Below are 44,521 nucleotides of genomic sequence, written 5' to 3'. Positions count from 1 at the left end.
CCCACAGCGGATTCCGGTCGCGATATGGCAGCCGAAACGGTGATTTGGGGTGACATATCGCGACCGGAAGGAGGGTCTGGGCTAGAGGTTGCCCTCCGCGTAGATGCGCAGCGTGTCGCGGACGAATTCCGCACCGTGCGTGCCGCCAGATGAGGTCGCGTAGTTCGCGCCGAAACGCGGATCCGCGACGTACATCTCGCCGAGCCCGATCACGTACGCCTTGACGTCGCCTCCGGGGACGGCGGCGGGTGTGCCGGGGATGCCCGTGAGCCACTCGACGTGGCGCCGCGCGATCTCCTGAGCCTCGGAGGATGCCGGATCGATACCGCTCTCCGCGGCGGCGATCCAGTCGCGCCCGAGGTCGGACACGCGCTGCTGCCAGTCGGCGCGTTCGGCATCCGTCATCCCGCGCCACCAGCGGTCGCTGTCGGCGTAGGCCTTCTTGCCCCAGCGCTCCTCGACCTCGTCCTTGTACTGCGTGTGGTCGAAACCGTCGAACATGTTCTCTGCCATGAGTCGTTCACCTCCTCTCAATGCCGTGATGGTGGATTCGACCGACGCGATCTGTCGCGCCAGCCGGGTCTGCTCCTCGCGCAGCAGCGCGAGATGGGTCTCCAGTGCGGAGGCTTCGGTCTGCGAGGGCATCCGGTCGGTGGATGCGCCGAGGACCTCCGCGATCTGCGGCAGCCCGAGTCCGAGCTCCCGCAACAGGAGGATGCGCTGGAGTCGTACGAGTGCCTGGGCGTCGTAATGCCGGTAGCCGTTGTGCGCGATGCGCGTGGGCGGCAGCAGACCGATGTGGTCGTAGTGCCGCAGCGTGCGACTCGTCGTGCCGGCCAGCCGCGCGATCTCCTGGATCGACCAGTCGTCCGTGTCCATGCCTACGCATCCTTCCGTTCGATGACTCGACTCTAGGAGTTGACGTAACGTCAAGGTCAAGACCCCAAAACACACGAACGGCCCCACCCTCGATTCCAGGGTGAGGCCGTTCAGGGTGAAGAGGTCAGTCGGTGGCGGTTCCGAACGCGGTGAGCGAGGCCGTGAGCGCGTCGGCGACCGCCTGCGCATCGATGTCGAACAGCACGTCGACGTTCGGCACCCCCTGCCAGCGATCGATCATCTGCACGACGGTCTGTCCGCGGGTGTGCGTCCCGTTCAGCTCGACGTCCACACGAAGGTTGCGCACCGTGAACCAGTCGGGGTTGAGGGCATAGGCGACGCAGGGCACGTCGTTGAGGTGCATGCCCTCGGTCTTCCACTCGGGCATCTCGTCGGGGTCGTTCTGACGATCCGGGTATCCGATCATCTCGCAGAGCGCCAGGCCCATCGGCGAGCGCGACTCCCAGAGGGTGCGGACGTGGTCCGGCGTGAGGGCGAAGCTCCGGGACACGTCCAGGCCGACCTGCGTGAGGGGAGCCCCGGACTGGATGACGATCTCCGCGGCTTCGGGATCGTTGAAGATGTTCGCGCTCGCGACGGGCGTGACGTTGCCCCATGTGAGTGCCGCGCCGCCCATGTAGATGATGCGGCGCACGGAGCGCGCGAACTCCGGCTCCAGCTTGATGGCCAGAGCCACGTTCGTCAGGGGCGCGAGGGCCATGATCGTCACCTCGCCCGGAGCCGACATGACCGTGTCGATCATCCGGCGGACGGCGTCCGGCTCGACCTCGGCCTGGGGGTCCGGGTCCGGGTACTCCCAGAAGCCCACCCCGCCAGGACGGTGGATGTGCTCCGCGAAGTGGGGTTCGCCGACCAGTGGCCGGCTGGCACCCTTCCAGATCGGCAGGTCGGAACGACCGGCGACGGCGGCGATCTTGCGGGCGTTGGCCGTCGCCGTGTCGACATCGATGTTGCCGAACACCGTGGTCAGCGCCTCGATCTGGAAGGCGTCGGAGGAGAGTGCCCAGAACAGCGCCCCCGCGTCGTCGATCCCGGGGTCGGTGTCAATGATCAGTCGTTCCATATCCATGCTTTCTTTCATGTCCTAGCGGCTGGTCTGCCGATCGGACGCTTCACTGAGCCCGTCCACGGTCGCCGCCCTCAGCCGTGCGGCGCGGGCGGAACGCGTGTAGACGAAGAGGTACCAGCAGTTGATCGCGATCAGCGTGATGTTGAGGGCGACCATGGGCGCACTGCCGAGCATCAGGTTGTATCCCATCAGCAGCGAAGAGGCTCCGAGGTTCAACCAGCGCAGGCGCGAGATCGTCGGCTGCAAGAGCGAGACGATCAAGAGAGCGCTGCCGGCCCAGCCGACGATCTCGCGCCACAGATCCATCAGGAGGTCACTTGCCCACGAAGAGGCCGTTGCGGCGCTTCGCGAGGACGTAGAGCACCACGCTGATCGCGCAGAGGGCCGCGATGTAGATCGGGAAGATCCACATCATGCCCTGGCTCTGCAGCCAGAGGAGCAGGTACGAGGCGGTGCCACCGAAGATGGCCACTCCCAGGCCGTAGCCGAGACCGAGCCCGGTGCCGCGGATGTGCTGCGGCAGCAGGGAGTTGGACACGACGACGAAGATGGTCATGTTCAGGAGCAGCACGATCGCCCCACCGAACATCACGCCGGCGAGCGTGCCGACCCCGGGCTGCGAGTACAGCAGCGCCAGGAAGATCGTCGGGATGGCCGCGAGACGCGCCACCACGAACCACTTGGACATCGGGAACCGATCGAGGATGCGGCTCAGCGCGAAGGCTCCGACCGTCAGGAAGACGCCCATTCCCGTGGTGATGGCGAACACGGCGGTGGGGTCTTCCCCGAACGTGCCGTTGGCGAGGTTCGGGAGTCCGGCGATCCACGTGTAGTTGTACGCCTGGATCGCACCGACGATGAAGACCGTCGCGAGCACGCTCAGCCAGTACTTGCGGACGTCGCGCCACACCGAGTTGTCCTTGGTGGGGACCGCACCCACCGTGCGGATCGCCGCGGTGTCGAGGGTCTCGGGCAGCGTCCGACGCAGCCACAGCACGATCAGACCGAACAGACCACCCACGATGAACGGGATGCGCCAGCCGTACGCGGCGAGGGCTTCGGGGCCCAGCAGCAGGCTGATCAGGAAGATCGACGTGGGTGCGAGCAGGTTGCCCAGGTTGTTGAAGAACGCGAAGAAGCCGGCGACGTAACCGGGGCGGTTCGGAACCAGCTCGAGCGCGTACGCCGTGCCGAGCGGCGCCTCCACACCGGCGGAGAGTCCCTGCAGGAGGCGCGCGAGGACGACGACGATCGGCGCGAGGGCTCCGATGGTCTGGTAGTCGGGGAGCACGCCGATGATGAAGCTGCCCAGCGCGACCGCGCCGACGGCGAAGATCATGATCTTCCTGCGCCCGAAGCGGTCGGCCACGAAGCCGAAGACGACCCCGCCGAGCGGACGTGCGACGAACCCGACCGCGAAGACGGCGAGTGCGTTCAAGGTCGAGGCGAGTGGACTGTCGGAGGGGAAGAACGCCGCGCCGAGGTAGACCGACAGCAGTCCGAAGATCGCCCAGTCGTACCATTCGAGCGCGTGCCCCCAGCTCAAGGCACGGAGGTTCTTGCGCTCGGTGCGGCTCGCCTTGCCCCTCAGCTGCTGCGGTGCGGTGGCCACTACTTCTTCAGTGCTCATGGAGCTCCTTTGCTCTGCCCCCGAGAGGGAGTTGATCGACCCTTGAATGCGGATATCCCCTGGTCATGACACAGTTCTCACCCAACGGCGAGGAGTGTGCATCTTCGGGAAGCAGATCCGAGTACGACTATAGTATAGCAGTAGCCCCCTCCGTGACGGAAAGAGTTCATCGTGAATTCCTCACTCGACGACGACGACCGACGGCTCCTCGCCGCCGCATCAGACCTGATCATCCGTGCGCACGATGCGAACCTCCACCGCGTCGCCGCCGCCGCGCGCGGAGCCTCCGGAGCCATCTACCTCGGCCTCAGCCTGCGCACCCCACGAGAGAGCGTCTGCGCGGAGAGCACGGCCCTCGCCAACGCCCGGATCGGAGGTGAGCAGGAGATCGAAGCCATCGTCTCGGTCGGCCTGCGCGACGACGGCACGACCGTGATCCTCAACCCCTGCGGCGTCTGCCGGGAAGTCGTGCCCGCGATCGCACCGGGCATCCGCACGCTCGCAGACGGCGGCGGCCACCCGGTGTGGGTGACCGCCGCCGATCTGCTGCCGATGCCGTGGGTCCGCGCGCGCACCTACGACTGAGCCGTTCGCGGAGGTCAGCGCCAGGGCAGCGGTCGCCGCAGCACCTCGCCGATCCGATCCAGCACGCCGTCGAAATCCATGTCGAAGACGACGCGGTGGATCGGTCGCGTCTCGTCCTTCACCGGATGCACGCCGGCGAGGTAGCGGTCTCCGGTCTCGGGGTCCCGGAATGTCTCGAGCGGCCGCATGACCGCCCCGGTCACGAGTTCCGGATACAGCAGGCTCGCCACCGCCATGCTGTCGTTGATGCCCATGACCCGGCGCCCCTCCGGCTGCGGGTAGGAACGCGAGTAGAAGCCGGCATAGTCACGACTGATCGCGGTGATCAGCTGCGCGGGCGCGAAGCCGGTCGACGAGGCGATGTCGAGGAAGAAGTCCTCAGGGACAAGGGCCTGACGGGTGACGTACGGCCCGCACCAGGTGACGTCGCCCTCGTGGGCTGCGACGATACGCGCGGCGTCGATGTCGAACGACACGTTGGGGTCACGCGAGACCCGGAACCGACGATCCTCCCACGGCGCGGTGTCGTGGTACAGCGCCGGGCCGAGCGTCCCGACGATGGTGGTCGAGCGAAGTCGCTGCAGCAGGTCGGGCCGGGCCTCGACAGCAGCGGCGAGGTTCGTCTGCGGACCGAGCGCGAGGTAGTCGATCTCGCCGTCATATCGGTCGACGAGGTCGAGCACGACGGAGACACCGACCGGCTCGGGGTCGACCGACTCGGCGGGCCGGAGTCCCGTGTTGCCGAAGCCGTCCTCGCCGTGGATGCCCGGGTTCATCCGCAGCTCCTGCACCAGCGGCTCGTCCGCTCCGCGGTAGACCGGAACGTCGGTGCGTCCGCAGGTGTCCAGCACGTACCGTGCGTTGTCGGCGGCCCGCTCTCCGGTGGTGTTGCCGAAGACGCTGACCACCGCCAGGATCTCGACCTCCGGATCGGCGGCCAGAAGCATCAGGGCCAGGGCGTCATCCACCCCGGTGTCGGTGTCGACGATGACTCTTCTCATGGGTGCTCTCCTCGTTCGGGTTTCAGGGACGCGACAGCCCGAACGCGGCGAATGCGTCCTGTGCCGGCTTCTCGGTCAAGAGGGTGACGAATCGGGACGCGTCGTCGCCGGCGCCGGGACGGGCACCGACGGCGAACCGCCCGTAGGACTGCAGTTCGTGGGGAATCGGCTCGACGACGTGCGCACCGGGGACCGAGCGCAACTCGCTCACCTGCTGGATCGCGACGTCGGCACGTCCGTCGAGCAGCGCCTCAGCCGTGAGTCCGCTCTCGCATCGCACCGCGCGCTCATCGATGCGTTCGAGGAGGCCACGCTCGCGAAGCATCTTCATGAAGTGCACACCGCTCGCCCCGCTGAGCGTGTAGGCGACGGCACGGGCGGCGAGCAGATAGTCGAGGAACGTCGCCGCCGAGTCGTCGGCCGGTCCTGCTGCGTCGTCCGGTCGGGCGAAACCGACGGAGGAAACCGCGATCTCGGCGACGACCTCGGGGTCCACCAGACCCCGCGCCGCGAGATCGGTGACGGAGGACGAGACGCCGAGCACCAGGTCGGGGCGCTCTCCCGCGGCAATCCGTTCCAGGAGTACGGTGGTGGGCTCGAACGTCGCCTCGATGTGCGTGCCGGTCTCGCGCTCGAACGCGGGGAGGACGTGCTCGACGAGGGGGCTCTTGACGACGAGCCCGCTGTACAGGGTGATCACGAGGAGGTCCTTCCGGAGGGCGTGGCGAGCGCGTGCAGCTGCGCCGAGGTGAGGGGCGACGTGGCGAGGCCGCGCGTGAGGAGGAACAGCTGCGCGGTGTGCTCGAGCTCCTCCACCGCGTCGAGGGCGGCATCCAGATCGGCCCCGGCGACGACGGGGCCGTGGTTGCGCAGGAGCAGGGCATGCGTGACCCGCGCGGCATCCTCGACGGCACCGGTCGCTGCCGGGTCTCCCGGGGCGAAGTAGGGCAGCATCCGCAGTTTTCCCACTCGCATGCCGTAGTACGCGGTCAGGGGCGGGATCGGATTCTCGGGATCGACGTCGGACAGGCACGACACCGCGGCGGCATGGACCGAGTGCGTGTGCACGACCGCATTCGCCTCCGGCCGCACACGCAGCAGCGCGACATGGAGGAAGGCTTCCTTCGTCGGCTTCGGACCGTCGAGGTGCGATCCGTCGAGGGCGACCACCGACAGCCGGTCCGCGTCGACGTCGGCCAGGCTGACCCCGGTCGGCGTGAGCAGCACGCGGTCCCCGTCGCGCACGGCGAGGTTCCCGGTGCGGCCATGCGTGAGGCCGCGGCGGTGAATCGAGTGGGCGACGCGTTCGATCGCGCGGCGGGCATCGGCGCTCATGCTGTGCGCCCCTGTGCCGCGACCTCGACGAAGAGGTCCTCCTCGCCGAAGTTCCCGGACTTGAGGACCAGATGCACGTCGCGCTCCTCGTCGTGGATCCAGGGGGCTCCCGGTGCGACTTCCTCCCCCACCACCGCGACGGTCGTGCCGAGGGCCCGGACGACCTCGCCGGAGGTCTCCCCTCCGGCGACCAGCAGACGCTTCACACCTCGATCCGACAGCTGCGAGGCGATGAGGCCCGCCGCCTGTTCGTAGAGCTCGCCGGCACCCGGCACATCCTGACGGCGCTCCGCTGCCGGGGTGGAGGAGTAGAGGAGGGCATCCGCGTCGGAGGGCAGGTGCTCCCACCACTCCACGGCGCGCGCGGCCAGCTCCTCGGCGGTGTCGCCGGGCTCGGCCACGACGCGATGAGCGGGGCCGCCCGAACCGACGAAGCGGTCGATCTGCTCGAGCGTGCGTCGGGAGCAGCTGCCCGCGATGATCGCGGTGCGACCCGATGGGGGCGTGGGCGCCGTCGTGCCGCCCGCCGTCTCCCGCAGAGCCATCGCTCCGACGAGCCCGGCGGATCCGGCCACGAGGACCTCCCCGTCGACGGCGTCGGCGAGGACGGCGAGGTCGGCATCGGTCACGGCGTCGGCGACGAGGTGACGGATCCCCTCCGCACGCGACCGTCGCATGACCTCGCGCACGGAGTCGGCACCTCGCTGCACCACGTCGAGGGGCAGGAGCCCGACCGGCGCCGTGCACTGCGCCGCGAGCAGCCGCGGCACCGAGGAGTCGCGCATCGGGGTCACCGGGTGGTCGCGCATGTGCGTCTCTGCCAACAGCACGTCGCCGACGAAGAGGTGGCCGCGGTAGACGGTGCGCCCGTGCAGGGGTGCGGCCGGCGTCGTCACCACGAGATCCGCGCGAAGGGCGTCGGCGATCGCCTCGGTGATCGGACCGATGTTGCCCTCGTCCGTGGAGTCGAACGTCGAGCAGTACTTGACGTAGATGCGATCCGCTCCCTGACGCCGTAGCAGCGTGAGCGCGGCGAGACTCTGGGCGACGGCCTCCTCGACGGGAAGGGACCGGGTCTTCAGCCCGATGACGATGCCGTCGGCGGGACCAGCATGCTCGTCGAGCTCGGTGCCGAGAACGAGGAGCGTGCGCAGTCCCGCCCGGCGCAGGGCCGCCGCGACATCCGTCGCCCCCGTCATGTCGTCGGCGATGACGCCGATCATCCTCGATCCTCCCGGAGTGCCGCGGTCAACCGTCGAGCGGCTGCGGCCGGCCCGTCCAGGACCGTGACACCGAAGCGATCCGCGAGGGACGACGCGGCCCCCGCGAGCGAGTACTGGGCGAGAACCACCAGGTCGTAGGGCTCGTCGACGCCGGCGATCCCTGCAGCCAGTGTCTCGACGAGCTCCGGCGCGGACAGGGGCGCGGCCGCGTCCGGGATCACCAGCGGGTGCACGCGCGCCGCCGACCCGGCAGCCGCGAACGCCTGCTCCAGACGCGCTCCGCTGTCGCTCGCGGCCGAGGCCAACGAGGCGACGAGCAGAACCCGTTCGGGGGCGGCGGCGACGGCTTCGGCGAAGAGGGGACCGTCGGCCGAGAGCACGGTGACACCGTCGGCATCGCTCTCCCGCCGGTCGGCACGCTCTCCGAACTGGGAGCACGTGAGCAGCACGCCATCCGCTCCCCCGGCCAGAGCGAGCTCGATGAGGCTGTCCATGCGCGCAGCCAGCGGTGCGGTGATGCCGCCCTCGGTCTGCGCATCGGCCAGGAGACGATCATCGAGCAGGTTCCACACCGTCGCCGTGGGAAGGGCGGCGGTGAGGGCGGCGGCCGCCGGGGCGATCGCCAGGGGTGTCGCGCTGATGAGCGCGATTCTCGGGTCGGTCACCGGAGGGTCCTCTCGATCCAGGTGAGCCCGTCGCGGGTGCCCGCGACGGGGGCGTACTCGCAGCCGATCCACCCGGGGTATCCGCTCTGCGCGATCCGGGCGAGCACGCGCTCGTAGGCGATCTCGCCGGTTCCGGGTTCGCCGCGACCGGGGTTGTCGGCGATCTGCACATGCGCGACCATCGGCCGGAGCTGCTCGAAACGCTCGATGACGTTCCCGCGGTCGACCTGCGCGTGGTAGACGTCGAAGAGCACGCCGACGATGTCGGGATCCACCACCTGCGCCACCGCCGCCGCGGTCTCCATCGAGGCAAGGCCGTAGCCGGGCTGATCACGCTTGTTGATCGCTTCCAGTGCCAGCCGGACCCCCGTGCCACGGGCCTGCTCGGCCGCCCAGGAGATGTTCGACACATAGGTCGCGAATGCGGCGTCGGGGTCGGCTCCGGACGGCCTGATGCCGGCCATGGCGTGGACCACTCGTGCACCGAGAACCGTCGCGTACTCCAACGCCCGCAGCACCCCGTCACGGAACTCCTGCTCGGCACCGGGCACGAAGGCCGCGCCCGAGGCCGTAGGCGTCCCCGCGGGTCCGGCGGGCGTGTTGATGAGGATCTGCGCGAGACCCGCATCGTCGAGCAGCCGACGCACTTCTGCGGGCGCGAGGTCGTAGGGCGAGGCGAACTCCACCGCGGTGAAGCCCGCTTCGGCGGCCGCGTCGAACCGCTCGGCGAAGGGGACCTCAGTGAACATCCACTTGAGGTTGGCGGCGAGGCGCACCGGCCCCGACGAGGTTTCGACGATCATGCGGTCACCGCGTCGTAGTCGGGGTTCACCACGAACTCGGGAGCCTGACCGCGGAGAGTCGCGATCACGTTGCGCGCGGCCATGCGACCGGACTCGCCACGGGCCTCGCGGGTCGCGCCCGCGACGTGCGTCGTGGCGAGGATGCCGGGGGTGTGCAGGAGCGGGCTCGATGCCCCCAGCGGCTCGTCCGCGAAGACGTCGAGAGCGGCGGCGCCGATGCGCCCGTCGCGGACGGCGTCGACCAGGGCGTCCTCGTCGATGATGCCGCCGCGCGCGGTGTTGATGAGGACCGCGTCGGACTTCATCAGGGCCAGGCGAGAGGCGTCGAGGAGGTTCCGGGTCGTCTCGTCGAGGAACAGGTGCAGCGTGACGAAGTCGGCTTCTCGGAGCAGATCCTCGAGTTCGAGCCGACGGATGCCGTTGGCCGCGGCGAAGCCCTCGTCGAAGTACGGATCGTACGCGACGACGTTCATCCCGAAGCCCGCGGCGATCGTCGCGACCGCTTTTCCGATCGAGCCCAGCCCGAGGATTCCGAGAGTCGCTCCCCGCAGCTCCCGTCCGGTGAGCTGCTGCCAGGTGCCCGCCGCGAGGTTGCTGATGTTCTCGGGGATGCGCCGGGCACAGGCGAGCGCCAAGGCGAAGACGTGCTCCGCGACCGCCTGACGGTTGGCGCCGGGGGTGACGCACACGGGAACTCGGCGTGCCGTCGCCGCACCCACGTCGACGCTGTCGTAGCCGACGCCCGTGCGCACGATCATGCGCAGCGCGGGGGCCTGCGCGAACTCCTCCTCGCCCAGGGGGCGGGTGCCGGCGATGATCGCGCGGACGCCCGAGAGCGCCCGGGCCCGTTCCTCGGCGGACAGGCGTTCGAGCTCCGGCTCATGCCGAGTCGTGAGTCCTGCGCCGCGCAGCATCCGGTCGACCTCGTCGCCGGGTTCGAGGAACGCGGTGGTGATCAGCACATCCTGGGAATCGGGCGATGTCACCAGATCCCTCCTTCGTAGTCGGGGGCGGCGAAAGCGCCGCCGTGCAGAGTGGGTGCGGGGGCGGAGAAGTCCACGCCGTCGGTGTGGTCGGCGGCATCGTCGCGGGGCACGTAGCCGATCGCGGCCCATCCCGCGTCACCGTTCCACCAGCGGCCGGTGTTGGCCGAGCAGCCGTAGACGACCGCACAGCCCACCGGGGCGCTCTCGATTGCGCAGCGGAAGAGCTCGACCCCGTCGCGCCAGCTGAGCCAGAGCGCGAGCTGACGCCTGTCCTCGGGCTCCGGACGGAAGGTGCCGATGCGGACGAGCACCGACTCGACCCCCCACTTATCGTGGTAGAGGCTGGCGAGGGCCTCACCGAACGCCTTCGAGACCCCGTAGAAGGTGTCCGGACGCAGCGATGCGCTCTCGTCCAGCACCTCCTCCGCGGGATGGAAACCGACGACGTGGTTGGAGCTGGCGTAGACGACACGGCGCACACCGGCCCGTCGCGCTGCTTCGTAGACGTGATAGGTGCCGTCGATGTTCCCGCGGCGGATCTCCTCGAACGACGCTTCGTCCGCGATCCCGCCGAGGTGCACGATCACGTCCACGCCCTCCGCCGCCGCCGTGAGCGCGTCGAGGTCGCCGAGATCACCGATCACGACCTCTTCGCCGGGGAGGAGCGACTCATCGGTGTCGGTCCGCGCGAACAGCACGACGCGGTCGTAGCGGGAGGCGAGCCCCTCGCGGATCACCCGTCCCATGCGCCCGGTCCCGCCGGTGTACAGCACTGTCGTCATCATCGTCCTCTCGTGCGCGCTCGGCGGTCAGCCGATGCTGCGGTCCTCTTCACCCGTGGAGGCATCGGCGAAGAAGCCGATCGCGGCTCCCGCGGGGCGTCGGCGGTGTGCCTCGCCGGCCTCCCATCGCAGTTCGACGTCGTGTCCGGGTACGAGGCTGGCTCCGGTGTCGGTCAGCAGTGAGCGCATCGCGACGATCGTGGCCGCGCTGGTGTCGGCGTCGAGCGTCGAGTCGACCCGCCCCGAGGCGAGTTCGTACAGATTCTTGACCGCATCCCCGGCGAAGACGCGCTTCTCGTCCGCACGCTCGAGATAGAAGGCGAGGTGGTGCGGGGTATGCCCTGCGCTGTCGATGGCATGGATGCCGGGGAGCACTTCCTGGCCCGCCGCCATGCGTCCGACCCGATCCGTGCGGCGAAGAAGCTCCTGCACGTGGAGGTCGGGAAGGAAGGGGGTCCCGGACGGCTGCTCGGCCGCCCAGCGCAGCTCGCGCTCCCCCACCCAGGTCGTGGCGTTCGCGAACATCGGGAAGTTCGAGACGTGATCCCAGTGCATGTGCGTCAGCAGCACGTCGGTCACGTCGTCCGTGGTCAGACCGTATCGCTCGAGGCCGGCATGGATGAGGGGGATGTACGCGGGCTGTCCGGCATCGACCAGCACGCGTCGCACGCCGTCATCGAGCAGCCACAGGCTGCTCCATCCGAATGCACCGTGCGAACTCGACTTACCGGGGAAGCCCTCGACGAGCGGACGTGCGACGTATCCGGACGGTCCGGCTGATCCGGTCGTCGACGTCGACATGGTGCCCTCACTCTGCGCGCTCACAAAAAATAGTATAGCGCAATCCCTCCAGGAGCGACAGGTCGCCTCCTTCGCGGAACCGCTCGCCGTTCAGGCGTTCAGAAGCCGCTCGGTGGCACCGATGATGTGGTGGCGCATCGCGTCGGCCGCGCCCTCCGCGTCACCGGCCACGATCGCCTGGTACACCGCATCGTGCTCCGGTGCCGCGCTCACCGCTCCTGTGCGCCCGAACTTCGAGAACAGGCGGAACCGCTGGATCTGCCCGCCGAGTGCCGCATAGGACAGCTCCAGGAAGGCGTTGCCGGACTGCGCGGCGATCATCATGTGGAAGCGCGCATCGCTGCGCCAGTAGAGGTCGAAGCCTTCGGTCTCGGTATCGGCGACCTCGGCCGAGCGCCGGAAGTCCTCCACCGCCTCGCGCAGACCCTCCAGGAATTCAGGGGTCGTCCGCTGCGCGGCTTCGTAGGCGAGACGGGGCTCCAGCAGCACACGGGCCTCGCCGAGCTGCTCCACCTCTTCCCGCGTCATGACCGGGGCCACGCGGTAGCCCCGCAGGGCCTCGCGCTGGACGAGTCCGGTGTGCTCCAGCCGCGCCAGGGCCTCACGCAGGGGCGTCTGACTGACATCCAGCTCGCGTGACAGGGCACCGATGTTCAGGCTCTGCCCCGCCGCCCGCTCCCCCGACATGAACTGGTGCAGCAGCACCTCGTACATTCGGTCGGCGATGGGCTGCTTCGTCGATCGCCCGGCCACATCTTCTCCCCTCGAAGTCCTTCCGTCGAAGACTACCGCTCGGCCCATCGACCCTCCGACGGACGCGCGGGGGTTGACAATGTCGAGATATATCGTGTTACTGTGGCGACACACGATATATCTCGAACACTCACACAGGAGAAGCACATGACCGAGAAGTGGCTCATCGCCCCGGGCGAGGAACGCGTCATCGACATCGAGTCCGTCACCCGCCTCAAGGTGGGCCTGGTCGGCGGACAGGTGGATGTCATCGCCCACGACGAACCCGGCATCCGCATCGAGGTGCACGGTGTCACCACCAAAGACCTCCGTATCGAGTCCCACGACGGTGAGGTCGAGATCGACCACCCGCAGTTGGGCTGGGACAACTTCCTCGAGGTGTTCCGCAACTTCGGCTCCGGTGGCCCCCGCGCCGAGGTGAGCGTGGCGGTCCCCCGCTCGATCGCCCTGACCCTCGGCGTGGTCAGTGCCGGCGCCCTGGTCTCGGGCATCCGCAACGACGCACGCCTGAACACCGTGTCCGGCGACATCATCGTCGACACCCTGATCGGCGACCTCACAGTCAACTCCGTCTCCGGCGATGTGCAGGTGCGCGGACTCACCGGTTCGATCAGCGCCAACAGCGTCTCCGGCGATGTCGCCGTCACCGGGGCCGTGCGCAAGGCGACGGTCGACATCGTCTCGGGCTCGACGCTCGTGGATGCGGCCGGCGACGTGAACACCATCAACGTCAACTCGGTCTCCGGCGGCACCACGGTGCGCCTCGACGAGTCACTCGCCGCGAACTACGTCATCCGGTCCCTGAGCGGTCGGCTGCTCATCGACGGGATCGAGCGCAGCACCTCGGGCCCCAGCAACTACACCGGCACCACCGGGGAGCTCGCCGGGCGCTTCGTCGACCTGCGCGCGAACTCCGTCTCCGGTGGCGTCACCGTCCTCCGCCGCACCCCGGCCTCCATCACCGACGACGAGGAGTGGGACGCATGACCCCGGCCGTCTTCTCGCACGGCGACCTCCGTCTGTACCTGCTGTCGCTCCTCGCCGAGGCGCCGCAGCACGGCTACGGCATCATCCAGTCGCTCACCGACCGCACCGGCGGCACCTACACGCCCAGCGCCGGGACCATCTACCCGCGCCTGGCGAAGCTCGAGGAGGAGGGCCTGGTCACGAAGACCGTCGACGGCCGCACCACGATCTACTCGATCACCGAAGCCGGCCGCGCGGAGCTCGCCTCACGGGAGGGCGACCTCGCCGGGATCGAGGCCGGGATCACGGACTCCGTGCGCCTGATCGCCAGTGAAGTGCGCCAGAGCGTCCAGGACGCGATGAAGAGCCTCCGCGCCGACCTCGCCGCTGCCGAGAAGGGTGAACGCTCGGCGGCGAAGAGCCGGCCACGCACGGAGAGCGACGACTCCCGACTCCTCAGTCGAGAGGAGATGCACCGAGCGGATGCCGTGGTCAACGCTTTCCGCGCCCGGGTGCGGACCGATCTGCGCACCCACCTCGCCAAGGGCGGCACCCTGTCGTCATCCGTCGTCACCGAGCTTGAGACGGCGCTCGACGAGGCCGCCCGCAACGTGACGGCAGCCCTCAGCGTCCGCGGATCCTGACCCCGCATCCCCCCCCACCGATGCTCGACACCCCCTCTGATCGTCGACGCCCCCTCGCATTCCCGGGAATGCGAGGGGGCGTCGACGGTCAGGAGGGGTGTCGCCGCGTCACTCCGGCCAGATCTCCTTCTGGTCATCCGGCACCATCTCGCCGAGGGGCACGACCAGGATCGAGCGATGCTGCCGGTGGGCGAGGCGCGCTGCGACCGAGCCGGTGAAGAACTCCCTGATCGATTCGCCGATGCCGCGCTTGCGCGTGCCGACGACGATCAGCTGCGCATCCAGCTTGTTGGCGAGTTGCTTGATCGCCAGGGCCGGATCCCCGACGAGCTGGCGGGCGGTCCAGGTGATGTCCGCGCCCGCGAGCAACCTCGCAGCTTCGGCCTCGACCGCCTCGAACTCCGCGGCACCCGCATCGAAGTTGATGTCGATCGGCGCCGAGTGCACGTACCCGTCCGGGTCTTCGTAGGTCACGAAACGCGTGACATCGACGTGCGCGACGACGAGCGGCGCGCTCAGCAGACGCGCGTATCTCACGGCCTCATCGATCACGTGTCGGTCCTGGCCCGGTTGCATGCCGACGATGACGGCTTTCTGCAATGCCGCGTTCTGTGCGGCCTCGTCGGACGGAGTGGAGGTGTCGTCGGTCATGAAGATCGTTCCCTTCACCGGTCTGGCTTAGGCCAGAGCGTCTTACCCGCGTGCTATTCTGAATGCTACTCTTACCGGCTTCAGGCCGGTGTCGTGAAAAATGCCGCGGGCCTCGAATCCCGCCGCTTAACTCGTGAGGGGGTCTCGCGCATGGGCCGTGGCCGTCAGAAGGCGAAACACACCAAGATCGCCCGCGAACTCAAGGCGTACAGTCCGTCGGTGAACTACTCCGCTCTCGAGCGCGAGCTGGGTCACCCGACCGACGAAGACGCATATGTCGACAAGTGGGCGGATGACTATGCCGACGAAGACGAGGACGAACTAGAGAAGGCCTGACCGCCTGATCTGTTTCGAACACCCGCAGGCCATGCGGGTGTTTCGTCATGCCCGCCGCCTGTGAGGTGATCCTCGGCGACGGAGCGCTGTCCGTCATGCGCGGGTGTCGGCACCTGAGAAGATCTCCTCATGGCCCGCGTCGTCGCCCTCTACCGTCACCCGATCAAGGGGCTCACCCCCGAGCGCCGCGACGCCCTGACCGTGCAAGCCGACGGCCGGATCGCCGGAGACCGCGTACTGGCGTTCCGATTCGCGGACGCCGCCGTGCCGGAAGACCGGGACGGCCTGGACTATTGGCCCAAATCCAAGGGACTCGCACTCCAGGACTTCCCCGCTCTCGCCGCCCTGCGCACCGGATACGACGACGAGACACGGCGCGTGCGGATCGAACACTCCGGCACGGTGCTCGTCGAGGCAGGACTCGACGACGATGGTCGGCGCGAGCTGACCGCAGCCGTGACCGAGTTCGTCCTGGCGAGCCCCGAAGGCCGTCGCCTCCGGCGACCAGGTCGACTCCCGCTCGTGCTCGTCGGCGATGGGGAGACCTCGCGCTTTCAGGATCGTCCGCGCGGCTACGTCTCGGTGCATGGCCGGGGCAGCGTGCACGCACTGGGTGAAGCCCTCGGGATGAGCGTCGACGACCGACGCTTCCGTTCCAACGTGGTGATCGACGACAGTGCACCCTGGAGCGAGCTCGACTGGACGGGGGAGGTCCGCGTCGGCAGCGTCGTCTTCCAGGCGGCCGGGCCCATCGTGCGGTGCCTCGCGACCCATGCGAACCCGGACACCGGCGTGCGGGATGCCGCGGTGCTCACGACCCTCACGGGCTCCTTCGCGCAGCCGGAGCCGACCCTCGGACGCCTGCTCCTCCCCAACTGGACACCGTCGGATCACGGCGAGCTTCACGCGGGCGGCGTGATCCGCGTCGGCGACGAGGTCCGCGCGGGGTGAGCAGGATCCGCGACCGCATGCCGTCGTGATGTCAGCGCTCCCTTTGGCGAGGCCATCTTGCGCCGAGTTCTCGTCATCCCAGGCTTGTGAGCGCAAACATTTTCTGATTTGATGTGCTTGTGATCGACGACGCTCCGGCGTCAGCCCCGGCCCAGGGCGGTCCGCATGAACCTGACCTCGAAGAGGAGAACAGCATGGCAATCACCCCTCGCTTCACCCGCACCGCCGCGATCGTCGCGGTGGGTGCGGTGTCGGCCTTCGGCCTCGCCGCGTGCTCATCCGGCGATTCCGGTGACAGCAGCGCCGGCGGCGACCCCGTCACCATCGAGTACCTGCACCGCCTCCCCGATGGCGAAGGGATGACCCCCACCTCGGAGATCGTCGAGCGTTGGAACGCCGATCACCCCGACATCCAGGTGAAGGCGACGAAGTTCGACGGCAAGTCGAGCGACATGATCCTCAAGCTCGAGACCGACGTGAAGGCTGGCAACGGTCCCTGCCTCGCGCAGACCGGGTACTCCGAGGTGCCGCAGCTGTTCGTCAAGGGACTGCTGCAGGACGTCGCGGACGAGGCCAAGAAGTACGAAGACGACTTCTCGGCCGGGGCCTTCAGCGGCATGAAGGTCGGCGACGCGATCGTGGGCCTCCCGCAGGACACCGGCCCCCTCGTGTACTTCTACAACGAGGCCGAGTTCACGGCGCTGGGCCTCGATGCCCCGAAGACGCTGGACGATCTCACGGCCGACTCCGCCACGGCAACGGCCGCAGGCAAGTACGTCACCGCCTTCACGCCCGACGAGGCGCAGAACTGGCTCTCCGCCCAGTCGGCCGCGGCCGGGGACACCTGGTTCACCACCGCCGGCGACGAGTGGAAGGTCGACGCCGAGGGCGACGGCTCCGAGCGTGTGGCCGCATTCTGGCAGGGTCTGCTCGACAGCAAGCAGACGCTCGCGACCGAGCGCTGGGGCGAAGGCTTCACCGCCGCGCTCAACGACGGCAGCCTCATCGGCCATGTCGGAGCCGCATGGGAGGCCGGTTTCCTCCTCGACTCGCTCGACGGCACCCCGGCCGAAGGACAGTGGCGTGTGGCTCAGCTCCCCGACTTCGGCGCCGGCGCGATGAGCGGCCCCGACGGCGGCTCCGGCGTCTCCGTGATGAAGGGATGCGAGCACCCCGCCGAGGCCATGGAGTTCAACGCCTGGTTCAACACGCAGGTCGACGACCTCGCCTCCCAGGGCCTCGTCGTCGCCGCCAAGGGCGACGTGGAGACCCCCGAGAAGATGCTCCGTCAGTTCGGCGGTCAGGATGTGCTCGCCGAACTCGGCACGGCGACCGAGAACCTGAACCCCGACTTCCCGTACGCCCCGGGCTTCTCGACGCTGTCGAAGATGAACGAGACCGCCGCGGCCGCCGTCGCCGGCACGGCGACGGTCGCCGACATCTTCACCACTGCGCAGGACACCGCCGTGGCCTCGCTGAAGGATCTCGGACTCCCGGTCGCGGAGTGAGTCGGCGAGAAGGCATCATCGGATGATCGACGGCGGAGTGCACGCGCAATCGTGCACTCCGCCGTCGTCTTGAGGTCGAGAGGCGACACCATGGTCACAGTGACCGAAACACGAGGCGCGACTTCGGCACCGGCGCCGCGCATCCCCGCGGACCCCACCCGCCGACGGCGGTTCGGGACCCGACGCGAGGGTCTCACGGGATGGCTGTTCATGACGCCGTTCGCCGTGCTCTTCGTGCTGGTCTTCCTGGTGCCGATCATCGTGTCGATCCGGTCGTCGTTCTTCGCGCAGGTTCCGGCGGGAGGCGGCCTCTACGGCGGCGGCGAACTCGTCGATACGTTCGTCGGCCTCGAGAACTTCGTCACCGCGGCGACCAACGGCGCCTTCTGGACGGGGATGGGGCGTGTGGTCCTCTACGCCGCCCTGCAGATCCCGGTGATGATCCTGCTGGCACTCGGTCTCGCCCTGCTGCTGGACTCCTTCATCGTGCGCCGCCCCACGCTCTTCCGGCTCTCGTTCTTCCTCCCCTACGCGGTTCCCGGCATCATCGCCGCCATGATGTGGCTCTACCTATACACACCCGAGGTCTCGCCCTTCCTGCCCTTCCTCCCGGAGGGCACCGACTTCATGGCACCGGGCACGATCCTGTTCTCGATGGCGAACATGACGACCTGGACCTACACGGGCTACAACATGCTGATCTTCCTGTCGGCGCTGCAGGCCGTTCCGCGCGACCTCTACGAAGCGGCTCGTCTCGACGGGGCCTCCGGCTTCCAGATCTCGATGCGCATCAAGGTGCCGCTCGTGCGCGGGGCCGCCCTCCTCGCCGTGCTGCTGTCGATCATCGGCACCATCCAGCTGTTCAACGAGCCGGTCGTGCTGCAGGCCGCGAACTCGTGGATGGGCAAGGACTTCACACCGATGATGCTCACCTACAACACGATGATGGGCGAGATCTCGCCGTCCGGCAGCGGTCCGGCCTCCGCCTACTCCCTGCTCATGGCTCTGATCGCGGGTGTGCTCGCGATCGTGTACGCGCTGCTCCAGCGCCGGAAGGGCGACGCATGACCACCACGCGCCTCCTCACCACCGCGACGTCATCACGACGACGCCCCCGCCGGCCGCGCGACGCGGATGCACCACCGCCGTCGATCGCTCCCACCCCCGTCGCACGCGCATTCGGCATCACCGCCCTCGTCGTCGCGACGCTGTACTTCCTCGTCCCGGTGTACTGGCTCATCGTCGCGTCGACGAAGAACAACACCGACCTCACCTCGACCTTCGGCTTCTGGTTCGCCGACGGCAACCTCGCCGCCAACTACAGCAGCCTGATGGACTGGACCCAGGGCCTGTTCTGGCGCTGGGTCGGCAACTCGATGCTGTACTCCGTGAGCGCCGGCGTCATCGGCACACTGTTCGCCGTGATGGCCGGCTACGCGATCGCGAAGTTCGCGTTCCCCGGCAAACGCCTCGCCGTCGGGGTCATCATGGCCGGGCTCCTGCTGCCGGTCGCGCTGCTGACCGTGCCGCTGTACATCGAGTTCCAGGCACTCGGCCTGACCAACACCGTCTGGGCGATCATCATCCCCTCGGCGGTGTCGCCGTTCGGCGTCTTCCTCGGGATGGTCTACGCGCAGTCGTCGGTGCCGACCGAACTGCTGGAGGCGGCCCGCATCGACGGCGCCGGAGAGGCCCGCATCTTCTTCACGATCGTGATGCGCCTGCTGGGGCCCGCGATGGTGACGATCTTCCTGTTCATCTTCGTGGCCACGTGGAACAACTTCCTGCTGCCACTGATGATGATCTCCAGCCAAGATCTGAAGCCCGTGACGCTCGGCCTGTACGGCATGGTGAGCTACTTCGCCCCCGACAAGGGAGCCGTCATGCTCGGCGCCCTGCTCGGTGTCATCCCGCTCGTGCTGCTGTTCTTCGCCCTGCAGAAGTACTGGCGTTCCGGGCTCGCCGCCGGCGCCGTGAAGGGCTGATCTTGGTCAGTCGGACGTGACAGGCACCTCGACGGTGCAGTGACCGGAGGCTGCGCGCGCCAGCCTCCGGTCATGCGTGAGCAGCGTGCACCCGAACACGCTCGCGAGCGCGACAGAGGCCGCGTCATAGGCCGTCACGTTCCGGCGCAGCGCCAGCACGTGCGGGACGAGCGGCAGCGTGGGGTGCAGCTCGACGCGGAGCCGCGCGAGGTCGATGGCCGCAGCCTCGAGCGCGGCCAGGAGTTCCGGCACAGTGGGGCGGGACGCGATGAGCGCCAGCTCAGATCATCCTGATCCCCAGGGTGCGCTCGCCGCGCGGCGCCAGAGGGCGGCGGCCGGGGAATCGGTAAACCCGATATCGTCCGCCGTCGTGCAGGACGCTTCTTCGTGCACACAGACGACCGGCCCGGAGGGGAATCCTCCGGGCCGGTCGTGTGTCCGCGGGGCGGTCAGCTGTGGCGGCGTCTCCGCAGCCACAGGGCCAGACCCAGGCCGATCGCCGCGAGGGCCGCGAACGCCGCGCCCGCCCAGATCGCCCCCTCCGCACCGGTGGAGGCGAGGTCACCGCCGCTCCCGGCCGCCGCGGTCACGGCGAGGTCACCCCGCGCCAGCTCGACGCCCTGCGCATCGGTCGCGACGAGCGCGTGCGCGCCGGCCGGCGTCGCCGCGGGGATCGTGACGGTGGCGACGGCATCACCGTCGGCCGAGATCGTCACCTCACCGATGCGGACCGGCTCGGAATGCAGCCACAGCTGCACCAGCGCGTCGGGATCGAATCCGCTCAACTGCACGGTCAGGCTCGCGCCGGCGACGACCGATCCGATGGCTGCGGTGATGGTCGCCTTCTTCCCCGGCTTCGCCTTCTTGACCTTCAACGGAGCGCTGGCGAGCTCCGCGCCGGCCGCATCCTGCACGATCACCCGGTGCGTGCCCACAGAGGCGTTCGTCGGGATCAGCAGTCGCGTCGTCAGCGCGCCCTCCGCATCGACCGTGGCACCGGTCAGCCGGGCGTCGTCGAGCCAGACCGACACGGTGGACTCCGGAGCGAAGCCCGTGAGCGCGATGCCCACCGTCTCTCCCGCCCGCACCGAGTCGGCGTCAAGACCGAGCTTCGGGTCGATCACCGGGTTGCAGCCGCTCAGATCGTCGTCCGGCCGCGTCGCGGGAGCATGACCGCTCTGCGGGGTCGGCGAACCGTACACGGCCATCTCGGCGACGGCCGCGAACTGCGTGCCCGAGATGGACGACGTGGCGGTCACGCGGATGTAGCGCGCCGTGGTCTCCGCGAAGTCCACGTCCTGCCACTCGGCGACGTTCTGCCACTCGCCCGAGACGACGGGCGTGTACGTCTGCCCGTCGGTCGACACCGCGACCTCGTAGCCCTTGATCGGACCGTTCTGGTTGGCGCCGCGGCGCAGGTACGAGATGCCGTCCACCTGCTCGGCGGCGCCCAGGTCGAAGGTCAGCACGTGCGGGTACGACGTCGCCGCCGAACTCCACCGACTGTGCCAGAACGTGCCCGCATTCCCGTCGAGCATGTTCACGGCCGCACCGTTCTCCCCGGATGTCTCCTCGGAGCTCGCCGTCGCGGAGATCTGCGCGTTGGGGATGCGAGCCCGTGAGGACACCGACACCTCCTGCGTCGTCACGACCGTGCGCACATCGCAGTCCGCGAGATACGTCGCCGCGATCCCGATGCCGACCGTCGTGCCCGCGGCCTCCGCCGGCGCGGTGACCAGCCACGTGGTGTCCACGCTGTCCCCGGGCTCGACCTTCTCGAACAGGTTCGACGAGTCGTCGGCGACCTCGACCGCGTACCCCTCCGGCACCTCGAGCTGCACGCCGATGTTCTCGACGGCGAGGGACTCGCTGTTGGTGAAGGTGGTCGTGAACGCGGTCTGCGCGCCGGGGCTCAGGACGCCCGCCTCCGCAGACACCGTCGCACACGGGGTGCCGCCGGTCGTCGGGCCGAGGTCTGTGACCGTGAAGTCGTCCAGCACGAAGTCCACGTCCGGTCCCCCGACGCGTTCGAGTCCGACCCAGGTGTAGTCGCCGCATCCGACGATCACATCCTGCGAGAACTCCGCCGTCTCCAGCGCCTGCGTGATCCCGGTGCGACTGAGCGTGGTCGAGGTGACCGTGCCGCCCGCCACCGCATCCGTGCCGGTGAGCCAGCGGTAGGCGCCGCTCGCGCCGACCTGGTAGTCGAATCCGATCCGGTACGAGTGCCCCGCCTGCAGCGGAACGAGTGTCGGATCGGTGCGATAGACGACCCCGCTGTTCTCGGAGTGCGACATGAGCGAGTGGTCGCCGGTCAGCGTCGTATCCACCGCAAGCCCCGCGAGCGCACCCGCGTCGAACGGCTTGGCGGTGTTGCGCCACTCGCTGCTCGTGTACGGATCGTGTCGGCGCGAGATGCTCGTGCGCGGGTCGTCGATGCCGTTGGCGTTCCCCTTCACGAACGGGCCCCACCCGGCCTCGTTGCCCTCGAAGTCGTTCGAGTACACCGTGCCGGCCGTGAACGGTGCGGTCGTGTCGCGCGAGACCCGGGCGTTGTCGATCCGGACCTTCGCGTCACCCGCGACGGCACCGACGGACACGGTGACCTCACCGGACGCCGGGGCCAGGAACGACGTCGACCCGCGCTGGTAGTACTGACCCGCCTTGGAGTCGGCGCGCATGTAGTTGTACGTCGGAGAGAGGTTCCAGGTGCGGGTCACCGCACCGGAACCGGTGTCGACCGAGACGCTCACGTCGCGGGTCGCGGTCGGATCGATCTGCACCTGCGCCGAGAACGCGTACCGCTGCCCGGGGGTGAGGCCGGTCACGGTCTGCGAGATCGACGAGGCGGCCGCACCGAGCACGGCGACGTTGTCGCCCCGGGACTCGTTCTTCGCGCTGCCGAGGTCGGTGCGCTCGACCGACACATCGCCCTGGGGATTCCAGACGTCGAGCGAACCGGAGTTGAAACCCGGGTCGTCGAGACCGGCGTCGTGGTACTCGACCGCCGCGCGCTGGGCACCACCCTGCGGCACCACGACGTAGGCCGTGCCCTCGTCTCCGCTGAGCGTGAGCTCGCCGCCTGCCGCATTCACGGTGCCGACCTTGACGCGCCCCTGGTCTCCCAGCTCGAACACGTCGAAGGCGGTGTTGCCGCGGAACGCCTCGGTGAGCCCGAACGTCTCCTCGCCTCCCGACGCCGAATAGAAGTACATCTTGTCGGCGTCGACCGGGGAACCTGCCTCCTCGTTGGAAGACAGCGACTGCCAGGGGAGCAGGTAGGAGTCACCCCGCAGCACCGTGGCGCCGTCCATCGTGATGACCCGGGTACTGCCGTCGATGCGCACGGCGACGTCGTCGGTCAGCGTCGCCTCAGCACCCGCCTCATACGTGAGCAGGTCGAAGTGCTGGAGGAACTTGGTCGGCAGGCTCTGGGTCCAGATGTTGTCGACGAAGCCGTCCCAGTTGCGGTTGCCGACCCAGCCCTCGGCGTCGACGAGTCGCTGCTGTCCGAGCAGCGCATCGTCGTTCCAGACGTCGGCCTGGCCGTTCTGGATGAAGCGCACCATCGTGGAGTTGATGCCCTTGTTCGTCACCCCGCCGTAGCTAAGGTCGTTCGGCCAGTGCGACCAGACCGTGCTGTCGACGAACTTGTCACCCCACTCTGTGGCGACCTCGAGGTCCATGCTGTTGAGCTCGTCTGCGAGCTCTTCGGCGACCCACCCGTTCGAGTAGTACACGTCGATGTAGACGCCGCTGAGACCGGGGACCTCGTCCCGCAGCTGCTGGAAGCGGTCGAGCACCCGTCCGGTACCGAGGTCGGTCTGCTGGTTGATGTAGTACGACTGGTCGAGCCAGTTCCAGCCCGGCTTGTACGGGGCGGCACCGTCGAGGATCGCAGAGTCGAAGGCGTTCGCCTGCGGATAGATCTCGGTGGCGTTGACGTGCACGCTCATGTCGGCGTTGAGCTTCGCGCCCTCGTCGACGAGGGTGTTCAGGTCGGAGAGGCCGCCCGCCCGCTCGTTGTAGTTTCCGCCGTAGTCGGTGTTCGCCGAGTCATGGCCTTCACTGCCGTAGCCCTTGTTGAGCACCCACTGGCCGAGACCGTCGGTCTGGTTCGCGATGCGCTTGGTGTTGTCGAGGACCAGATCGAAGTAGTTCGTCGCACTGGAGGCGAAGTTGAAGGGGATGCGACTGACCACGCGCTCGGCGACCCGATCGGCGCCGAGACGAGGGGTGTCGACCTCGCGGTAGCGGATCGCGCCGTCCTGCCAGTCGACCTTCGCGTCGCCGTTGCGGTCCGCCGCGAGGAGGACCGTGACCTTCGGAAGGGCGTAGGTGGTCACCCGGCTGTCCATCGCCGTGGTCGGGTGGATCAGCCAGGCGCTGGAACCGACCTCGGCCGTGCGTCCCGCCGCCTCGGTGATGCGTGTGGTCAGGCGCGTGTTCCACGACGCCGTGCCGCCGGAGGCCTGGGTCGTCGCGTTGGTGATCACGCTGCCGATGAGCGCGCCGTTGCCGAGGAAGGCGAAGGCTGCCCCCTTCTGGCCGGTCGCCGTCGAAGCACTCACCGCGATGTGCTCGTCGGCGTTCTTGGTGCTGTCCGGGCTGATCACCGTGCGATCGAGCACCGACCCGGCATCCGCGGCGGTCGCGGAGAGGAAGGCGTTGTCCGGAAGCCCCAGAGTGGTCACGGCTGCCGCCCCCTCGACCGCGGTGACCTCGAACCCGACGGTTCCGTCCTCCGCGACGCGGATGCTGCTGCGCACGGTGACGTCGATGCCCGTCAGCGTCGACACATAGTCGATCCCGGTGGCGGACGGCGTCGACGTGGTCTCCGACGCGTAGCTCGCGCCGTTCACCGACCAGGTCTTGGCCGAGGTGCGCTGGCCGGCGATGCTCTCGCTCCCCACGCGATACTGCGTGATGCGGGGGAACTCGGTCGAGACGACCGCCGTGGTGCCGCCGGCGGCGATCTCGACGGTCTCATCCGTGTCCGGCTCCTCCGGCTCGGTGACGATCGGGGGCAGCTCCTCGTCGGAGAGCACCTCGATCTCGCCGGCTCCGCCGCCGGTGGTTCCCTGCGCGTCGATCACGAGCAGGGCCACGTAGCGGCCGTCCTTCGCAGCATCCAGTGTGATGCGCTGCTTCTCGTCGTTCGCGGCCGGAGCGTACAGCACCGCCGTGCCCGAGGCCGCACCCCATCCGCCGTCGGCCGGCGAGCTTCGCGCGACATCGGGATCGTCCGTCACGTAGACCTCGACCGTCTTCGCAGCCACGGCCTGGCCGCGCTTTACCGAGTAGTCGAGGGCCTTCACCGAGAGGGAGCGCTGGAGGTCGACGACGATCCAGTGCGGGAACGGCGCGTTCGCGGTGTAGCGCGAGGTCCACTGCGTCGCGAAATCGCCGTCGAAGGCGCCGAGAGCGGTGCCGTCGAGCGAGGGCGGCGCCGGGTACGGGTCCGATTCGCTCGACACCGCGTGCAGGCGGTAGTCGGCTTTCGGGACCGGGATCAGCTCGGCGGCCTGCGCGGCCGGCGCCTGGGTGAGCACGCCGCCGAAGGCGAGTGCCGTCGCCAGCAGCGAGCTGAGGGCGACGGTAGCGCGGGGCGGTCGGGAAGGTTTCGACACGTCTTGCCTCTCGGTCGAGCGGCGGCCGGGAGCACAGACGCCCCGGTGCGCCGCAGATGATCATCGACGACCCTCATCGATGTTTGCGCTATCACAGTAGACGCGTGGATGCCTAAATATCAAGCATCAAGCGAGCAGAAGCGCAAACATTGGCGAGAAGTGGCGTGCACGGACGAGAAGAACAGACGAGAAGAGCCGCCCCACACCCTCGGTGCAGGACGGCTCTCGTGGCGTCCGGATCAGGAGCCGATGAACTCCTCGGTCTCCCCGAACGACGGTTCTTCACGGATCTCGACGGTCACCCCGAGGACATCGGTGTCGAGCACGACGATCTCGTTGCGGCCGGCCTTCCACAGCGGCGCCGGCGCGTAGAGCGTCTCCTGCGGACCGACCTTCCAGTACCTGCCGAGGAGGAAGCCGTTCAGCCAGACCATCCCCTTGGCACCGCCGGGGAAGGCGAGCCAGGCATCGAGCGGCTCGGCGACATCGAGGGAGGCGATGGCCACACCATCCGTTGCGTCGGTCGCGTCGGTCGCGGCGGTGGGGAGAGCCGGTACCTCCTGGGGAACCACGCGATGCGTCCAGCCGTTCACGAGCCGACGGCCGATCATCACGCCGCGCATGATGCCCTTGCCCTCGCCCGTGTACGGCCCGTAGTTGATCCGTCCGAGGCTCTCGACGAGGATCGTGAGTCGTCCCATCCCGCCGTCAGCGGGCAGAGCGAGAGAGGTCTCGCCGTCGCGCTCCAGCACGCCGAGGCGCCGCTCGTCGAGGAACACCACGGCACGGTCGTGCAGCCCGTCGACCGTGAGCGTCGCCTCGGCGGGGAAGGACACGTCCGCCTCATACGCGACGAGGCCGTCTTCCGCACCGAGCTCCTCGAACGTACGCGGTCGCGGCGAGACGTCACCGGCCACGGGGAGCGAAGCGATCAGCCCGAGCAGGGATGCGCGCGGCTCGAGCGGCGTGGTCGCCGCGCCCTGCCGCCGCGGCGCACCGGGAACCGGGGGGAGCTCACCCGCATGGAACGGCGCGAACAGCGCACGGAGCGCGTGGAACTTCTCGGTGAGCGTTCCGTCTTCGCCGATCGGTGCGTCCGAGTCGTAGCTGGTGACGGTCGGCTGCAGGACCTGGTCGTGGTTGGCCCCGTTCCAGAGGCCGAAGTTGGTGCCACCGTGCGCCATGTACAGGCTCACCGATCCGCCGGCGGTCAGCAGCTCCTCGATCGTGCCCCCGGCGCTCGCGGCCGAACGCACGTGGTGCCGCTCCCCCCAGTGGTCGAACCAGCCACCCCACAGCTCGCTGCACATGAGCGCATCACCCTCGCGGCGCAGTTCCACGGCCCTCGCCACCCCGGTGCCGAACGTGAAGGTCGCCAGGGCCCCGGCGACACTGCCATGCTCGATCATGTCGCCCGTGATGCCGTCGGCGGTGGTGAGCATCTCGACCATCCCGCGGCGGCGGAGCCCGTCCCGCAGGTGTGCGAGGTAGTCGGCGTCACTGCCGAACGACCCGTACTCGTTCTCGATCTGGATCGCGACGATCGGTCCGCCGTGCGAGGCCTGGAGCGGAACGAGCCGGGGGATCAAGCGGTCGTACCAGGCGTCCACCGCGGCGAGGAAGCCGTCATCGCTGGTGCGCAGCGCCGCGACGCGCCCGGACAACCAGGACGGGATGCCGCCGTTGGACCACTCGGCGCAGATGTAGGGACTGGGGCGGAGGAAGACATCCAGACCCACCTCTCCGGCCAGACGGATGAAGCGCTCGATGTCACGCCATCCGTCGAAGCGGACGTCGCCCTCGACGCGCTCGTGGAAGTTCCACGCGACATAGGTGTCGACCGTGTTCGCGCCCATCGCCGCGAGTCGGCGGAGACGGTCCTCCCACAGGTCGGGATGCACCCGGAAGTAGTGGATCGAGCCCGCGAGGATGCGGTGCGTGACACCGTCGCGGAGGATCTCCCCGTCGCGCCAGGACAGGGTGGGCGCGCCGATCGGCGTCGCGGTGGCCGAGGCGTCGACGGCAACGGAAGAGCCGTCGAGAGCCGAGGCGAGAAGGTCAGGCATAGCGCTCCAAGCACGAGTGTTTGCGTTCACATTATCGCATCGCCCGACTCGCCGCCTCCTGGATTTACGCCGATTGATCGCTACCATTGAGCACATGTCCCCTCGCCGCCCGAGAGACGACCGCGCCCCGAGCCAGGTCGATGTCGCCCAGCTCGCCGGAGTCTCCACGCAGACCGTCTCCCGCGTCATGTCCGGGCAGGACAACGTGCGCCCCGACACCGCCCGCCGTGTCCTGGCGGCAGTCGAGGAGCTCGGCTACCGCGTGCACGCCGCCGCCGCCTCGCTCGCCTCCGGTCGCACTCGCGTATTGGGCGTGATCGTGGTCTCGACGGACCGGTACTCGTCGGCGGCGCTCGGTGTCGGCATCCAGCAGGCGGCCGCGGCCAATGGATACACCGTGTCGACGGCGGCCGTCGCGGACCATGCCTCGGCTGAAGCGTTCCTGGAGGCCTTCGACCGACTGGAGCGTCAGGGCGCGGAAGGCATCATCCTCGGTGTCCCGGTCGAACTCGAGAGTCCGGCGATGCGGACGCGCACCGAGCGCACGCCCGCGACCCGCAGCGAACGCACCTCCCTGGACGAGGACGCCCCCCTCGCGGTCGACCAGCGCGCCATCGCCCGCCTCGCCGTCGAGCACCTCCTCGACCTCGGGCACGAGACCGTGTGGCACGTCTCGGGCGACGACTACTGGACCGAGACACAGCAGCGCAGCGAGGCCTGGGAGCAGACGCTCCGCGATCGGGGCATCGTGCCGCCGCCGTTGATCCCCGCTGACTGGACACCCGAATCCGGTTACCGCGCCGGGCGCACGATCGCCGCCATCCCGGAGGCTACCGCCGTCTTCGTCAGCAGTGATGAGATGGCGTTCGGTCTGATCCGCGCCCTGCACGAGGCCGGTCGCAGTGTGCCGGAGGACGTCTCGGTGGTCAGCGTGGACGACATCGCTCTCGCCGCGTACGCCTCCCCCGCGCTCACGACCGTCCGCCAGCCCTTCGAGGCGATGGGCCGTGCGGCCGCTCTCCGGGTCATCGCTCAGATCGAGGGACATGAGGCGGTCGGCGAGATGCCCTCCACCGAGCCGCAGCTCATCGTGCGCTCGTCGACGGCCCCGCCCCGCTCGGCGCGCTCGGCGCGCTAGGCGCACGAGGCGCACGAGGCGCACTAGGCGCACGAGGCGCACGTTCCAGGGCCGCAGCCTGTTCCAGGCCCGCACAACCTGAAGGAGATCTCACGGAAAGAAGGAGCGTACTGAGCAAAGCCTCCTTCGTTCCGTGAGATCTCCTTCGAAACGTGTGCCAGCATCCACCGCCACCACCGCCACCACCGGCGCAGCCACCGCAGCCACCGCACCTCCGCGCCGCAGCCCGCTCCGTACGCTCACCAGCGGCCGTGCCGGCGCTCCCACTCGTCCTCGACGGTGCGGCGACGCCCTGCGACGACGCCCGCGGGGATCACGACGACGAGCACACCTGCGATGACGAGGAGCGGGATCTGCCAGCCGTCGGTGGTCTCGTGGAGCAGCCCGATCAGCAGCGGGAACACCGCGGCGATCGCGTAGCCGATGCTCTGCACGAACCCGCTCAACGCGACGGCGCTCTCCGGCGTACGGGCACGGATGCTGAGCAGGACCAGGCTCAGCGGGAACATGATGGCCGTGAGACCGAAGATGCTCACCCACAGCGGCAGGGCCACGGTCGGGATGAGCAGGAGGCCGGCGAGCCCGACCAGTCCTCCGGCGACGGCCACGAAGAAGAGGGGACGTGTCGCCTGGAACCGGACCACCAGGATCGGCACCAGCAGTGAACAGGGAAGACCGATCAGCGCGAACAGCGACAACAGGAAGCCCGCTGTCGCCGGGCTGACCCCGCCGATGTCGACGAGCATGGTCGGCATCCACGCGAACGAGACGTACGCCATGGTGGAAGAAGCCCCGAACACGAGCGCGAGTGCCCAGGCGAGCGGCAGTCGCCACAGGCGGGCGAAGTGTCTGCGGTTCGCCGGAGTGGTCGAGATCGGACCGGTCGCGACGGCCACCGCATCCTGCACGTCGTTGACACCGTCCGTGGGATCGGGGACGAGGAGCTCCGTCTTCATCGGCGCGTCCGCGCGAGCCCGATTCCCCAACAGCAGCGCGACCCAGGGCACCAGTGCGATTCCGGCGACGATGCCCCACATGCCGAGCGACACCCGCCAGCCGAGCGAATCGGCGACCGGAACCGCGACGAGCGGCGGCAGGAAAGTCGACACCGCCATCGTGGTCGAGTAGATCGTCATCATGATCCCGAGGCGGTCGGGGAAGTACTTCTTCACCAGCGGGGGAAGCAGCACGTTGCCCGAACCGACCCCCGCGAACACGACCGCGGTCGCCGCGAGCAAGGTGGTGGAGTCGATGGCGAGACCGCGCAGCAGCAGCCCCAGAGCCATCAGGGTGATCGCGGCGATCGCCATCCGCTCCAGGCCGAAGCGCCGCTCGAACAACGGCGTGAGCAGCCCGAAGATGGCGAAGCAGACCGGAGGGGCGGCGCCGATCAACCCGATGATCACCGGCGAGACGGGAAAGTCCTCGGCGACATGGTCGATCACCGGAGACAGGGAGGCGACCGCCGAGCGCAGCGAGAACGCCACCAGGACGATCCCCACGAGTGCGAGAGCCCGACCCTGCCACAGCGGTCGAGCGCCCGGCATCGTCATGAGGTCTGCGACCCCTCCACCCAGGCCAGGTATTCGTCGGAGACCGTGCCGGTCACGTACCGGCCGTCGAAGCAGCTCAGGTCGAGGTCCGTGAGGGCCGACCCTTCGATGATCGCCGCTTTGAGGTCGTCGACCTCCTGGTACACGAGGTGATCGCAACCGAGTTCCTCGGCGATCTCGGGGATCGTCCGCCCGTGGGCGATGAGCTCGTGGCGTGAGGGCATGTTGATGCCGTACACGTGCGGGTGCCGCACGGGAGGCGCCGCGGAGGCGAAGGTGACCGAAGCGGCACCGGCATCCCGCGCCATCTGGATGATCTCCTTGGATGTGGTCCCGCGCACGATCGAGTCGTCGATCAGCAGCACGTTCTTGCCCTGGAACTCGGTGGACATGGCGTTGAGCTTCTGACGCACGCTCTTCTTGCGCACCGCCTGCCCGGGCATGATGAAGGTCCGGCCGACGTAGCGGTTCTTGTAGAAGCCCTCGCGGTACTCGATGCCGAGCTTGCGGGCGACCTCCATGGCGGCGGGACGAGAGGAGTCGGGGATCGGCATGACCACGTCGATCTTGTCCATCGGCACGTGCTTGGCGATGGTGTCGGCCAGACGGTCGCCCATGCGCAGACGCGACTCGTACACCGAGATGCCGTTCATGACCGAGTCGGGGCGCGCGAGGTAGACGTACTCGAAGGCGCACGGCGCGAGCGTCGCGGCCGGGGCGCACTGCTTCGAGAACAGCTCCCCGTCGTTGGTGATGAAGACCGCCTCACCGGGCTCGACCTCACGGACGACGTCGTAGTCGCCGTTCTCGAGCACGAGCGACTCGCTCGCGACGACCCACTCATCCTTGCCCTCGGCACCGGGGACCGTCGACGGGCGACGACCGAGGATCAGCGGGCGGATACCGAACGGATCGCGGAAGGCGAGCAGACCGTAGCCGGCGATCACGGCGATCACGGCGTACGCGCCCTCGATCCGCTCGTGCGTGCGGGCGACGGCTTCGAAGACGCGCTCGGGGTCGAGGTCGACGGCCGAGGTCGTGTTCTGCAGTTCGCCGGCGAGCACATTGAGCAGCAGCTCGGTGTCGCTGGACGAGTTCAGGTGGCGGCGGTCGCGCTTGGCCATGTCGGCCGTGAGCTCGCGGGTGTTGGTGAGGTTGCCGTTGTGGATGAGGATGATGCCGTACGGCGCGTTCACGTAGAACGGCTGCATCTCCTCTTCGTTCGAAGCCGTGCCCTTGGTCGCGTAGCGCACGTGGCCGAGGCCCACGTTGCCGAGCAGCGCGCGCATGTCACGGGTGCGGAACGCCTCACGGACCATGCCCTGCGCCTTGGCGTTGTGCATCACGCCGTTCGCTTCGGCGGTGGCGATGCCCGTCGCATCCTGGCCGCGGTGCTGCAGCAGCAGGAGTGCGTCGTAGATGTCCTGATTGACCGGGGCAGAGCCCACCATTCCGACGATGCCGCACATGGGCTCTTACTTCGCTCCGTCCGCGTAGGCGCCGACCAGGCGCACCGCTCCACCGTCGACGCCCTTGGCGCCCTGTTCGAATTCACCGGCCGGACGCGGACCGAAGCCCACCGTCCCGACCTGCCACGAGAGCATGCCCTCGGCGTTCAGCGCCGCGATCGCGGCATCCTTCTTCTCCGCGGCGACCACGGCGAGGAAGCCGATGCCGAGGTTCCAGGTTCCCTCTGCCGACTCCAGCGTGGAGCCGGCTATGTCACTGAGCACGCGGAAGACGGGGCTCGGCGACCAGCTGCTGCGGTCGACCTCCACCCAGCTGCCCTGCGGGAGCACACGGGCGAGGTTCGCCGCGATGCCGCCGCCGGTGACGTGGCTGAGAGAGTGGACTCCGCCGTCCAGCTGCTCGATCAGACGCAGAAGGGGAAGCGTGTAGAGGCGGGTCGGCTCGAGGAGCGCCTCGCCCCAAGTGGTGCCGAAGTCGGCGGCGTTGTCGCCGTACCCGATCCCCGCGCGGGTCACGATGTGGCGCACGAGGGAGTAGCCGTTGGAGTGCAGTCCGCTGGAGGCGACCGCGATCACCGCATCGCCGTCCTGCACGAGCTCGGCCCCGAGGATCGCATCGGCCTCGACCACACCGGTCGCCGCACCCGCCACGTCGTAGTCGCGGGGCCCGAGAAGCCCGGGGTGCTCCGCGGTCTCGCCGCCGACGAGTGCCGTGCCGGTGGCCGAGCACGCCTCGGCGATGCCCCGGACGATGTCGGCGATGCGCTCCGGGACGACCTTGCCGCACGCGATGTAGTCGGTCATGAAGAGCGGCCTCGCGCCCACCACGACGATGTCATCGACGACCATCCCGACCAGGTCCTGGCCGATCGTGTCGTGCTTGTCGATCGCCTGCGCGATCGCGACCTTCGTGCCGACGCCGTCGGTACTGGTCGCGAGCAGGGGGCGACGGAAATCGCGCAGCGCGCTGGCATCGAACAGTCCGGCGAATCCGCCGACACCGCCGAGAACTTCGGGGCCGTGCGTCGCGCGCACGGACGACTTCATCAGCTCGACGGCGAGATCACCTGCAGCGGTGTCGACGCCGGCTTCGGAATAGGGATTGGTGGGGGAGGCAGCCACGCTTCCAGCCTACCGCCCGCGAGGGGTTCGACTCTCCGCCAGGATCACTCTCGGATCCGGGCCCTCGACCCGCCTACGATGGGGCCATGGCCGACAAGCCGCAGTGGCTCATCCGCGAAGACGCGAGCGTTCCGGTGCTCGTCGCGCTCGCGTTGCGGCAGAGCCTCGGGATCCGCGAGCCGGAGGGCCTCCCGACGCTCCGTGAGCTCGCCGTCCGCGCACCGGATGCGGTCGACGCCTCCCCCGCGGTCGAGGCGCAATGGCGCGAGTACTGGGACATGACGGTCGAGCCGCGCGCGCACCCCTCCGACGTGCCGCTCGAGCTCATCGACGGGTTCGACACCCTGGTCGCGCTGCCGGCCTCGGGCGCCGAAGAGCTGACCGCCGCGATCGCTCCGCAGGCGGAGTCCGCACTCCGCTACGCGCGCGCCGCGCACGACCGATATGTGAGCTCGATGAAGAGCCATACCGGTGGCGATGCCTACCGCGCCTATGCGAGCGCGATCGCGGAGTTCGAGCGCGAGGTCGGGCGTCGGGCGCACTCGTTCGAGCTCAATGTGCAGGTGCTGCCGTTCTCGCAGCGCGGCATCTGGTGGATCGGAGCGCTCACCGTCGCGGTGACCGACGGCCTGCGGCGCGACGTCGTGGCGTTCGACGCCGCCATCCGTCCGGTGATCGCCGAGCTGGCGTAGCCTCAGTCGTCGACGACGGTCTCGTGGTCGACCCGCACGACGCGGTCGTGTCGGCGCGCCACCCGCTCCAGGATGAGGGCGACGACTCCGCCCAGCGCGATGCCGATCGGCACCGTCCACAGCAGGAGGAACCCGAAGACCTGTCCGGGCGGATAGACGACATCGAGCGCCTGCGAAGGCTCGAAGCTGCCCGCCCAGGTGAGGATGCCGGCGGCGATGATGCCGACCACCACGCCGATGCCCATGAACACGCCGTACCGCGGCACGCGGCGCACGGTCGCTTCGACGGTCTGGTGGGAATCGGTGGGGGCCATGACTCCATTGTCCCACCGTCTACGGATGCCGGGAACCGGGGCTTCCGGCCCTCGGTCTCGGGTGCGCATCGGTCGGACGATTGCACGGATGCAGGAGCCGGCCGAGCGATTCCCTCCTGCATCCGTGCGGTCCTCCGACATCCGTAAGCGACAGGAGACGGAGGGCGGCCCTCCCCGCGTGCGCCGTGGGGAGGGCCGTCCTGTCCTCGGGAGGGGATCAGACCTCGGTCGTCGTCTCGGCGGTCTCGTCCTTGCGGTTGCGGCGGGCGATCAGCACACCGCCGGTCGCGGCGAGCACCACGACGACCAGGCCGCCGACGATCCACGGCCACACGGGTGCGCCTTCGGAGGTCGCGGGCTCGGTCACCGTCGTGACGGACGCCGCGGCCTCGGAGTCGACTTCCTCCTCCGGCGTGACACCGCAGTCGGCGTTCACCGGGATGACCGCGGTCACCGGATCCAGCGCCTCGCCCGCGGCGTAGGTGCCGAACGCGGCAGCCCCGGCCTCGGTGAGCGTCGTCGGGATCGCATCGAGGGTCAGCACACCGTCGACGATCGTCGCGTCACCGCGGGCGAACTCCGCGAGGCGGACGCCTTGCTGGTCGATGCTCTCGCCGCCCTGCGTGGTGCCGGTCACGTCGAAGACGAGGTAACCCTTGTCCCCGGCGAGCTCGATGCCGGCATTCGCGAGGGTCGTGTTCAGTGCGCCGTCGTGTCCCGTGAACGTGATGCTCCCCCCGAAGGAGACGAGACCGGTCAGGGCCTCGTCGTCGAACGATCCGGTGCCGTTCTGCCACACGAAGTCCGGGTACTGGTACGCCACGTCGGTCAGCGTCCAGCCGCCCTTCGCGATGCCCTCGATGTACGTGCGGAACGATTCCTTGTAGCCCCACTTGAGCGTGGCGCCCTCCACCGTGCAGGATCCGAGCACGGTCGTGGCGCGGGTCAGCGTGAACGTCAGACCGCGGTCGACCGATCCCTGGAGGGTCAGGGTGTGGGCACCGTCCTCCAGGCCCGCGGGCACCGACCCCGACCAGGTCGCGACACCCGCGGAGTCGGCGGTCACGGTGTCGAGCAGCACGGGGCTCGAGTAGACGACGACCTTGATGCCCTCTTCGTTCGGCTGGAAGCCGGAGGCCGAGATGGTCGCCGGCTGCCCGGATTCGAGGGCGGCGAGGTTCTCCGCGTCGACGTCGATGCCGTCCGATGCCGGTGGGGCGGCGGGCAGGGTCGTCTTGGCCTTCACGGCAGCCGCAGCCACGGTGCCCGTCGTCCCGGACGGAGCAGCGGCCACCGAGCCGATCGTGAACGTGACCGGGTTGAGCGTGGTCGAGTACCCCGCCAGGACCCTGTCCCGTCCGGCGGCCGTCAGTGCGGCGGGGGCCGCGGTGTACGTCACGGCACCGTCGACCGTGGTGCGTGCGGCACGGGAGAGGTCGAGGGTCGCGAACGGCACCTGCGCACCGCCGCTCGTCACGGAGAGAGTCGCCGCCCCCGCCGAAGTGATGCGGATCTGCGGGTTCGAGACCGTGACGTCGAGCACACCGTGGTGACCGGTGAACCGCACCGATCCGCGGTAGACGACGCCCCCCAGACCGGTCCCACGGTCGTAGTCGCCGCCGACCGACTGTCCGAACTGGAACTGACCACCCGATCGGGTCGCCCCGTCGGAGACCGTGATCGATCCCTGCGCGATGTCACTCGTGACGTAGTTCACGAACGACGACGAGATGGCCCAGCGGAGCGACCCACCGGGGACGCTCGCCTGCGGGGTCGTCGGCTTCGTGGGCTTCGTGGGCTTCGGGGGGACGACCGTCGCGAACAGGGCATCCCACTGCGCGGGGGTGATCTCCACCGTCGAACGCGCGTAGATCGTGTCGGCCGTGGGCATGGAGTGCTGCTTCCACACGATCACCTCGTACGACTTCGTGCGATCGAGGTTCTTCGCTGCCGTCGTGAGGTCGACCGCGAACGCCCCGTACGTGATCTCCCTCACGTACGTCATCGCGAGGAATCCTCCGGAGGCGGTGACATCCGCCTCCGTGCCGGTCTCGATCAGAGCGGCGTACGCGCCGGGGATGTCGCCGAGGTTCGTGGCCGCGGCCGTGACGGTCAGCCCGTCCTTCGCGGTCGCCGAGGTCACCGAGGTCTCGAGAGCCGCGGCGTCGCCGTAGTTCAGTGCCACGCTGCGTTCCTGCGCGGCATTGGTGACCCCACCCGCGCCGTAGGTGAAGACGCCGTAGGAGCCGGGGGTGGCGGCGGCATCCTTCAGCGTCAGCGTCGCCTCGAAAGTGCCGTCGTCGGCGATGTCGACCCACTGCGCACGGATCGCACCCTGGTACTGCGACGGGACCTGGTTCAGTACACCCTCGGCGAGCGCCCACACCTGCGCCGCGACCGAGCGGTTCGCGGAGGAAGCGCCCTCCGACGGCTTCCAGTCCGCGGCGAAGTTGCCGAAGACCACGTAGGTGCCCTGCGGAAGATCCTTCGGGATCGGCACCCCACGGCCGCCGACGTTGGCCGCCGGGTCGTAACCCGAGCCCTTCACGACGATCTTGTCGCCGGCCGCGAGGGCGGCACTCCCGACCGGGGTGGTGCCGTCGGCAAGGAAGACCTCGAGCGACGGGGTGAACGTCGGGGCGGTGAGCGCATCCCACTCGGCGTCGCTGATAGTGACCGCGTCGCGGGCGTACAGGGTGTCGTCGTTCGGCATCGTGTGCTGCTTCCAGACGATCACCTCGTAGGACTTCGTGCGGTCGAGCGTGGAGGCAGCGGCTGCGAGGTCGACGGTGAACACGCCGCCGGAGATGCCGCGCACGTACTGCATCGCGAGGAATCCGCCGCCGGTGGTGACCTCCGCCTCGGTTCCCGCCTCGATCAGCGCGACGTAGGCACCCGTGATGGCGCCCAGCTTCGACGCCTTCGCCTCGATCGTGAGCCCATCCTTCGCGCTCGCGCTCTTCACCGTGGCGGTGAGAGTGGCGGCCTCGGTGTAGTTCAGTGCGACGCTGCGCTCCTGATCGACGTTGACCACGCCTCCGGCCGCGTAGGTGTAGACGCCGTACGAGCCCGGAGTCGCGGACGCGTCCTTCAGCGTCAGGGTCGCCTGGAACGTGCCGTCGTCGGCGATGTCGACCCGCTGCGCGCGGATCGCACCCTGATACGGAGACGGCACCTGGTTCAGCACGTCCTCGGAGAGCGCCCAGACCTGCGCCCCCACGGAGCGTGTCGACGACGCGGCACCGGTGGACGGCTGCCATGTCGAGGCGAAGTTGCCGAACACGACGTAGGTGCCCTGCGGAAGGTCCTTGGGGATCGGCACCCCACGGCCGCCGACGTTGGCCGCCGGGTCGTAGCCCGAGCCCTTCACGACGATCTTGTCGCCGGCCGCGAGGGCGGCATTCCCCGCCGGGGTGGTGCCGTCGGCAAGGAACACCTCGAGCGACGCGTCGGTCGGCGGGGTCGTGCCCGGGTCCGTACCGGGGTCGGTCCCCGGGTCCGTACCAGGGTCAGTCCCCGGATCGGTACCGGGATCAGTCCCCGGATCCGTACCAGGGTCAGTCCCCGGATCGGTACCGGGATCGGTACCGGGATCAGTCCCAGGATCCGTGCCCGGGTCGGTGGGCACGGGGCCGAACACGGCATCCCACTGCCCCGCGGAGATCGCGACCTCACCGCGTCCGTAGATCGTCGTCGCGTCCGGGTTCGAGTGCTTCTGCCACACGAGCACCTCGTAGGACTTCGTCCGATCGAGCGAGCCTGCCGGCGCCTCGAGCGTGAACGTGCTCGCCCCTCCGGCGACGACGGGCATCACGAACGCGGCGTATCCACCCCCGCCGCTGAGCCCACCTTCCGTGCCGGTGACGATCAGGGCCGCGTAGGCGCCCGCGACATCGGGCAGCCCGTCGGCCTGCACCTGCACGCGCACCCCCGACGTGTCGGCGGAAGAGACCGATGCCGTGACCGCGGTGTCGGCGGCGTGCGCGGGCGGGACGATCACCGCACCGGCCGCGACGAGAAGGAAGGAGACGAAAGCGGCGAGCAGCACGCGTAGGCGAGTGCTCCCTGAGGATGCGGTGGCTATGGCGTTCACGATTCTCCACGGCTCCGGGCACGCAGAAGATCACGTGTGCCGACGGTGCCGCAATGCGGTCGGGCGACGGGTGGGTTTTGGTTAGGCTTAGCTAAGTAAGCACTGATCCTGAGCGTAGAGGTGCCGATCGAGGCGCGTCAAGTTTTAGGATAGCCTTGCCTAATGCGCCGCGTCATCGCCGTCTTCTTCGTCGCCGCCCTCGCCGCCGGGCTCACCGCGTGCGCCGAGCCGGGAGCCACCGCCGCACCCCCTCTCGCCGTGGAGGACACGTGCCCGCAGGCATCCACACCCCTCGCGTCCCTCGGCCTGATCGACGACGTGCGCGGACATGAAGGCCCCTCCACCGCGTGCCTCTCCAGCCATGCGATCGACGCCGTCGACGATGACACCGCGCCGGACCTGCCGGTGACGGTGACCGACAGCGAAGGCCGGGACGTCGAGATCACCGACGTCGACCGCATCCTGCCGATCGACATCTCGGGCACGATCGCGTCGACCGTGTTCGCTCTCGGTCTCGGCGATCAGGTCGTCGGGCGCGACGCGTCGACCGACTTCGTGGGCACGGAAGACCTTCCGGTCGTCACGAAGACAGGCCACACGCTCAATGCCGAGGCGATCCTCGAACTGTCCCCGACCGTCATCCTCACCGACACGACGATCGGCCCGAAGGAGGTGCGCCAGCAGTTGCGCGACGCGGGCATCGCGGTCGTGGTGATCTCCAGCGACCGGCGGCTCGACACCACCGACGAGCTGGTCACCGAGATCGCGGCAGCCCTCGGGGTCCCGAGCCGGGGCGAGGCGCTCATCGCGCGGCTCGATGCCGCGGTCGATGAGACGCTGGCCGAGATCTCCGAGGTGGTGCCCGCCGACGAAGCGGATCGCGCCCGCATGCTCTTCCTCTACGTCCGCGGCAGCGCGAACGTGTACTACATCTTCGGCGAGGACTCCGGGGCCGACTCGCTGATCGACGCGGTGGGCGGAGTCGACGTCGCCGCCGAGATCGGATGGGAGGGCATGAAGCCCATGACCGCCGAAGCCCTCGTCGCCGCGCAGCCCGACGTGCTGGTGATGATGACCGACGGGCTCGAATCCGTCGGTGGCATCGACGGGCTGATCGAGCGGATCCCCGCCGTGGCTCAGACACCCGCCGGAGCACACCGTCGCGTGATCGACATGGCCGACAGCGAGATCCTCAGCTTCGGTCCGCGCACCGCCGACGTGATCGGCGCCCTGGCCCGCGCCCTGTACGCGCCCGAGCCCGCGAAGTGACCGGCGAGGTCGTCACCCCGACTCCGACCAGGCATCGGGGCCTGCGCTTCACGCTGGTGACGGTCGGCCTGGTCGTCGCGCTCGCGATCACGTGCATCGTGTCGATCACGAGCGGGCAGTACGACCTGTCCCCCACCTCGCTGGTCGGGGTGCTGCTGCGCGGCATCGGGATCGACTCGGCGTGGGCTCCGACGGCATCCACCGACTACGGCGTGATCTTCACCCTGCGGATGCCGCGCATCGTGCTCGGCCTGCTGGTCGGTGCCGCCCTCGCCGTCTCGGGTGTGCTCATGCAGGCGATCTTCGGCAACCCGCTCGCGGACGCCGGCGTGGTCGGGGTCTCCTCGGGCGCGGCTCTCGGTGCAGCCGCGAGCATCACCTTCGGGCTGGCGACGTTCGGGATGTGGACGACGCCCGCCTTCGCGTTCCTCGGGGGCCTGGTCGCGGTGTTCTCGGTGTACTTCATCAGCCGGTCCGGCGGACGCACCGAGGTCGTGACCCTCCTGCTCACCGGTATCGCGATCAATGCGATCGCCGGCGCGGGCATGGCGTTCTTCACGTTCCTCGGCACGACATCGACCCGCGAGCAGATCGTGTTCTGGCAGCTCGGCTCGCTGAACGGCGCGCTGTGGTCGAACATCCAGCTCGTGGCGCCGCTCGTCCTGATCGGCGTGGTCGTCGCCCTGATCGTGGCGCCCGGCCTGGACCTCTTCGCCCTCGGCGAGCGCACCGCACGACACCTCGGCGTGAACGTCGAGCTGCTGCGGGTGGTGGTCATCGTGACCGTCGCGCTGCTGGTGTGCGCGGCGGTCGCGTTCGCCGGGATCATCGGCTTCGCCGGGCTCGTGGTGCCGCACCTGATGCGCATGATGATCGGCCCCGCCCACCTCCCGCTCGTGGTCGCCTCGGCACTCGGCGGCGCGCTGCTCATCGCGGTCGCCGACCTGGTCGCGCGCACCGCGGTGCCGCTCGCGGATCTCCCCATCGGCATGATCACCTCGCTCGTGGGCGGGCCGTTCTTCCTGTGGCTGCTCGTGCGCACACGCCGTCGCTCGGGAGGATGGGCGTGACCGTCCGGCTCCGCGGGGCGGGGCTCACGGTGCGCGTCGGCGAAGGGCGGACGATCCTCGACGATGCGTCCATCGACATCCACAGCGGAGAGATCCACGCCCTCGTCGGGCCGAACGGTGCGGGCAAGTCCACGCTGTTCGGAGTCCTCGCCGGAGACGTCACCGCGCACGCGGGCACGGTGGAGCTCGATGGTCGGCCCCTCGACCGGGTCACACCGCGCATGCTCGCCCGGCAGCGTGCCGTGCTCCTGCAGGAGAACACCGTCACGTTCCCCTTCAGCGCAGAGCAGGTCGTGCGGATGGGCCGGACCCCCTGGGCGCGCACGCCCGCGGCCGAGGAAGACGACGATCTGGTGTCCTCCGCGATGGCGCAGACCGAGGTGACGGCACTCCGTGCGCGCGCGGTGCCGTCGCTGTCGGGAGGTGAGCGCGCCCGGGTCGCGCTCGCCCGCGTGATCGCCCAGAGCACCGGCATCCTGTTGCTCGACGAGCCGACCGCGGCGCTCGACCTGAAGCACCACGAAGACGTCATGCGGCTGATCCGGACGCGTGCGGACGCCGGGATCGCGGTGGCCATCGTGCTGCACGATCTCAATGCCGCGCTCGCGCACGCCGACCGCGTGACGCTCCTCGCCGACGGGCGGGTCGCCGCGACCGGCACGGCGTCCGAGGTGCTGAGCGCCGAGCGGATCGAGCAGGTCTACGGCCAGGCCGTCGATGTGTTCCCCCACCCCGCGACCGGGGTTCCGCTGGTCGTCGCGCGGCGCTGATCCGCGGCGCGGCTAGGGCCGGATCGGCAGTCCCTTCGGGCGGACTCTCACCTTCGCCGGCCCCGACGGGTACCGGATCTCGCTCCACGATCGCGCCTGAGCCGACTCCTGGGGTCGCCGACGCTACGCTGGAGGATCGCCCACGGGAGGATCAATATCGCCATGCCGTCTGCATCCGACCTGCTCGACGTCGCCCTCGCGGCCGCCGCAGCTGGAGCCGATGTGCTCGCCGAGGCCGCCCGTGAACGCGATGCGTCGTCCGATCACCTCGGACTCCGCACGAAGGGGGCCTCGGGCGACGTGGTCACCGAGATCGACCTGCGTGCCGAACGCGCGATCCGCGCTGCCCTCGCCGCGCACCGCCCCGACGACGAGGTGTCCGGAGAGGAGTACGCGACCACCGGCTCCGGCTCCGCGCTCCGCTGGTCGATCGATCCCCTCGACGGCACCTCGAACTTCGTGCGCGGGCTGCCGCACTACGGGTCCTCCGTCGCCGTACAGGATGTGCGCTCCGGCGCCTGGCTCGCCGGTGTGGTGCATGCTCCGGAGCTCGACCTCATCTACTCCGCGGGGGTGGGGCTGGGGGCATACCGGACATCGGGCGACACCCGTCGGCGGCTCCACGGACCAGCCGCCGGCGCGACACCGGTGCTTCTCGCCGTCGGATTCTCCTACGACCCCGAGCAGCGGATACGGCAGCTCGCCGAGCTCCCGGCGCGCATGGCGGCGTTCACGGATCTGCGCAGTGTCGGCTCTGCCGCACTCGGACTGTGTCTGGTCGCGGAAGGCAGTGTCGACGCCTTCATCGAGACCGACCTGTACGAGTTCGACTGGGCAGCGGGAGCTCTGATCGCCGAAGAAGCAGGGGTCACCGTGAAGCGTCCGGCCACCATGCGGGGCGGAATCCTCGCGCACCCACCGCACCTACCGGTCGAATAGGCGGCGCCGAAAGCCCGCGGGACTGCAGGAAACGGACCTCGACGACCTCGGTGCTGCACGGCTCCGCGGAGTTCTCCTTCCGGCCCTCAGCTGGTGGCGCGCACGACTTCCTCGACGAAGCGCGCGACCGCGACAGAGCCGGGATCCGCATGACCCGCTGAGCGCTCCTGCTGCCACCCCGCGCGACCACGTCGCGACTGCCAGCCCGCGCTCTCGGCGACCGCGGCGAGTGCCGCCGCCGATACTTCGGCGGCCCCCGCTCCGGCATCGAGCGCCTCGGCGATGGGGAGGAGCACATCGATCACGGTCTTGTCGCCGCGCGCAGCACCGCCCTGCGCGCCGATCCTCGTCGCTGCCGTCTGCACGACATCGACGAGACCCGCACGGTCGAGGTGAGCCCCCGGCGGGACGTGCTCCCCCGCCGCGATCAGGCCGCTTCCGATCAGAGCAGCGAACGTCGAGGGGTTCGCTGTGGCGAAGGCATCACCCGCCACGCGCAGGATGCTGCGTGCGTCGAGATCATCCGGGAGGCTGCGCAAGGCATCCGCCACTGCGGCACCACCGACGGCGACCGTGACGCCGAGGTCTCCGTCGCCGAGAGCGGCATCCAGGGCGCGGAGCTCTTCGCGGTGCCGCTCCATCTGCGGCAGTACAGCGAGCAGCAGATCGCGAAGAGCGCTGCGGGATCCGGCCAGGGTCACATCGACAGTGGCCGCTTCTTCGCCGACGGCGGTCGCGGTCGTGAGGACGTCCCCCACCGGCGCTGCCCCCTGTCGGAAGAACGGTGACCCGGCAGGGTCCTGCAGCAGCTCTTCCAGCTCGTCATCGAGCTGCATGATCGACAGCGAGGCTCCGGCCATCTCCAGACTCGTGACGTACTCGCCGACCAGTCGGTAGCCGATGGCCACCCCGGCATCCGTCAGCGTGCGGTGCACTCGGCGGTACATCACGTACAGCTCCTCGAGCGGCGTCGAGCCAAGGCCGTTCACGAGCACGGCCACGCGCCGCCCCTCGGTGAGGTCGAGTTCGGTGCCGATCTCGGTGAGGAACCGGTCGGTGATCGCATCCGCCGGCTCAAGAGGGCCGCGATGGCTGCCGCGCTCTCCGTGAATACCGACGCCGATCTCCATCTCCCCCTCGTCGAGCGTGAACGTCTCCTCACCCGCTGCAGGAAGCACGGTCGGCGACAGGCCGACGCCCATCGTCCGGGTCGCATCCGACGCCTTACGAGTGACGCGCTCGACCTCGTCGAGGGACGCACCGCGGTCGGCCATCGCCCCGGCGACCTTGTAGACGAGCACGAGTCCGGCGACACCGCGGCGAGACTCCGCGCGTTCACGCGGCGCGGACTGGATGTCGTCCGCCCCGAGCACCGTGCGCACCTCGATGCCCTCAGCGCGGCAGCGCTCGGCCGCGGTGTCGAAGTTCAGCACATCGCCACCGTAGTTGCCATACAGGTAAAGGAGCCCGGCGTCGGAGTGCACGGCCACCGAAGCCGCGTGGATCTGGGAGGAGCTCGGCGAGGAAAAGACGTTCCCCACGGCGACCGCCGAGCACAGCCCGCGCCCGACGTAGCCGAGGAAGAACGGCAGGTGTCCTGACCCGCCACCGGTGACGATGCCGACCCGCCCCGGCGCCGGCGCATCCGTACGCGCCAACGCCCGCCGATCTGCGGTGACGGCCCGCAGCTCATCGGGGTGGGCGAGGAGGATGCCCTCCAGCGTCTCGTCGACGAACGCCTGAGGGTCGTTGAGGATCTTGCGCATGTCAGAACTCCTGTCCGGTGAGGATCGGATCGTATGTCGTGTGGTCGATGAGCACCCGCCCATCCGCTTCCAGCCGCCCCGACGAGCGGAGGTCCTTCACGATGTCCCAGTGAATGGCTGACTCGTTCCTACCGCCGCACTGCGGATAGGAGCGGCCGAGCGCGATGTGAACGGTACCGAGGATCTTCTCGTCGATCAGCAGATCGCCGGTCATCGTCCGCACGTGCGGGTTCGTACCGATGCCGAGCTCGCCCACGCGGCGAGCGCCGTCGGCGTCGAGGATGCGCTCCACGAGGTCGAGACCCCGTGCCGCCGATACCCTCTCCACCTGCCCCTCGACGAACTCGAGCCGGAGGTCGGTGATCGTCGCCCCGCCGAACCAGAACGAGCCGGGAAAGGTGATGTGCCCGTCGACGCCGTCTTCCACCGGAGCGGTCGCGACCTCGCCGTCCGGAAGGTTCGCCTCGCCTGCGAACGGCACCCAGGTCCGCCCCCTGCAGTTCAGCCGCAGGTCGGTGTCCTCGTCGAGGATGTGCACGAGCGACGCGTTGTTCAACTCGGCGCAAAGACGATCGAGGTGGGCTCGATGGACGGTCCAGTCCGCGAGGGTACCTGCGAAGAACTCCTCCTCCAGCTGCGCGCGCGGCACACCGATGAGCGCCGCCCACTCAGGAGTGGGGATACGAACGAGCGTCCACCGGGTGCCCTGCCAACGCGCGGTCGAGACGACCCCCTTGCCCTCGCGCTGCAGGCTGAGCCTGGTGCCGTCGATCTCGTCGGCGGGCGGTTCCATGCCCCGGAAGGACACGTGCACGTCGGCCCACTGCATCGAAGCCAGTTCGAGCGGTGCGGCCTCGCGCAGCAGCGACGCACTCGCGTGTTCGAGCGCGAACCGGTCGTATTTCTCCTCGACGAGCAGCACCTGCGGCATCCCGCCGCGGCGATACACCTCCTCCACGAAGGCATCCACCGCGTCGAGCACCGACGACGTCGTGGCGAACACCGAGACCTTCGTCCCCTCGCCGACCTCGTTCACCGCGGCCAGGTGCTCCGCGA

Annotated in this window: 39 protein-coding genes (1 of these 39 cut by a window edge); 14 read left to right on the top strand and 25 right to left on the bottom strand. The window is 69.2% G+C overall.

Annotated features, from left to right (window positions below; translation table 11 throughout):
* Positions 1–81: 81 nt before the first annotated feature.
* The 4 genes from E0W80_RS08565 to E0W80_RS08550 all read right to left on the bottom strand — a co-directional run bounded on the left by E0W80_RS08565 (position 82) and on the right by E0W80_RS08550 (position 3,599).
* On the bottom strand, positions 82–879 hold the full coding sequence (locus E0W80_RS08565) for a MerR family transcriptional regulator (RefSeq protein ID WP_131492106.1): 798 nt from the start codon (positions 877–879) through the stop codon (positions 82–84).
* A gap of 124 nt (positions 880–1,003) precedes the next feature.
* Positions 1,004–1,969, bottom strand: coding sequence for a nucleoside hydrolase (locus E0W80_RS08560; RefSeq protein ID WP_165875425.1), 966 nt, complete (start codon positions 1,967–1,969; stop codon positions 1,004–1,006).
* Between the two features lie 15 nt (positions 1,970–1,984).
* A complete protein-coding gene (locus tag E0W80_RS08555) occupies positions 1,985–2,275 on the bottom strand; it encodes a hypothetical protein (RefSeq protein ID WP_131492104.1) in 291 nt (96 codons plus the stop codon).
* 7 nt (positions 2,276–2,282) lie between these two features.
* Positions 2,283–3,599: an MFS transporter gene (locus E0W80_RS08550; RefSeq protein WP_232762728.1), complete on the bottom strand. Its 1,317-nt coding sequence runs from the start codon at positions 3,597–3,599 to the stop codon at positions 2,283–2,285.
* 171 nt (positions 3,600–3,770) lie between these two features.
* On the opposite strand from E0W80_RS08550, the gene E0W80_RS08545 reads away from it, so the two are divergent.
* Positions 3,771–4,184, top strand: coding sequence for a hypothetical protein (locus tag E0W80_RS08545; RefSeq protein ID WP_131492103.1), 414 nt, complete (start codon positions 3,771–3,773; stop codon positions 4,182–4,184).
* Positions 4,185–4,198: 14 nt separating this feature from the next.
* On the opposite strand, the gene E0W80_RS08540 is transcribed toward E0W80_RS08545, so the two are convergent.
* The 10 genes from E0W80_RS08540 to E0W80_RS08495 all read right to left on the bottom strand — a co-directional run bounded on the left by E0W80_RS08540 (position 4,199) and on the right by E0W80_RS08495 (position 12,533).
* Positions 4,199–5,185, bottom strand: a complete 987-nt coding sequence (locus E0W80_RS08540; protein WP_131492102.1) for a nucleoside hydrolase — start codon at positions 5,183–5,185, stop codon at positions 4,199–4,201.
* 22 nt (positions 5,186–5,207) lie between these two features.
* On the bottom strand, positions 5,208–5,885 hold the full coding sequence (locus E0W80_RS08535) for a substrate-binding domain-containing protein (RefSeq protein WP_131492101.1): 678 nt from the start codon (positions 5,883–5,885) through the stop codon (positions 5,208–5,210).
* On the bottom strand, positions 5,882–6,520 hold the full coding sequence (locus E0W80_RS08530) for a class II aldolase/adducin family protein (protein ID WP_131492100.1): 639 nt from the start codon (positions 6,518–6,520) through the stop codon (positions 5,882–5,884). The genes E0W80_RS08535 and E0W80_RS08530 overlap by 4 nt, the downstream gene beginning before the upstream one ends.
* Complete coding sequence (otnK, locus tag E0W80_RS08525) at positions 6,517–7,743, bottom strand: 3-oxo-tetronate kinase (protein WP_131492099.1); 1,227 nt, start codon at positions 7,741–7,743, stop codon at positions 6,517–6,519. The genes E0W80_RS08530 and otnK overlap by 4 nt, the downstream gene beginning before the upstream one ends.
* The gene (locus E0W80_RS08520) at positions 7,740–8,408 is read right to left on the bottom strand and encodes a hypothetical protein (RefSeq protein ID WP_131492098.1); all 669 of its coding nucleotides are present in this window, start codon (positions 8,406–8,408) and stop codon (positions 7,740–7,742) included. The genes otnK and E0W80_RS08520 overlap by 4 nt, the downstream gene beginning before the upstream one ends.
* On the bottom strand, positions 8,405–9,211 hold the full coding sequence (locus E0W80_RS08515) for a TIM barrel protein (protein ID WP_131492097.1): 807 nt from the start codon (positions 9,209–9,211) through the stop codon (positions 8,405–8,407). The genes E0W80_RS08520 and E0W80_RS08515 overlap by 4 nt, the downstream gene beginning before the upstream one ends.
* Positions 9,208–10,197, bottom strand: a complete 990-nt coding sequence (locus tag E0W80_RS08510) for a phosphoglycerate dehydrogenase (protein WP_131492096.1) — start codon at positions 10,195–10,197, stop codon at positions 9,208–9,210. The genes E0W80_RS08515 and E0W80_RS08510 overlap by 4 nt, the downstream gene beginning before the upstream one ends.
* The gene (locus E0W80_RS08505; protein ID WP_240740484.1) at positions 10,194–10,982 is read right to left on the bottom strand and encodes an NAD(P)-dependent oxidoreductase; all 789 of its coding nucleotides are present in this window, start codon (positions 10,980–10,982) and stop codon (positions 10,194–10,196) included. The genes E0W80_RS08510 and E0W80_RS08505 overlap by 4 nt, the downstream gene beginning before the upstream one ends.
* 24 nt (positions 10,983–11,006) lie before the next feature.
* Positions 11,007–11,804 carry an MBL fold metallo-hydrolase gene (locus E0W80_RS08500; RefSeq protein WP_240740483.1) on the bottom strand — a complete coding sequence of 266 codons (798 nt, stop codon included), beginning with the start codon at positions 11,802–11,804 and terminating at the stop codon, positions 11,007–11,009.
* Between the two features lie 66 nt (positions 11,805–11,870).
* On the bottom strand, positions 11,871–12,533 hold the full coding sequence (locus tag E0W80_RS08495) for a GntR family transcriptional regulator (protein ID WP_047522964.1): 663 nt from the start codon (positions 12,531–12,533) through the stop codon (positions 11,871–11,873).
* Positions 12,534–12,680: 147 nt separating this feature from the next.
* Between E0W80_RS08495 and E0W80_RS08490 the strand changes: the two genes are divergently transcribed.
* The gene (locus E0W80_RS08490) at positions 12,681–13,520 is read left to right on the top strand and encodes a DUF4097 family beta strand repeat-containing protein (RefSeq protein ID WP_131492095.1); all 840 of its coding nucleotides are present in this window, start codon (positions 12,681–12,683) and stop codon (positions 13,518–13,520) included.
* Positions 13,517–14,143 (top strand): PadR family transcriptional regulator, encoded by a 627-nt coding sequence (locus E0W80_RS08485; RefSeq protein ID WP_047522962.1) that lies wholly within the window; start codon positions 13,517–13,519, stop codon positions 14,141–14,143. Before E0W80_RS08490 ends, E0W80_RS08485 begins: the two co-directional genes overlap by 4 nt.
* 108 nt (positions 14,144–14,251) lie before the next feature.
* On the opposite strand, the gene E0W80_RS08480 is transcribed toward E0W80_RS08485, so the two are convergent.
* Complete coding sequence (locus E0W80_RS08480; RefSeq protein ID WP_131492094.1) at positions 14,252–14,794, bottom strand: universal stress protein; 543 nt, start codon at positions 14,792–14,794, stop codon at positions 14,252–14,254.
* Positions 14,795–14,944: 150 nt separating this feature from the next.
* On the opposite strand from E0W80_RS08480, the gene E0W80_RS08475 reads away from it, so the two are divergent.
* The 5 genes from E0W80_RS08475 (at position 14,945) to E0W80_RS08455 (ending at position 19,574) form a co-directional block, all read left to right on the top strand.
* Entirely contained in the window at positions 14,945–15,130 is a 186-nt protein-coding gene (locus E0W80_RS08475) for a DUF3073 domain-containing protein (protein ID WP_029259537.1), read from the top strand.
* Between the two features lie 129 nt (positions 15,131–15,259).
* Positions 15,260–16,081, top strand: a complete 822-nt coding sequence (locus tag E0W80_RS08470; protein WP_131492093.1) for an MOSC N-terminal beta barrel domain-containing protein — start codon at positions 15,260–15,262, stop codon at positions 16,079–16,081.
* A 194-nt stretch (positions 16,082–16,275) separates the two neighbouring features.
* Positions 16,276–17,589 (top strand): extracellular solute-binding protein, encoded by a 1,314-nt coding sequence (locus E0W80_RS08465; RefSeq protein WP_131492092.1) that lies wholly within the window; start codon positions 16,276–16,278, stop codon positions 17,587–17,589.
* Between the two features lie 90 nt (positions 17,590–17,679).
* Positions 17,680–18,657, top strand: coding sequence for a sugar ABC transporter permease (locus E0W80_RS08460; RefSeq protein WP_131492091.1), 978 nt, complete (start codon positions 17,680–17,682; stop codon positions 18,655–18,657).
* A complete protein-coding gene (locus tag E0W80_RS08455; protein ID WP_047522959.1) occupies positions 18,654–19,574 on the top strand; it encodes a carbohydrate ABC transporter permease in 921 nt (306 codons plus the stop codon). Before E0W80_RS08460 ends, E0W80_RS08455 begins: the two co-directional genes overlap by 4 nt.
* Positions 19,575–19,580: 6 nt before the next feature.
* Here E0W80_RS08455 and E0W80_RS08450 read toward each other — a convergent pair whose 3' ends face one another.
* The 3 genes from E0W80_RS08450 to E0W80_RS08440 form a co-directional block, all read right to left on the bottom strand.
* Positions 19,581–19,853 (bottom strand): type II toxin-antitoxin system VapC family toxin, encoded by a 273-nt coding sequence (locus tag E0W80_RS08450; RefSeq protein ID WP_323131588.1) that lies wholly within the window; start codon positions 19,851–19,853, stop codon positions 19,581–19,583.
* Positions 19,854–20,023: 170 nt separating this feature from the next.
* On the bottom strand, positions 20,024–25,204 hold the full coding sequence (locus tag E0W80_RS08445; protein ID WP_131492089.1) for an endo-alpha-N-acetylgalactosaminidase family protein: 5,181 nt from the start codon (positions 25,202–25,204) through the stop codon (positions 20,024–20,026).
* A gap of 239 nt (positions 25,205–25,443) precedes the next feature.
* Positions 25,444–27,270: a beta-galactosidase family protein gene (locus E0W80_RS08440; RefSeq protein ID WP_131492088.1), complete on the bottom strand. Its 1,827-nt coding sequence runs from the start codon at positions 27,268–27,270 to the stop codon at positions 25,444–25,446.
* 94 nt (positions 27,271–27,364) lie between these two features.
* Between E0W80_RS08440 and E0W80_RS08435 the strand changes: the two genes are divergently transcribed.
* Positions 27,365–28,408: a substrate-binding domain-containing protein gene (locus tag E0W80_RS08435; RefSeq protein WP_131492087.1), complete on the top strand. Its 1,044-nt coding sequence runs from the start codon at positions 27,365–27,367 to the stop codon at positions 28,406–28,408.
* Positions 28,409–28,647: 239 nt separating this feature from the next.
* On the opposite strand, the gene E0W80_RS08430 is transcribed toward E0W80_RS08435, so the two are convergent.
* Genes E0W80_RS08430 through purM form a run of 3 tightly spaced genes read right to left on the bottom strand, consistent with a single transcriptional unit; the run spans position 28,648 to position 32,552 of the window.
* A complete protein-coding gene (locus E0W80_RS08430) occupies positions 28,648–29,961 on the bottom strand; it encodes an MFS transporter (RefSeq protein WP_131492086.1) in 1,314 nt (437 codons plus the stop codon).
* Complete coding sequence (gene purF / locus E0W80_RS08425; RefSeq protein ID WP_047522956.1) at positions 29,958–31,430, bottom strand: amidophosphoribosyltransferase; 1,473 nt, start codon at positions 31,428–31,430, stop codon at positions 29,958–29,960. The genes E0W80_RS08430 and purF overlap by 4 nt, the downstream gene beginning before the upstream one ends.
* Positions 31,431–31,436: 6 nt before the next feature.
* Positions 31,437–32,552, bottom strand: coding sequence for a phosphoribosylformylglycinamidine cyclo-ligase (purM, locus tag E0W80_RS08420; protein ID WP_131492085.1), 1,116 nt, complete (start codon positions 32,550–32,552; stop codon positions 31,437–31,439).
* An 86-nt stretch (positions 32,553–32,638) separates the two neighbouring features.
* Between purM and E0W80_RS08415 the strand changes: the two genes are divergently transcribed.
* The gene (locus E0W80_RS08415; protein ID WP_131492084.1) at positions 32,639–33,244 is read left to right on the top strand and encodes a zinc-binding alcohol dehydrogenase; all 606 of its coding nucleotides are present in this window, start codon (positions 32,639–32,641) and stop codon (positions 33,242–33,244) included.
* 2 nt (positions 33,245–33,246) lie between these two features.
* On the opposite strand, the gene E0W80_RS08410 is transcribed toward E0W80_RS08415, so the two are convergent.
* Together E0W80_RS08410 and E0W80_RS08405 are read right to left on the bottom strand one after the other, a co-directional pair.
* Positions 33,247–33,558 carry a hypothetical protein gene (locus E0W80_RS08410; RefSeq protein ID WP_047522953.1) on the bottom strand — a complete coding sequence of 104 codons (312 nt, stop codon included), beginning with the start codon at positions 33,556–33,558 and terminating at the stop codon, positions 33,247–33,249.
* Positions 33,559–33,775: 217 nt separating this feature from the next.
* Entirely contained in the window at positions 33,776–37,651 is a 3,876-nt protein-coding gene (locus E0W80_RS08405; RefSeq protein ID WP_165875424.1) for an HtaA domain-containing protein, read from the bottom strand.
* A 162-nt stretch (positions 37,652–37,813) separates the two neighbouring features.
* Here E0W80_RS08405 and E0W80_RS08400 point away from each other — a divergent pair, with 162 nt between their 5' ends.
* The 4 genes from E0W80_RS08400 to E0W80_RS08385 all read left to right on the top strand — a co-directional run bounded on the left by E0W80_RS08400 (position 37,814) and on the right by E0W80_RS08385 (position 41,699).
* A complete protein-coding gene (locus E0W80_RS08400) occupies positions 37,814–38,920 on the top strand; it encodes an ABC transporter substrate-binding protein (protein ID WP_131492082.1) in 1,107 nt (368 codons plus the stop codon).
* Positions 38,917–39,990 carry an iron ABC transporter permease gene (locus E0W80_RS08395; RefSeq protein WP_131492081.1) on the top strand — a complete coding sequence of 358 codons (1,074 nt, stop codon included), beginning with the start codon at positions 38,917–38,919 and terminating at the stop codon, positions 39,988–39,990. Before E0W80_RS08400 ends, E0W80_RS08395 begins: the two co-directional genes overlap by 4 nt.
* The gene (locus E0W80_RS08390; RefSeq protein WP_131492080.1) at positions 39,987–40,760 is read left to right on the top strand and encodes a heme ABC transporter ATP-binding protein; all 774 of its coding nucleotides are present in this window, start codon (positions 39,987–39,989) and stop codon (positions 40,758–40,760) included. Before E0W80_RS08395 ends, E0W80_RS08390 begins: the two co-directional genes overlap by 4 nt.
* 162 nt (positions 40,761–40,922) lie before the next feature.
* Positions 40,923–41,699 (top strand): inositol monophosphatase family protein, encoded by a 777-nt coding sequence (locus E0W80_RS08385; RefSeq protein WP_131492079.1) that lies wholly within the window; start codon positions 40,923–40,925, stop codon positions 41,697–41,699.
* A gap of 86 nt (positions 41,700–41,785) precedes the next feature.
* Here E0W80_RS08385 and E0W80_RS08380 read toward each other — a convergent pair whose 3' ends face one another.
* Together E0W80_RS08380 and E0W80_RS08375 are read right to left on the bottom strand one after the other, a co-directional pair.
* A complete protein-coding gene (locus tag E0W80_RS08380; RefSeq protein ID WP_131492078.1) occupies positions 41,786–43,465 on the bottom strand; it encodes a dihydroxyacetone kinase family protein in 1,680 nt (559 codons plus the stop codon).
* 1 nt (position 43,466) lies between these two features.
* Positions 43,467–44,521, bottom strand: partial view of an aminopeptidase gene (locus E0W80_RS08375; protein WP_131492077.1) — the 3' portion only. Its footprint extends 19 nt past the window's final position; only the last 1,055 of its 1,074 coding nucleotides appear in the window; the start codon falls outside the window, past its right edge — the gene reads right to left on this strand; its stop codon occupies positions 43,467–43,469.

The sequence above is a fragment of the Microbacterium sp. PI-1 genome (assembly GCF_004337555.1).
GTDB classification, from domain to species: domain Bacteria; phylum Actinomycetota; class Actinomycetes; order Actinomycetales; family Microbacteriaceae; genus Microbacterium; species Microbacterium aurugineum.
Note: the sequence above shows the minus strand (reverse complement) of the source record. Positions and strands in the feature narration are given on the sequence as shown.

Excerpts from the sequence above, each read along its gene's own strand:
- E0W80_RS08565 (WP_131492106.1), bottom strand. The coding sequence starts at position 879 with ATGGACACGGACGACTGGTCGATCCAGGAGATCGCGCGGCTGGCCGGC.
- E0W80_RS08560 (WP_165875425.1), bottom strand. The coding sequence starts at position 1,969 with ATGGATATGGAACGACTGATCATTGACACCGACCCCGGGATCGACGAC.
- E0W80_RS08555 (WP_131492104.1), bottom strand. The coding sequence starts at position 2,275 with ATGGATCTGTGGCGCGAGATCGTCGGCTGGGCCGGCAGCGCTCTCTTG.
- E0W80_RS08550 (WP_232762728.1), bottom strand. The coding sequence starts at position 3,599 with ATGAGCACTGAAGAAGTAGTGGCCACCGCACCGCAGCAGCTGAGGGGC.
- E0W80_RS08540 (WP_131492102.1), bottom strand. The coding sequence starts at position 5,185 with ATGAGAAGAGTCATCGTCGACACCGACACCGGGGTGGATGACGCCCTG.
- E0W80_RS08530 (WP_131492100.1), bottom strand. The coding sequence starts at position 6,520 with ATGAGCGCCGATGCCCGCCGCGCGATCGAACGCGTCGCCCACTCGATT.
- otnK (WP_131492099.1), bottom strand. The coding sequence starts at position 7,743 with ATGATCGGCGTCATCGCCGACGACATGACGGGGGCGACGGATGTCGCG.
- E0W80_RS08515 (WP_131492097.1), bottom strand. The coding sequence starts at position 9,211 with ATGATCGTCGAAACCTCGTCGGGGCCGGTGCGCCTCGCCGCCAACCTC.
- E0W80_RS08505 (WP_240740484.1), bottom strand. The coding sequence starts at position 10,982 with ATGATGACGACAGTGCTGTACACCGGCGGGACCGGGCGCATGGGACGG.
- E0W80_RS08490 (WP_131492095.1), top strand. The coding sequence starts at position 12,681 with ATGACCGAGAAGTGGCTCATCGCCCCGGGCGAGGAACGCGTCATCGAC.
- E0W80_RS08485 (WP_047522962.1), top strand. The coding sequence starts at position 13,517 with ATGACCCCGGCCGTCTTCTCGCACGGCGACCTCCGTCTGTACCTGCTG.
- E0W80_RS08480 (WP_131492094.1), bottom strand. The coding sequence starts at position 14,794 with ATGACCGACGACACCTCCACTCCGTCCGACGAGGCCGCACAGAACGCG.
- E0W80_RS08475 (WP_029259537.1), top strand. The coding sequence starts at position 14,945 with ATGGGCCGTGGCCGTCAGAAGGCGAAACACACCAAGATCGCCCGCGAA.
- E0W80_RS08470 (WP_131492093.1), top strand. The coding sequence starts at position 15,260 with ATGGCCCGCGTCGTCGCCCTCTACCGTCACCCGATCAAGGGGCTCACC.
- E0W80_RS08465 (WP_131492092.1), top strand. The coding sequence starts at position 16,276 with ATGGCAATCACCCCTCGCTTCACCCGCACCGCCGCGATCGTCGCGGTG.
- E0W80_RS08460 (WP_131492091.1), top strand. The coding sequence starts at position 17,680 with ATGGTCACAGTGACCGAAACACGAGGCGCGACTTCGGCACCGGCGCCG.
- E0W80_RS08455 (WP_047522959.1), top strand. The coding sequence starts at position 18,654 with ATGACCACCACGCGCCTCCTCACCACCGCGACGTCATCACGACGACGC.
- E0W80_RS08440 (WP_131492088.1), bottom strand. The coding sequence starts at position 27,270 with ATGCCTGACCTTCTCGCCTCGGCTCTCGACGGCTCTTCCGTTGCCGTC.
- E0W80_RS08435 (WP_131492087.1), top strand. The coding sequence starts at position 27,365 with ATGTCCCCTCGCCGCCCGAGAGACGACCGCGCCCCGAGCCAGGTCGAT.
- E0W80_RS08430 (WP_131492086.1), bottom strand. The coding sequence starts at position 29,961 with ATGACGATGCCGGGCGCTCGACCGCTGTGGCAGGGTCGGGCTCTCGCA.
- purF (WP_047522956.1), bottom strand. The coding sequence starts at position 31,430 with ATGTGCGGCATCGTCGGAATGGTGGGCTCTGCCCCGGTCAATCAGGAC.
- E0W80_RS08415 (WP_131492084.1), top strand. The coding sequence starts at position 32,639 with ATGGCCGACAAGCCGCAGTGGCTCATCCGCGAAGACGCGAGCGTTCCG.
- E0W80_RS08410 (WP_047522953.1), bottom strand. The coding sequence starts at position 33,558 with ATGGCCCCCACCGATTCCCACCAGACCGTCGAAGCGACCGTGCGCCGC.
- E0W80_RS08400 (WP_131492082.1), top strand. The coding sequence starts at position 37,814 with ATGCGCCGCGTCATCGCCGTCTTCTTCGTCGCCGCCCTCGCCGCCGGG.
- E0W80_RS08385 (WP_131492079.1), top strand. The coding sequence starts at position 40,923 with ATGCCGTCTGCATCCGACCTGCTCGACGTCGCCCTCGCGGCCGCCGCA.
- E0W80_RS08380 (WP_131492078.1), bottom strand. The coding sequence starts at position 43,465 with ATGCGCAAGATCCTCAACGACCCTCAGGCGTTCGTCGACGAGACGCTG.